The following is a 57,671-nucleotide window of genomic DNA, read 5'->3' on the forward strand; positions in this document are numbered from 1 at the left end:
AGCGGCTTCTTCTTGTACCAGATCAGTCAAGATATCAGCCATGACCACATGCGCACCTGCTTCCGCAATCGCCTGAGCAAAGTCTCGTCCCAAGCCTCTTGCCGCACCTGTGACAAGGACTTTTTTGTCCTGCAACAGTGCGACATTAACCATGGACTTGTTCCTGCATCTCAATACGGTTTGAGCTATTGAGTGCTGCAATTTTCTTTAACTGTTTTTCCGCTTCTTTTTTCATTAAACGGCGCAAACGAGAGAGACCGACATCATGTTGATAGAGAAATTCATGGCGACGTGCATTTGGTGCAAGATTTTCTAAAATAATCCGATCCTGTTCCAATACATCCCAATGCAATTTTTCTAAATGGTTACGATACAGGAAACGCCACACATTACGTTGCCAGCCACTGACTTTACGACAGCGCCAGAAGAACACACGGGTATTTTTTTCATCAATCGGTGTGGCATAACCAACAATCCAGAATTCGCCACCTGGGCCAAAATCTTTACGATACGGAATTGAGAGACGTAGCCAGCTCGCACCTGTATTGGCATATTCAACCCAGTCAAAATTCACACCGACTTGGCCTTCTTTTTCAAAAATAAAACCATGCTCAGTAGAACGATGTTTCATTTCCGCAGTACGATCACCCTCTGCCATCGAATGCGAAGTACAATGCAAATAGCTACCATGCATTGGGTCCATCACATTATCAATCGCGTACTGATGATTCACTTTCCAGTCCGCCTGACATAAGAATGAACTCCATTCATCACTTGCCAGTTGTTCAGGAAAATCTAGCGGCTTAGGAGTCTCATTGGCATCAATCCCAAACCACATGAAAATTGCACCATGCTGCTCAATCACAGGATAGCTTTTGACACATGACGTACCTTTCATTGGACAGTCATGTACCGCAGGCACATCTTCCACCACGCCATCATGACGGACTTCAACCCCGTGATACCAGCAAGCCACACGATTGCCCAGATTCCAACCTAAAGAAAGACGTGCGCCACGATGCGGACAGCGATCTTCCAAGGCATGAACCTGACCTTCTGCATCACGCCAAACCACGATATTTTCGCCTAAACGGGTAATCCCGACAGGATTCGCTGCCACTTCCCAGCTTGCTAACACTGGATGCCATTGGTCACGTAAACCCAAATCCAAATATTCTTCTACACTCGGTGTTACTGATACTGCTGCGTTCATCACTATTCTTCCTTGAATTAATAACCTAAACGTTGCATTTCTTCTGAGAAGGTTTCAGAAGTCCAAAGCTCACCAGATTCACAACGGAAGCCTTGTTGATTTAAAGACTGCACTAAATCACCAAGTTCTGTTACACCTGCTGCAAAGGCTTTAATTAAGTACTGAACAAAATCTTGCTCATAGGCCGTTGGCGCTTTATACCGTGTCTGCCAAACCAGAAGCTCTGCCTGACCTGGTATCTGAATATTGTTAATCCCTGCTTCAGTCGCTGGCGTGGCATGAATCCAGTTCGCTAGCTTCCTATTAAATGTTTCCATGAGATTCCATCCTTATAAATAAGACTTATAGTTGAATTTGAACGTCCTGCCCTTCAACACGTACAGGATAGGTGCACAAATCACGGCATCCTGGTCCACTCTTCAACTCACCTGTCTGGATATCAAAGATCGCCTCATGCAATGGACATTCCACTGTCTGACCTTCGATAAAGCCTTCTGTTAACAAGGCAAAGGCATGTGGGCAAACATTCTCGATGGCAAAATAATGATCATCGATGAAAAATACGCCAATTTTCTTACCGTCGACTTCAATGGCTTTCGGCTCGTCTTCGGTCACGTCGTCTTGCTGACAAACTGAGATCCAACTCATCCTTGCATCCTCATTTGTTTTATATATAAAACAATATTTGATATAACAAACTTTAATAAAGAATACTCCGATGCTGTTTTTTATGTCAAACAATATAAATCTTTAAAAATCATTAATTTAATATTTATTACACATTCTTTTACGTTTTACTTAGGAAATTTTGTTTCATATATAAAACTATCTTTTCGTTATGCTTTGCAGTTAGAATAGAATTCTAAGAAAATTAAATTTTTATGATTTGCGTTTTTTTGTAGGAAAATTAAACTGATGAATTCAAGCGTTGAAACAGACTCTCAAGAATCTGAACTGACAAAAAATGATGATCGCTATTTAGTCCCTGGCTTAGTGCGTGGCTTGGCAATTTTGCAAGCCTTTAATCAACAAACCCAAGAAATGACCATTACTGAAATTGCCGAAGTTCTCGATGTCAACCGTTCCAGTGCCTTTCGACTGATCTACACACTGGAATCATGCGGCTTTCTACGCAAGGCGTCACAAAAGACCTATGCACTCGATTCAAAAGTCATGGAGCTCGGCTTTAATAGTTTGTCTAAACAATCTTTATTAGACTTAGCCACGCCGTTGATGAAAGAACTGCGTGATCAAACCCAACTGGCTGTGCATTTATCCATTTTGGAAGGCACGCATATTGTCTTTATCAATAACATTCAATCGAATGGCACCTTCACCAGCAATATTGGGCTCGGCACGCGCTGGCCCGCACATGCCACCGTGATTGGGCAAATGATGTTGGCAGATCTGAGCGAAACGGAAATTCGTGACCGTTATAAACACTTTAATCAATGGGATACATTCTCAGAACTCACCCCTAAAAACCTCAAGGAGCTGTTACAACGCCTCAGTTTTGTCAAAACCCAACGTTCTATGGTCAGTTGGGGACATTACAATCACGATATGGCAGCCTGTGCTGCACCGATTTTTAAACAATCCACCCACCAAATGGCGGCGGTACTCTCTGTCAGTTGCCCTTTAGGCAGTTATGATGAACATTATTTTAGAAATGAAATTGCGGATACAGTGATTCAGAGTGCAGATAAGATTTCTAAATTTATCTATTAAGGGATAACAAAAAAGCAGCTTTAGCTGCTTTTTTCAGATTTTCAGACTTCAATCATCAGGCTTGATCTGTCTTTAATTTATTTTTTAAACGTTTGTCCATTGCATCGAATAAAGGACGCGACAAATTCATCATCCATGTGGGTACGGTATTCAATACCGCATTGGCAACCAAACCTGTTTTACTGCTAACCCGATAGGATTTTTCTTGAATCGCTTTCACAATCCAACCCGCAGCAGCAGGTGTATCTAACATTTTCATGTGTTTGTAGATTGCGGTCTTGGATGACATTGGCGTTCTGACCATTGGAAAATATACAATACTGACGTCAATACCTTTGCCTTTCAGTTCCATGGATAATGAACGGGAAAAAGACTCGAGTGCAGATTTACTCGCGAGATAAGCTGAGAACAACGGAATTGGCACTTGAGTTGACATGGTCGAGATATTGACAATATGCCCTGCGCCATTGGCCAAAAAATGTGGCAATAATCCCAGCGTCAAATTCACTGCTGCAAAATAATTAATCTGCATGGTACGCGTATAATCATGTAGACGATCAAGCGATTCAAGAATCGGACGGCGAATGGAACGGGCTGCATTATTCACCAAAACATCAATGTTCTGATGTTCAGCTAGAATCTGTGCAATACAACTCTGTGCTTGTTCAACATCAGTCAAATCAGCCTGATAAATAGAGACTCGCCCACCTTGAGCCTGAATGCCGGTTTGAATTCTTTGCAATTCATCTAAACGACGTGCAATCAGACAAACTGTAGCCCCTGCTTGCGCCAGTTGTATAGCAGCCTGTTCACCAATCCCACTTGAAGCACCCGTAATAATAATGGTCTTGTCCATTACATCCATTGCTTTCTCCTTGATCAGAATACCATTTCAAATCTGTCGATTTACTTATCCTACAGTAGCTATAACGTATCTCGATCAAACTTATGTTGTTTTCTATTTTTATCAGCTACTCATTGGCTATAAGGTTTTTATTTGAAACTGGTTAATTTTAGCTGCAATTTTCTTTAGCCCATGGTTTGCCAATGCCTGCAACTGCATCAAGGTTATTTCTGTAAGGAATAGGACTTTGCTCTCTAACCAGATGGTATAGGTCAAATGGGTACGTCCATCTGATTCTTCAAACTCCAATCGCCCCAAATGATAACTGAATAAGCAATTCTTTAGCATTTGATATTCAATCATCTGATTGGGCAAACTCTGTGTGATCTCTTCTTGAATCGGTTTAAATACCCCGAGGCCCATCTTTCGTATTGAACCCACACCATCTGTATTGTGATCATCCGTAGAAGCTTTAATCACAACCGATTGTAGCGGCCATAAAACCGTATTAAAGGTTCGATGTTTTGAAAAAAGATGAAAAATAAGGTCTACTGGTGCATTAAAGCTTTGTTTCATTACAACAAATTTGGGCATTCGACATCATCCTTCTCATCGTCTCACCCGAAAATTATGTAATATAAAACCAGCTTCACTCAGAATTAAATCAAAACCTGAATAGTGCTATATAGCTGCTTATTGATATAAGTTTCGGGACTACTTTCCTGAGCATTATATAGACTACCGATGATTTATCTTGACGCTGCGTCTTTAATTTGACTTTCTGTGCCAATTTCTATCCCTATAAAACGCATAAAAACCATAATTTTAGCTAAAATAAAGCCAATAAAGTACTTAACATTCACACGTCCCAAACATGTTATAGACAAAATATACTGGTGCATCTTCTGGATAGACATCGCTGTCTTTAATCATGAATAAAACGCCTTCACTCAGTATGATCAAAACATCTTGATTACGGCTGACAACGCTCCCTTTGCTTATTATTTTGTTGTACTTACCGATATTATTAGCATCATGTATAAAAAAAACTTTTCGTCCTGACTTAATACTACTTGGAATAACTTTCTTATATAAACCACAATTCTTACACACCCATTTCTTCACTATCAATTCTCATGAACAAAAGGAAGATCATATTAAAAATTACCCGCCTTAAGTGGACATAAAAAACCTAATAAATTAACAATACAGTCTTTTCTTTATACGATAAAACACGCTAAATATCTAACCAACAAATTAAACATAAAATAAAAACAGATTAGGACAAAAATTATAAATTCATTTTAGAGTTAAATATAAAACTTAAATTTATCTCATGACATATAACATAGAACATCTAATCCTATTCAAACGGGAATTTACCATATAATGAGCTTGGATGGCTGATGAATCGTTTTTATTCTACACATCATGCATATATACACTCTCTATCGTTTCGTCTCTGTAGCCGAATATTCCCTCATACCCTGCATATTAGCGAGATAAAAATAGTTCTAGTTTCTTCATTTTCTATACATTTTAGGTCATTTATTCATAAGTTATTGTCCATTGCTTAGAAAACAAACTCTGTTTTTATGCTTCTTCGAACTCGCGTCAACTCATTCATATCTTTATTTATTTTATTTTTCCGCTCTCTTTAAATCGGCAATTTAACCAGCATTTAAACCTTGAGATTTCAAAAAAACTGATAGCTCCTTTATTTAACATTCAAAATATCTGAACTAATATCGGATCAATGAAATCTGATATGAAGTTTAAGCACATGAAAAATCATATGTATAAAATGCCCGCTGAATGGACGCCACAACAATGTGTTTGGATGATTTGGCCTTATCGTACCGATAACTGGAGACAAGGTGCATTGCCTGCACAGCAAGCCTTTGCCAAAGTCGCTGAAGCGATTTCTAAAACCACACCGGTATTTATGGCGGTTCCCCATGCTGAAATGAATAAAGCAAAAGCCACGATTCCCGCCCATGTCACCTTAGTTGAAATTGAAAGTGATGATGCATGGATGAGAGATACCGGACCAACCATCGCGAAAGATCCAGCAGACAATAATGTCGCTGTTGATTGGGTCTTTAATGCATGGGGTGGTGAAAATGGTGGCTTGTATGATAATTGGGATAAAGATCTTGAAGTCGCCAACCAAGTTGCCCAATTTCATTCCATCCCATTACATCAGTCTGGTATGGTCTTAGAAGGTGGTGCCATTCATGTCGATGGTGAAGGAACATTATTAACAACCAAAGAGTGTCTACTGCATCCCAATCGTAATCCAGAAATGACGCAAGCGCAGATTGAGCATGAACTTTCCACCTTACTCGGGATTGAGAAGTTCATTTGGTTGCCATTGGGTGTGTATAACGATGAGACCGATGGGCATATTGATAATATGTGCTGTTTTGTCCGTCCAGGCGAAGTGGCACTACATTGGACAGATGATCAGAATGATCCACAGTATGCAAGTTCAAGACAGGCATTAGACATTCTCGAATCAGTAACTGATGCAAAAGGCAGAAAACTGAAGGTATGGAAATTACCCGCACCAGGACCTTTGTATGCCAGTGAAAATGAAACCATTGATGTTGAAAAAGGCAATGCGATTGAACGTTTTGAAGGTAATCGTCTAGCGGGATCATATGTGAATTATCTGATCAGTAATCAGCAGATTATCTTTCCCTTATTGGATGAAAGAACTGATGATCAAGCCTATATTTTGTTCCACAAAATGTATCCTGATTATCAAATCACTGGCGTTCCCGCGAGAGAAATCTTATTAGGTGGCGGCAATATTCACTGTATTACCCAACAAATTCCCAAATAGCATCTGCATAGATTGCTTATTTGTTTACTAATCTACTTACGGTGAGTTCTTATGGCTTGGTTATATTTATTCATTGCGAGTTCATTCGAAATACTTTGGGCCATTGGCTTGAAGTATTCTCGAAACTTATTTGAATGGTCATTTACGGTTTTCTTTATTGTCGGAAGTTTCCTATTTTTATTCCTAGCAGCAAAAAAAATGAAGCCCTCTTATGCCTATGTATTTTTTGTTGTTCTTGGAACCTTAGGAACTTTTCTGTTTGACACTTATATTATTGAGAATCCAGTCAATTTTATTTCCGTGATTGCAATTGTGATGATCATTATTGGTGTGGTCAAATTAAAACAGATCGGAGACTAAAGCATGAGCTGGCTATTGTTAATTGCATCTGGAATATTAGAAATATTTGTCGTAAAAAGTATTCGTGACCTGATTCATAAAAAATACCGAACCGCGATTCCACTCTACATTGTGTCACTTTCAGCTTCGCTGTTTTTATTACATATGGCGATGAAAAACATTGATGTTTCAATTTCTTATGCTGTTTATACGGGTATCGGTGTAATCGGTACTATTTTAATGGGCATTTTCTTTTGGGGTGAACGAAAAAGTATGGAGAAGTTTTTTTATGTCGGTGTCATTGTCACGGGTGTCATTACCTTAAAACTTGCCAGTTAAATTTAGTTGTAGTCTGTAGCTTAAATGAAGCTACAGACATCTTTGGCTATCCACGCTGAGATGAAATATTGCCTCCATCAACCACAATTTCTGCTGCTGTGATATAACTCGCTTCGTCTGATAGAAGGAATCTGACCACACGACCAATTTCCTCAGGTTGGCCTAAACGCCCCAAGAGAATACGTTTTTCGAAAAAGTTTTCTGGAAGCGAATCCAATGAAGCTTGTACCATTGGGGTATGAATTTGACCAGGTGATACTGAATTAATGCGAATATTATCCCGTGCTAAGCGATCTGCTAAAGAGCGTACCAATGACAACATTCCGCCTTTTGCTGCACTGTAAATTGGATTAATCGCATTACCAATGCGTTGCGTTGATAGAAGCAATCGTCACAATTGCTGAACCTTTATTCAATGTAAAATCACGATACAATTTTTGGCTTAAAAATGCTAAAGGTCTTAAATGCGTATCAATTCCCGCAGCCCATGTTTCTAAGGTAATGCCTTCTAAGGAGCCAGTATCTACAATACCTGCGCAATGTACCAAGCCACCAAGACTTCCAAGTGCCTTACGACTCTTCTCGATTGCATCATCGTACGCCTCCACCTCCATAATATTAATCCCAATCCCGATCGCTTTAACGTTAAATTGTTTTGATATTGTGGCAGCACTATTTTTAGCTTTTTCTAAATTAATGTCCCAAATCGCAATGGGTCTCCCTACTGCTGCTAGGGTCTTTGCAACAGCAAGACCAATACCTGAAGCACCGCCAGTAATGACAACACCTGTATTTGGTATTGCTAATGTTGGTATTAAATTTTCCGTATCTAAAACATCTGTATCCATTTTAAAAATCCATCTAAACACATTAAGTTTTAGATATTATTCCTTTCACCTAGCGGATATCTAAAAAAAACAAAATATAATATTTTTTACCAATTTAGGATTATCAAACAGACATATTAGGAAAAAATTTAATAGAGACTATTAAAAACATAACAACTTAAAATCAATTATGCCACATTAAAAAAATAGAGATAATATAAAGACAGCTATATTATAATTCTATATAGCTGTCTTTCTTACAATTTATGCTGGAATTTGCTGGGTAATACAGTGAATATTGCCACCGCCTAATAAAATCTCACGTGCAGGAACACCGGTAATTAAATAATCAGGATACATCTGCTGGAATAAGGCTTTAGCTTCCTCATCGGTGCGTTCATCCAGTAAGGGAAAAATGATCTGCTGATTACTGATCAGATAATTCACATATGAGCCCGCTAAACGATTACCTTCAAAACGTTCAATGGCATTGCCTTTTTCAACATCAATGGTTTCATTTTCACTGGCATACAAAGGTCCTGGTGATGGTAACTTCCATACTTTTAAACTTCGTCCTTGTGCGTCTTTACTATTTTCCAGCACCGTTAATGCCGCGACAGATCGTGCATATTGTGGGTCTTGAGGATCATCCGTCCAATGTAACGCAACTTCACCAGGGCGCACGAAACAGCACATATTATCGACATGCCCATCGGTTTCATCATTGAATACCCCTTCAGGTAACCAGATAAATTGGCTTACGCCGAGACATTCTTTGAGGGTATTTTCAATTTCAGTCTGAGTCATATCTGGATTTCGGTTTGGATTAAGCAAGCACTCTGAAGTCGTCAATAATGTCCCTTCACCATCCACATGAATCGCACCACCTTCCAAAATGAGAGAGGTCGAATAGGTTTCAAGATCATGTCGTGCTGAAATCTGCTGAGCGATCAATTGATCTTGGTCCCATGGAAAGTATAAGCCACCATTTTCGCCGCCCCACGCATTGAACACCCAACTAATCCCTTTTCGTTCTCCCTTAGCATTCTTGACAATACTTGGCCCCGTATCACGCGTCCACGCATCATCACTTTCCATTTCAACCAGTGTCACTTGCGCTGGCATCGTTTGGCGGGCTTTATCCATTTCAGCAGAGGGTACGGCCATAAACACCGGTGTGGTTTGAGTAATTGCCGCAGCAACATGAGCGAAAGCCTGCTGAGCGGGTTGTCCATTGGCGCGCCAGTTATCGGTACGATAAGGCCAAATCATCCACACCGCTTCTTGAGGCGACCATTCGCCTGGCATCTGAAAACCTTCTTGCTTTGGTGTATTCATTGTTTGTTGCATATCCTGTTTTTCCACAACTTTTAAATCCTTAGAAACATTTTTTAACTGAGTAAACCTTCAGGTGGTTGCGCCAAAGGAAATCGGCTGCTTTCTCAATTTTTTATAAAGCAAAAGCAAAACACCTGTGGCTAGCCATATCCCGCCAAACTCCAAAGCTGATTTTTCGAGATGTAACCACAACCCTAATAAACACAGCACCGAAGCCAATGGCAGCAATAAATTGAAGAAAATATTTTTAAATCCAGCCCGTTCTTTGCGGATCACGAAAAATTTCATGAATACCGAAAAGTTCACCATGGTAAAGGCAATCAAGGCACCAAAACTCACCAGACTGACGACTGTTGCTAAGTCCACGACAATCGCGAGCAACGAAATCAGTCCAACAAAAAAGATTGAATATAAAGGTGTGCCTAATCGAGCATTCACGGAACCAAATACTTTTTGGTTAAATACCCCGTCTCGGCCCATGATATACAGTAACCGTGAAGCACTGGCATGCGAGGCCAAACCTGATGCAAAAGCATTCATAATTTGTACAGTCAATAAGGCAGACTGGAAGAATACCCCACCGACATAGAGTGCAATTTCAGGTAAAGCTTCATCTGGATTTTTAAACTGTTCCAGTGAAGGGAAAGACAATTGCACAAACCAAGACACCGTAATAAAGATAATCCCGCCCAATAAGGTGGTGAGTATGATCGCACGTGGAATGGTCTTGGTGGGATTTTTGCTTTCATGCGCCAAGGTAGAAACAGCATCGAAACCTAAATATGAGAAACAAACCAGTGAGACACCAGTCAGTAAGGTTAGATATTCAGGATTGCCATTCAATAGTGGTGTGAGCGTCATCACACTGCCATAGCCGTGAGAATTACCAATGCCTGTGACCACCAAAAAGATAAACACCAGCATCATGGCAACCGTGGCCAGAATAAAGATGAAACTAAAATTGGCGAGAATATTGATGCGGAAACTATTAATCAAGGTTAACAGTCCCACCATGATGAGCACCCATCCGGTATAGGAGATATCAGGCATCAATGCATTCAGATAGAAAGATGCCAATAGTACATTGACCAGCGGGATCAGCAGATAATCAATCAACGAACACCAGCCCACAAAAAAGCCCGCAGTCTTGCCACAGGTATCTGTTGTATAGGTATAAGCAGATCCTGACTTGGGTGACAATTTACTGAATCGCGCATAACTGAAAGCGGTTAACAGCATTGCAATCAACGCCAAAACATAGGCCAGTGGGACACGTCCTTCTGTCACTCTGGAAATAATACCAAAGGTATCAAATACCGTTGCGGGCGCCATATAGGCCACACCAATGACAACGACTTGCCAAAGTGAAAGCCCTTTCCGATTATTATCGCTTTCCATGCATATTTCTCCTACAGCAATGCAAACTCTTATTTAGTGCATTGTTTTTTTTCACCGAGTCGGCGTTGTATTGAAAAGAGAAGTCCCTTTCTCGATCCAATAACCTGTTTTAAATGGTTAAATCGTAATGACGTTTTCCTCTAAATAGCTTTGAATGCCAGACTCACCGAGTTCACGCCCAATGCCACTCTTTTTAAAACCACCCCACAATGAGCCAGGCTGAATCATCTGGAATGAATTGATCCAGATGTGACCTGAACGCAAGCATTTAGCAATTTTTTTACCGTGCTCCACAGAGCCTGTCATGATGGTTGCAGCTAAACCAAACTCAGAATCATTGGCTAAGCGCACAGCCTCATCCTCGGTTGCAAAACTACGGCAACACATCACAGGACCAAAAATTTCTTCTTTCCACAGTCGGCTGTCAGTAGATACATCAATAAAAACGTGTGGCTGAATAAAGAAACCTTTACTCGGTAAAGCAATTTGATTCAGATCAACCAATGCCTGAAGTTTTTCTTGCTGCGCAATGTCTAAATATTCATGCACTTTATTGAATTGCTTTTGTGTGGTCATCGGCCCCATCGCGAAGGGTCCGGTAAGATCCGTGCCAAGCTGCATCGACTCTACGGCGACTTTCAATTTTTGGTAGAAAGGTTCGGCAATGGATTGATGTACCAATAAGCGTGATGTCGCAGAACACATTTGACCGCTGTTATAGAACATGCCACCCAATGCTTTATCGACTGCTTCATCTAAATCAGCATCTTCCAGAATTAAAATCGGTGATTTTCCACCGAGTTCCAAAGTCACACGTTTGACAGAGGGCGCGGCAGCCTGCATCACATGAATTCCAACTTCAGTGCTGCCCGTAAATGAGACTTTTTGCACATCCGCATGTACCACCAAATGTTGTGCTGCCACAGCATCCCCAAGAATCAGGTTAAACACCCCTGATGGAAACTGGATTTGATCTAAAATTTCAGTAAAAGCATATTCAGGTAAAGGCACCAGTTCAGAGGGTTTAAAAACAATGCTACAACCTGCGGCTAAAGCAGGTGCAATTTTCCATGCGCTGGTGATTAACGGAAAATTCCACGGCGTAATTAATGCAACCACTCCCACAGGGTTCTGTTGATGGGTCAGTTCAGTCCCATCCTCGCATTGCGTGGTTTGACTAAACGCCATGCTCTGCACTAAATCTGCATAATAGCGATAGCACTTGATACTATTTTCAACATCCACCTGCGCTTGCTCAGATGACTTGCCATTATTTCGATGCGAAAGTTCAATCAGGCGAGTTTTCTCAGTTTCAAGCTGGTCAGCGATTTTGTTTAACCATTCTGCTCGTTGTTGAGGTGTGGTCATACTCCATGCATCGAGCGCCTGATTCGCAGCAGCAACAGCCGCATCAACATCTTGTGTAGAAGCAGCGGTATAATCCAAAATCTGCGCTTCATTATTCGGGTTGATGACTGCAATCTGTGCTCTACCTGTGGTTGCCTGCCACTTTCCATTGATATAATTCTTCATCTGCTTACTCGCCTTCGGGTGATACATCTGCTTTAAGCTTTATGATTGCCATTATTTCAGTGCAACTTAAAACGGTATCGACCTTAATTACTCAGCCATTTCGGTCCATGTCATTTGTTTCACCTCAGCCTTTTGAGGTTGAGGATCTCAACTCACCCCTTAAGGCAAGTTGAAATTAGGGGAAATAAACACTGATTTTTCAGCTTATAGATGCCCTTCGGCTTTAAGCTCTTGAATGGTATTTTGAATTGCATGACGTAAAGTCTTCACTGCAAAATCAACTTGCTCACGGGTCAAGATCAGTGGTGGAGATAACACATTCATGTGACCGACTGGACGCACGATCAGACCTAATTTTTGACAATGATTGGCAATACGTTTTCCAACACCTACTGAACGATCGAAGAGTTCTTTGGTTTGTTTATTACGCAAGTTTTCAATACACATCATGAATTTTTTGCCACGTACTTCACCGACGATTTCAAGATCAGCCAAGGTTTTTAACTGTTCCTCAAAATAAGCGCCCATGTCTTGCACATGCTCACAAATATTTTCTTTTTCAATGATTTCAATATTTTTCAGTGCAGCAACACAGCTCACTGGATGACCTGAATAAGTAAAACCATGGGTTAACAGACCACCTTCATGGTGTGGTTTGCTGATCGCATCATAAATTTCATCAGAGATAATGGTTGCACCTAATGGCAAGTAACCTGAAGACAAGCCTTTGGCACAAGTAATGATGTCTGGAACGATGCCAAATACCGCCTCTGAAGCAAACATATGCCCCAAACGACCAAATGCAGTCACCACTTCATCAGACACATACAACACGTTGTACTTTTTACACACGGCTAAGGTCTTGGCATGGTAGCCTTCTGGTGGAACAATCACACCGCCTGCACCCATAATTGGCTCAGCAAAGAATGCGGCAACGTTATCTGGGCCTAGCTCCAAAATCGTATCTTCCAGTTCCTGCACTTTTTCATTACAGAAATCTTCCATCGATTGAGATTCAGGCTTACGGTATGGGTTCGGGCATGAAACGTGATGGACTAATTGATTGTGAATCTCAAAGCCAACATGATCAGCTTCAATCCCTGTCAACGTCATACTGATATAAGTACTGCCGTGATAAGCATCCTTACGTGCAATCAATTTTTTCTTAGATGGCTTGCCGATTTGATAAAAATAATGATGAATCAAACGCACAGCGGTATCATTGGCAACCGAACCACCACAACCATAGAACACATGGTTTAAGTTACCCGGTGCTAACTCTGCCAGTTTGGCAGCCAACTTCGCTGCTGGCACAGTGGTTTGATGTCCAAATGGAGAGTAATAAGGCAATTGCATAATTTGTTCAGCAACTGCATCTGCAATTTCTTTACGTCCATAGCCGACATTGACACACCATAAGCCACCGATACCATCTAGGTATTTATTGCCATGTGCATCATAGACATAGACATTTTCGCCTTTAGACATAATTAAAGAGCCTTCGTCTTTAAATGTCGAAAAATCAGTCCATGGGTGAATTACATGGTCTTTATCTTTTTGCCAGATATCTTGAATATCAATTTCTACTGGTAATTTAGAGTTCATCGTTGTCCATCCTCAATATTCGCAGTACTTCTTTTAGAAGCCTGCATTTCCTACATTTCGCTCTTGGCTATAATCGTTAAATGGTTGCTACATACGCTGATGAATCTTGCGCAGCATGTTGTTTGTCATAATTTAGAATGGCATTCAGCAAGACATCGGCACCTTGTGCAGCGTCATTCGCATAAATGTCTTCTGCTTCGTTATGGCTGAGTCCATTGATACATGGAATAAAAATCATGGTCGTTGGGCAGTGTTTAGCAATGTTAATTGCATCATGACCTGCGCCACTGACAATGGTCTGATTGCTATATCCCAAGCTGTCCACAGCATCTTGTACGGTTGCAACACAAGTACGATCAAAATAAGTCGCTGGGCTTAACCAATGTTGTGAAATGCTAATCTCTAAATCTCGTTGTGCTGCGAGTGAATGCAATAGTTGATGTGTTGCTTGTTCCATCGCTTTGAGCTGGGCATCATCTGGATTACGTAAGTCAATGGTCCACTGGATTTGACCAGGAATGGTATTACGTGACGAATTCGCGACCTGCATTTCACCAAAAGTCACCAAACCTTCTGGGAATTGCTCCAAAATGCATTGCTCTAAAGCCACAATCATTTCAGCAGTCCCGACCATGGTGTCTTTACGCAGATTCATTGGCGTAGTGCCTGCGTGCGCAGCACGACCTTTGGTTTCAACATCCAGCCAGAGAATCGCTTGTCCACCCGTCACCACACCAATCGAAATCTCGTTCTTTTCCAGTACTGGGCCTTGCTCGATATGCGCTTCGTAATAGGCTTGGAATGGACGAGCCAATGGGTAATTGCCAAGTTGTCCTGTACGCACCAGTTCCGCAAAAACGGAAACACCTTGCTTATCTGTGCTGTCATAAATTTGTTGCTTGGGAATAACACCCGCGAAAGCCGCAGAACCCATCATCGCTGGGGTAAAACGTGCACCCTCTTCATTCATCCAAACCACAAGCTCAAGCGGATGTTCCGTGCTTATTTTTTCTTCGGCTAAACGCTGTAAAACTTCCATGCCCGCCAGCACGCCATAAATTCCATCAAAGCGACCGCCTTTAGGTTGTGTATCGAGATGACTCCCCATCACAATCGGTAACGCACTTTCATTTCGACCTGCACGGCGTAAAATCAGATTTCCGACTTCATCATAATGAACGGAAAGATTGATTTTTTCTGCCCATTCCAGCAGTAAAGCTCGACCTGCAATATCTTCATCACTGAGTGCTAAACGGGTATTGCCACCCTGATCAGTTGCACCAATTTTTGCCATTTCCATGAGCATTTGCCATAATCGCTCTGCATTCACTCTCATTGTTTTGCACATCCCTTTTAAATATCTTTAGAGTCGCCTTAGCATCCACTTTGATAAATAATTCAAGAAAAGACGAGTACCAATTTCAGCACTGCTTTAGGAACCAATTTCACAGCGACTCAGAAAAACTTTAAAAAACATTATTTTTCAATTAAATAAACAACACAAAAAAGAATAAAATTATATTTTTTAAAGTGCTCAATTGCCTATTATTAAACCACTGTAAATCAGCTTTAAATTTGTATTGGCTCCCACCCTTATTTTTCTGTTTTATAGGTAAAACATGTTGATCTTATTCGGCAGAAAATATGATGATGACTTTATTATTTTCTCTTCTCATCATAATAAAAAAAGCCTCAGGTCTATGCTAAAAAAAGATGAGTTCATCTATATTTTCAAAACATTGGACCTAAGGCTGTTTATTTTACAGGAGTAGATTTTATAAATCTTAAAGTGATCAATTAGAATGTTCTAGTCAAGCTAAACACCACAGTTGAATCGGCATTTTTCAAGGCCTTATTCACATTGGCATCGGCATAATACAGATCAAAAATAAAATCTTGATAGTTAAAATCGACACCTATTTTATAATCATAGAAATGTTTCTTTTCATCAGTTGCCCAAAGTAATTCATAGGCCTCATTGCTTGAAAATTGGTTATAGGCGGCCTGTGCATAAGCATGCCATTTGTCAGCGACAGGATAGCGATAACCGAGCTCATAACGCAGCATATTCCCTGTTTCTAGAGTGTAGTCTGGTGAATAATAAAATGAGAGATTCAGTTGATCTTGTTGATTCAATAACCCTGATGCAAACAACCCAATTGAATACTCCTCAAAGTCGACCCGTGGTAAGGTTTTATCTTCACCGGGGTAATTGACATCCAAATATTGTAGATTCAACTTTAAGTGATCATTGAATTGGTAATCATAGCCAAGGTAATAGTCGAACTCGACACTGCTACCGATATCGAGTTGTATATTCGAGGCAAAAAGCTGTGCGTATAAACCTGAATCATGATCTGCTCTTAAGGTCCCCTGAACGGCAGGCTTACCCTGCGTCTGGGTTGTGCCGCGCCAGTAGTATTCCGTTAGAAATGCCAGCGAACCACTCACAGCAAACTGATCTTTAAATGCTTTCGTTTCTGCGGCTTGCACATTGATTGTTGAAAATATTGCCGATGTGAAAATCCCTAGCAGCACTGTATTTTTTATCATTCACTTATTCCATTAGTACATGATTATTCTTGAATTTTCATTGTCTTTAATTTTGAAATAAAACCGAGAACCAATTTAAATAAAAATATAGGAACCATTTATTTTTTAAGCAAAATGCGTTTAGTCATGATTTAAAATCAAGTGGCTAAAAATAAAAAAAAGCCCGTAGGCTTTTTTTTATTTCATTCAATTTATTATTTACTGTTCAGCTTGCCGTCATAAACTTTTTCACCTGCAAACCAAGTTTGGGCCACTTTCCAATCCTTAATGTCTTTATTTAATGGCGTTTGTAAAGCCCCTTGTAAAACCACAAAATCCGCCCATTTTCCTACACTAATACTTCCAATTTCATTGCCCCAGCCTGCAACATTGGCGGGTGCTTGGGTATAGGCATACAAGGCTTCATCTAAACTCAAGGCATTATCGCTATAACGGGTCTTGCCGTTATATTCGCGGAACACGACATCACTTAACTGTAGCATTGGATTTTCAGGGGCCGTTGGCCAGTCGCTGCCCAACACCATCGACGCACCACTACTCAATAACGACTGCCAAGCATAGCTATACGGCATTCGTGCTTCACCGAGACGCGACTCCTGATAATTACCAGCAATCGCATGGTCTGGCTGCATGGAAGCGACAACGCCTAATTCAGCAAAGCGAGGAATTGCCGTTTTAGTGGTAACTTCAATATGTTCAATCCGATTCAGCAGTTGGCGATGTTTCGGGCTGTTTTCAATCGCATTCAATGCCATATCCACACTTTTATCACCGATGGCATGGATCGCCACAGGAAAGCCTACGTCATTGGCATTTTTCACGATGTCATTCAATTTTGGCTGTGAGGTAATGGGTTCAATGTTGAAATGGTGTCGATCTGCATAAGGTTCATTCAGTGCAGCGGTATAGCTCATCAGCGTACCATCAACAAAATATTTCATATAACCAAAACGGAACTGCGGCCCTTTCTGCCACTGCTGCTCTTTTTGGATAAAACGTTGATTCAGTTGATCCCGTTGTTTGGCATAGCTTTGCAGTTGTGCCAGCGTTGCCTGATCTTCCCCAGCCATTAATCCAAAACGAATACGCATCGGTAACTGTTTCTGTGACTCAAGTAAAGCAGGATATACCGTAGCGAGTTCAGCCCACATATCATGTACGGAGGTTATTCCCAAGCTGTTAAAATGAGCAACGATTTTTTCAACCACTGGGATTGCTGCTTTGCCTGAGAGTAATGCTTTTGTATATTTAGGGCTTGCCAATACCAGTTGATTGGCTGCCGTTTCTTTAAAAATTCCTGTCGGCTCACCTGTTTGTGGATCTTTAACAATCTCGCCGCCTTCTGGTGCTTTGGTATTTTTATCGATTCCCAGCAATTGCATCGCCTTGCTGTTTACCCAAACGGTATGATAATCAATATCCTGTAACACCACAGGTCGATCAGGAACGATCGCATCCAGCTCCTGACGTGTTGGCATACGATTGTCCTTCATGGCACTGACATCCCAACGCCCACCGACCAACCACGCATCTTTCGCGAGTTCTTTATCTCGTTTGGCAATCAATTTAAACCATTCTTGCCGATCGGTGATCCCAAACAGATCCACACCTTCCCAAAGTTCCAAACCACCTAATAAATGAGTATGTGCATCGGTCAAACCAGGTAGGACTGTTTTACCTTGGGCATCAATCACCTGTGTTTTTGGACTTGCCATATTTTGAATAAAGGTATTATTACCAACAGCCAGAAACTTGCCATCTTTAATTGCAAATGCTTGTGCTTTCGGTTTGGCTGGATTTGAAGTTCGGATATCTGCATTCATCACAATGATATCCGCTTGTGGTGTTTGTGCCTGAGTCCCGAAGGTCATCATACAAACGCTGAGTCCTAACCATAATTTCTTTTTCATAAGTCCGTTATTCCATTATCCATATTTATTTTTGCACTTTTCATTTTCTGTGATTTTTGAATAAAACCGAGAACCAATTTGGTTGAAAACATAGGTACCATTTAAATAAGTATGAAAATCGAGATGCAATAGATCTCAAAAATTACCCCGCATTTTCAATACAAAAAGCACCTCATCGCTGAAGTGCTTGAATGGATAAAAAGGTCTGAAGAAAGGAGTACGCTCGTTCAGACCATCAACCATTTTCAATTAAGAAATATCGACACACATATATTTCAGTTCCAGATATTCCTCAATCCCAAATTGTGAACCTTCACGACCTAAGCCGGACTGTTTAATTCCACCAAAAGGTGCAACCTCATTGGAAATCAGTCCTGTATTCACACCGACCATACCATATTGCAGTGCTTCACCTACCCGCCATTGGCGTGCCATGTCTTGGGTAAAAATATAACTCGCCAAGCCAAACTCCGTATCATTGGCCATTGCAACCGCCTCAGCTTCATCATTAAAGCGGAATAACGGCGCTAATGGACCAAAGGTTTCTTCTTTGGCAACTTTCATTTGCTGAGTGACATCTCTTAAGATGGTCGGTTCAAAGAAGGTTTTCCCTAAGGCATGCGCTTGACCACCGACGACAATTGAAGCGCCGTGACTCACCGCATCAGCAATATGCGATTGCACTTTTTCAACTGCGTCTTGATCAATCAGTGGACCTTGTGTCACTCCTTCTTCACGTCCATCCCCGACACGAAGTTGCTGTTCAACGGCGATTTTTAAGCGCTCACAAATCGCATCATAAATCCCGTCCTGAACATAGATACGGTTGGCACAGACACAGGTTTGTCCGCTGTTACGGAACTTGCTGACCATAATGCCCTGCACTGCACGCTCAACATCTGCATCATCAAAAATAATCACAGGGGCATTGCCACCCAGCTCTAAAGAAAGCTTTTTGATGGTTGGCGCACATTGTTTCATCAAAATACGACCAACATCAGTTGAGCCTGTAAAGCTGAGTTTACGTACCGTATCACTTGCACATAAAGTTTGCCCGACAGCCACCGCATCACCACTGATCAAAATAAATAGATCAGCAGGTAAACCTGCCTGCTCTGCCAGTACCGCCAAAGCATAGGCAGTTAACGGAGTCTGTTCCGCTGGTTTGACCAACATCGAACATCCCGCAGCCAAAGCAGGTGCAATTTTGCGAGTGATCATTGCGGCTGGGAAATTCCACGGCGTAATCGCTGCGGTCACTCCAATCGCTTGCTTAAGCACAATCAAACGCTGCTGTGATTGAACAGGTGTTAACACGGAACCATCGACACGACGCGCCTGCTCTGCAAACCAACGAATGAACGAAGCAGCATAAGTAATTTCGCCACGTGCTTCTGCCAGTGATTTTCCTTGTTCTGCGGTTAAGATTTGTGCCAAAGCTTCACGCTGTTGCAAAATCAGCTGATACCACGCCAGTAGAATATCGGCACGTACCAAAGCTGTTTGCTGCTGCCATTGAGCCTGTGCTACGGCTGAACGCGCAATCGCTGCTTCAACCTCGGCTTGGTCAGATGCTTTGACCCAAGCCAAAGCTTGTCCTGTCGCCGCATCATCCACTACAAAATAATGTTCAGTTGGCGCCGCATCAAAACGAATATCTGGATGCTTTAATAGAGCCTGCAAGTTGAGATCAATCATGCTTCAGCTCCTGCGAGCTTTTGTAATGCAGGTTGTTGCGCTGCAATTGCATCTTGAATAATCACCAGCGCTTGATTGAACTGAACCACAGGAATCGTCAATGGATATAAGAAACGAATCACGTTGCCATGCTTGCCACAGGTTAAAAGCAACAAGCCCTGCTCCATGGCATATTGCTGAATAGCTTTCGCCACTTCTGGTTTCGGTTGCCCCGTGACATGATCACCAAATTCAACTGCCACCATCGAACCCAATGCACGAATATCAATAATATCGTTTGAATATTTTTGTGCCGCTTTGAGCATTTCTACTAATTCATCACCGAGTACATTGGCACGTTCACATAACTGTTCATCTTCAATCACATCGATCACGGCATTGGCTGCGGCAATGGCAAGTGGGTTACCCGCATAAGTACCGCCTAAACCGCCTGGGTTCGGTGCATCCATCACCTCAGCACGACCGACCACACCCGACAGAGGAAAACCACCACCCAAGCTTTTTGCCATGGTAATCAAATCTGCTTTGACTGAATAATGCTGCATCGCAAACAGTTGTCCAGTACGGGCAAAACCAGTTTGCACTTCATCAGCAATTAAAAGAATACCGTGTTCATCACAAATCTTGCGCAGTTGCTGCATAAACTCAACTGGTGCAACATTAAATCCGCCTTCACCTTGTACAGGCTCTAGCACAATTGCAGCCACATCATGTGCCGCAATATCTTCACTAAAAATTTCTTCCAGGCTAATCAAGGCATCATTCACAGAGATTCCTTTAGACGCCACTGGATAACGGGCATGGAATACGCCTGCGGTCATGACACCAAAGTCACGTTTATAAGGGGCTGTTTTGCCTGTCATCGCCATAGTCATAAAAGTACGACCGTGGAAACCACCACCAAAGGTGATAATGCCATGACGACCCGTTGCAGCACGCGCAATCTTCACTGCATTCTCAACAGCTTCAGCGCCTGTGGTAAAAAATGCTGTTTTGGCAGGGCCATCAATCGGCGCACGGGCATTAATCCGTTCAGCCAGAGACACATAACTTTCATACGGTACAATTTGATACGCCGTATGGGTAAATTTATTCAGTTGTTCAGCCACTGCTGCGATGACTTTTGGATGGCGATGCCCCGTATTTAAAACTGCAATTCCACCGGCAAAATCAATATATTCGTTTCCTTCCGTATCCCACAAAGTCGCATTGCTCGCACGTTCAGCATACCATTGGCACATCACGCCAACACCACGTGGCGTTGCTTGCTGTTTACGAGCATTTATTGCAATATGCTTTGCATCCATTTTGTTACCTCTATACGACAAAACAATAATCTTTGGGCATTTAAATTGCTTCATGGCAATGTATTGCTGAAACAAGGCTAAAATGCGCTATGGGTACTTAATGTGTACCTTTTATAAGGAATAGACGAGAGCCACTTTTGGACTAAAGGAGAGAGCCAATTGCGTACCCTGTTAGGAGACTACCTGTTACAGCATTTACAACAGGCCAGTGAAGGGACTTTACCCGCTCGGGTTTTTCATTGTTTAAGAGATGCCATTTTGGAAGGCATTCTTGCACCCAATACTCGTCTTCCAGCATCACGTGATTTGGCCAATGAGCTGCACGTTTCACGTAATACCGTGCTCAATGCCTATGAGCAATTACGTGCTGAAGGTTATATTCAAGCGCATACCGGTCGAGGCACTTGGGTCTCAGAGAGACTACCTGAAAGCTATATTCAGGTCAGCACTACACCAAGCTATGCTGCTGCAAGTACAGAAGATACAACACGAACGCTTTCTCAGCGTGGGGCGAGTTTGCTGCAACATGCCGCTGCCTCCCCGTATCAGTGGGGTGCCTTTGTCCCCGGTGCGCCTGATGTCACCGAATTTCCACATGCCGAATTTAATCGGATCAAATCGCGTCTCAGTCGCCAGCCTGAAATTGCCAATTTGATCTACAGCAATGCTGGAGGATGTATGGAATTACGCCATGCATTGGCGGATTATTTGCGCATTGCCCGTTCAGTCAATTGTGAAACAGACCAGATTATTATTACTGAAGGCATCCATCAGGCGGTTGATCTGGTGTCACGCGCTTTATGTGATTTAAATGATCATGTCTGGATTGAAAATCCGGGCTATTGGGGTGCCAAGAATATTCTGCGTATCAATGGCCTCAATATTGTTCCGATGCCTGTCGATGCCGAAGGCATTATTCCAGAAGAACATCCAGCTATCCCACCGCGCCTGATTTTCGTCACCCCGTCTCATCAATATCCTTTGGGTTCACATCTCAGTTTACCTAGACGTAGAAAATTGCTGGATTTGGCTAAACAGCATGGTAGCTGGATTATTGAAGATGACTACGACAGTGAGTTCCGTTTTTCAGGTCAGCCTTATCCATCGTTACAGGGTTTGGAAGACAATCCGCCTGTGATTTATATTGGAACCTTTAGTAAAACTATTTACCCTGCCTTGCGTATTGGCTATATGGTCGTTCCGAAACAACTGGTACAGCCCTTACGCACAATTTCGGCTGAACTGTATCGAGGCGGTCACTTACTCACTCAACGTGCCTTAGCCGAATTTATTCGTGAAGGACATTATGCAGCACATATCCGCCGGATGCGTCTGCTGTATAGTAAAAGACGGAAGTTTCTGATTGAACTGATTCACCGCTATCTGGGCGATGTATTTGTACATGCGTTTAATCATGATGCTGGACTACATCTGGTACTCAAATTACCTGATCACGCCAATGATGTTGAAATATCTGCACTGGCACTGTCGCGCGGGGTCAATGTCCGCCCATTGTCACAATATTATTCAGGTGTCGATACCCCAATTCAATCGGGCCTATTGCTTGGATTTGCCTGTGTGCAAGAACAGGACATGACTTTTGCTTTTAGTATTTTACGTCAATGCTTGATTGAAAATGCTATTGAGCTTTTTCCGCAGAACCGTTGATCACAGTAGAATAACACTTGGTTTGGAAGGTCTAGGCAACACTCTTGTATGGATTCACACCTCAACCAAGTGAAACTGAATCAGCATTTTAATCTGAACTAAAAACAAAGATCTAAACTGACTTTGACCCGATCTAAAACGATTAAAGTCCGATAGGTTTTTACATCCTGATTATCAGCAAAATGCTTTCTCACGGAAGCTTCAAAGTGAGATAAGTTATTGGAAAGCATAATCATGATAAAAGACACCCCGCCATTGACGAAATAACATTGCTGAATCTCGTCTACGCCAGCAAAGTATTGCTTGGCCCGATCCATCACCACGGAACGATCTTCGCTTAAACGAACTTCAATGATCGATGTCACTTTCTCTCCAAATCGCTTTGGATTCAGCACCGCACAATTCTTTTCAATAATGGCTTCCTGTTCCATTCGAACAATACGCCGTTGTACCGATGCTTGGGAAAGCCCAATCTGTTCCGAAATCTGCCGATGTGAAGTTTTATTATCCTGCTGCAATATTCTTAAAATTGCATAATCAAAATGATCGAGTGAAAGTTCTGCCATGAATTAATTCCTCATTTTTATTCTATAATAGAGTGAATAACCCACAGACTTCAATCAATAAGCGCAATTTAATCATCCTTCAAGAACTAAAATCTCATGATCAAGCTCTAGGTCATCGACATGCATGCGTCTGTTCAGAATAAACAAGAATTTGCTTTGGCTGCAGCCTGCCTATCACTTGCCTCGGTACAAATTGGGGCTGCGATTGCGAAAACTCTATTTCCGATCTTTGGTGCTGAAGGGGTTGCGCTGATTCGTTTAAGTTTCTCGGCCCTGCTGTTGTGGATAATTTTCAAACCTTGGCGCAGCTTGCATTCCCAGATGGATTGGAAAAACCTGATCATTTATGGGTTGATTCTGAGTCTCATGAATCTTTTGATCTATAAGGCATTTTCCCATTTGTCGATTGGTATTGCCATTTCAATTGAAGTCTTGGGTCCACTCACCGTTGCCATTGTCATGTCAAAACAGAAACAGGATTTACTCTGGGGTGCTTTGTCGTTTATTGGGTTGATGCTGTTACCTTTGGGCAGTGCCAATCAGAATTTCAGTTATATCGGCATGTTTTATGCGCTTGCCGCAGCAGTATGTTGGGGCATGTATATCATTTACGGCAGCAAAGTCGCCAAAGGCGGCAGCAATACGGTGGCGATAGGCATGTTGGTAGCCACTCTATTTGCGCTACCATTTGGTATCTCTGATCTGACTCAGCTATTTCAGTCTTATTGGATTTTGCTGCTCTGTGTTTTGGTATCGCTACTTTCCAGTACCCTTCCGTTCTTGCTGGATATCTTTGCAATGAAAAAGCTCGAACCGAAAGTGTTTGGAATTTTACTGAGCGCCTCTCCTGCGGTCAGTGCCCTTGCTGGTTGGCTGATCTTAAAAGAACATCTCAACCCGTATCAAATTACAGGGATTGCCATCATCATGCTCTCGTGCGCGGGTTGCTCCTATTTCTCCTATAAAAACAATAAGGCCTAAACTTCAACGCTTAGGCCTTATCATGCTGTTCGATCAGTCTAGGTGCAACGCTACTGTTCGACTACTTTTCTTCTTTCGGGTCACGATCAGTCCACAAATCACGACAATGAAGGTTACGCTCAAAGATAAAGTCGTTTCATAGCTATATTGAGGTGACAGGAACATATAGCCTAGTACGCTCATAATCACGACAATCACAAACCAAGTCAGCCATGGAAATAACCACATTTTAAAAGGCACAGCAGCCCCAACTTTGTCTAATTGGGTGCGCAAACGGAGTTGTGATACTGCAATCACCAAGTAAACCACCAGTGCAATCGAACCTGTGGTTGACAGCAGAAATCCAAATACTTGTCCGGGAAATAAATAATTCACTGCACAACAAAGTAATCCAATCAATGTCGAAGCAAATACTGCGATGGTCGGGACACCTGCTGCATTAATTTTCGTGACCATTTTTGGCGCTTCTTGACGAGCCCCTAAAGCAAATAACATGCGTGAAGAGGTATAGACAGCCGCATTCATACAGCTCGCCACGGCAATAAATACCACAGTGTCCATAATTAACTTAGTTTGAGGAATATTCAGACTGACCAAGACATACTGAAAAGTACCCAATTTTTGTAAATCGGGTGAACGCCAATCGACCAAGGCAACTGCCAGAAAAATTGAAACCACGAAGAATAATATAATCCGATACAGCACTAAATTGGTTGCCCGTTTGATTTTCTCTTCAGGATTTTTAGACTCCGCCGCAGCAATCGAAAGAATTTCAATGCCAAAGAAGGAAAATGCCGAGATCAAAATTGCTGATAGCACACCGCCCAAGCCATGCGGCATAAAACCGCCATTTGAAAAAAGATTGCCCACACCACTGACATCTTTGGCTAAAGGCCACAGTCCAAATACAGCAGATGCACCAATCACAATAAATACAAGGATCGCAATCACTTTAATCAGCGCAAACCAAAACTCAAACTCTCCAAAACTTTTGGTGCTAAAGAAGTTTGCCAAACTCAGCAGAATAATAAATGCAAAGGCATAAATGGCACTGGATACTTGTGGAAACCAAGCATGCAAAATTTCGGCACCTGCAATGGCTTCAATCGGGATCACCAAAACCCAGAACCACCAATACAGCCAGCCCACACTAAAGCCCGCCCAAGGGCCAATTGCTTTACGGGCATACGTTGAAAATGAACCTGTGTCAGGCTGTGCAACGGCCATTTCACCGAGCATCCGCATGACTAAAAAAACCAGAATACTGGTAATAATATAAGCCAGTACAGCAGCGGGGCCTGCTTTGGCAATTGCAGCGGATGAACCGACAAATAAACCTGCACCAATGACACCACCAATACTGATCATAGTGACATGGCGGTTCGAAAGTCCTTCACCTAATTTTGTTGTTTTTGCGCTATTCATATTTTATTCCTTAAAAATACGTCTTAAAAAACCGTTAATTACATGTTTAAATTCCTATAAAAATAAAAAGGGAAAACCAATGGTCTTCCCTTGAGCAAAAATTAATTTAAAGTTGGCATGGCAAATTGTTTCGCCTCACGAATCTGTGCGGATGGCCAACGTTGGGTGATGGTTTTACGGCGGGTATAGAAACGCACGCCATCTGGCCCATAGGCATATAAATCACCAAACAGTGAACGCTTCCAGCCGCCAAAACTGTGATAGGCAACAGGTACAGGTAATGGCACATTGATCCCGACCATACCGACTTGGATATTATTGCTAAAATAACGCGCCGCTTCGCCATCACGGGTGTAAATACAGGTGCCATTGCCATATTCATGGTCATTGATCAGCTGCATGGCTTCTTGCATGCTCTCGACACGAATCACCTGTAATACCGGCCCAAAAATTTCTTGCTGATAGCTGGTCATCTCTGCTGAAATTTGATCAATCAAGGTCGGCCCGACAAAGAATCCATGTTCATAACCGACGGGTCTGGCGTCACGTCCATCCACCACAATTTTAGCACCTTGTTGCTCGGCACTTTGGATATAAGCCTGTACCTTCTGTTTATGTGCTTGCGAAATGAGCGGTCCAAAGTCATTACTGGCATCGGCATAATGACCAAACTTCAATTGCTGCATTTCTTGCTTGAGCTTGGCAATCACCACATCGGCCACTTCATCGCCAATGGCCACCGCAACGGATAAGGCCATACAACGCTCACCCGATGAACCAAAGGCCGCCCCCAGTAAAGAGGTCACCACATTATCAATATCGGCATCGGGCATAATGATGGCATGGTTTTTTGCACCACCTAAGGCCTGACAGCGTTTTCCTGTAGAGGTCGCTGTTCGATAAATATATTCTGCAATTGGCGTTGACCCCACAAAACTGATGGCTTGGATTTTAGGATGGTGCAATAAAGCATCGACGGCTTCTTTGTCACCATTGACCACATTAAACACGCCATCTGGCAAGCCCGCCTGTTTAAGTAATTCAGCCAAATAGAGTGCGGCTGAAGGAGCCTTTTCAGAAGGTTTTAAAATAAAGCAATTGCCACACACAATCGCCATCGGGAACATCCACAACGGCACCATTGCAGGGAAATTAAAAGGGGTGACCCCTGCAACCACACCTAAAGGTTGAAACTCACTCCAAGAATCGATATCTGGACCAACATTTTTAGAATACTCGCCTTTTAAAAACTCAGGTGCACCACAGGCATATTCCACATTTTCAATGCCACGCTGCAATTCACCTTTGGCATCATGGCAAATCTTGCCATGCTCTTGCCCGATCAATTCGCACAGGGTTTCAGCATTTTCTTCAAGTAATTGTTTGAACTTAAACATCACCCGCGCCCGTTTAATCACGGGTGTATCACGCCATGCAGGGAATGCCTGTTCTGCAATCTGCACCACCTGATTCACTAGCGCTGTATCTGCCAATGCCACTTCTTTGCTGATCTCACCGGTTGCAGGATTATAGACCGCTTGTTTTCGACTGGATCTGGTAACTAAACCACCTTGAATAAAATGCCCAATCAATTGAGGGGTTGAGGCTTGAGCTGAATCCGTATTGCTGAACGCACTGGTATTAAAATGTTCTAAATTATTCATCTGTATTCCTTGTCTCTGTGTCTTATTTTCCGTTTGCTTTTGGCGGGTACTCAGCCAAGATTTATTTCACTTGATAAAGGGTTTCACCCACAGCATTGATCAAGCGTGATAATTGCGCTTCGGTGCTGTTAAACATTGGGCCAAACTGAATGGTGTCTCCGCCAAAACGCACATAGAAACCGGCTTTCCACAACTTCATACCGATTTCAAATCCACGAATGGTGGCATCGCCATCTCGTGGCGCAAGCTGTAACGCCCCAATCAAACCGCAATTGCGAATATCAATCACATTCGGTGCACCTTTTAATTCATGAATCAGTTTTTCAAAACTTGGGGCCAAAGCCGCAGATTGAGTAATCAGATTTTGATTTTCCAATACATCTAAAGTGGCTAAAGCAGCAGCGCAGGCAACGGGGTGTCCTGAATAGGTATAACCATGGGTAAATTCAACCGCATGTTCAGGCAAGTCTTGTTGCATAAAGGCATCATAGACTTCACGGCTTGCGACAACGCCACCTAATGGAATGGCACCATTGGTAATTTGTTTGGCAAAGGTCAGCAGATCAGGCGTTACATCGAAATATTCAGCCGCTGTCCATGTGCCCATACGGCCAAAGCCCGTAATCACCTCATCAAAGATCAGCAGGATATTGTGTTGATCACAGATTTCTCGCAGGCGTTTTAAATAACCTGTTGGCGGCACAATACAACCTGCCGAGCCCGAAACCGGTTCAACAATCACTGCAGCAATATTCGATGCATCATGTAGCTCAATCAGCTTGAGCATTTCATCGGCCAGTTCAATTCCACCTGTTTCGGCACAACCTTTGCTAAAGCTCAGATGTGCTTGCAAGGTATGCGGTAAATGATCAACATCCATCAATTGACCGAACATTTTACGGTTGCCACCAATACCGCCCAGACTGGTGCCTGCCACGTTGACTCCATGGTAGCCACGAGCACGTCCAATCAATTTGGTTTTGCTCGGTTGACCTTTAATACGCCAATAAGCTCTTGCCATCTTGATTGCGGTATCTGCTGACTCAGAACCCGAATCGGTAAAAAATACATGCTGTAGCTGTTCAGGCATGTGCTGCACAATTTTCTCAGCCAATTGAAAAGACAATGGATGTCCAAATTGGAAGGCAGGTGAATAATCCAGTTTTGCCAATTGGCGACTCACCGCTTGCTGGATTTCAGGCACGCTATGCCCTGCACCGCAGGTCCACAAACCTGACAATGAGTCATAAATCTCACGTCCTGTGCTGTCAATCAAAGACGAACCTTTGGCAGCCACGATAATGCGTGGATCTTGATGAAAGTTACGATTGGCGGTAAACGGCATCCAATGCGCTTGATAATTTAACTTCATAGCAACGTCTGACGGACTGGCTTCCAATGCATCATCGCGGTCATTTGTGGTGTCGATATCAAACATAATCACTCTTCTTGTTTTGGGTTTATGTTTGGAGTGTACAGCGCGTTATAGTTTTGATAAATTCAAATTGTCTTGAGTTTAGATATAAAAAAGCAAAACTAAATGAAGCCTAAAAAATTAAATCAAGTGACTGATTTTGATATAAAACTGCTCAAAATTTTTAAAACGGTGTGTGACTGCCACAGCTTTAGCGCTGCGGAAAGTCTACTTGGCATCAGTCGTTCTGCGATTAGTCTGCATATGAGTGATCTGGAAAATCGGCTGGGGATTCGACTGTGTCAGCGTGGTCGAGCGGGCTTTGCCCTGACCGATGAAGGTCGTGAAATTCTGGAATATATTGAAGTGTTGAATGCTTCGATTGAAGACTTTCGAGCCAAAATCAATCAAATGCATAATCAGCTCAAAGGTGAATTTAATATTGGGATTATTAATAATTTAGTCACCATGCCCAGCGCCTATATCACCAATACCCTTGCGCTATTGGCTGATGAAAATCCAGAAGTGGTGATTAATATCAGTATGAGTACCTTGTCCGATATTGAATGTCGCGTCTTGGACAACCGCTTACATGCAGGTGCCATCCCCCTCGTCACCCCATTATCTGGCTTAGATTATTTTGATTTATATAGCGAAAAGTCTTTACTCTACTGCGGTAAAAATCACCCGCTGTTTCAACATTTAGGTGACATACAAACAGCGGACTTAAAACAGTGGCATGCGGTATTGCCCAATTATGCAACGACAGCAGAAGCGACGAAATTACATCAACTGCTTAATTGTTCGGCCACCGCCAGTGACCGTGAAGGCATTGCCTTTTTGATCTTAACCGGTAAGTTTCTCGGTTTTTTACCCGATCATTATGCGAAGAAATGGGTGGAGGATGGCTTTATGCAACCGATTTTACAGGACGTGATGCATTACAGTACCCCGATCTGTCTGATCACGCATAAAGGCAAAAACTACCATATGATTTTAAAAACCTTTATGGATATCCTGAAAACCAGAATCATGCCTCTGGCTTAACTCAGACTAGAATACAAAAGTCGATGAGTTGAACCCATCGACTTTGTTTTATCAATCATGATGCATGGCTATGCTTCACCTGTTTCAGCGATGTTTGTCGCTGGATTGACTGTGCTTTTACTTCCACTGTCTGACTCATGCCGTTTCAGCACCAGCACCGCAAAAATCGCAATAATGGCAGGGATGGCAATCATCACAAAGTTCATCTTATGCGGTAGACCTAAGGTCAGCAGCATCCCTGTTAAAATTGGCCCGACAATAGCACCAATTCGCCCAACTGCGGATGCACAGCCAATCCCTGTGGAGCGCACACTCAATGGATAGTATTGCGCCACATAACTATACAAAAGGATTGAAGTACCAATAGTTGCAGCACCCGCAATCGTCACCAAACCATATAGTATATAAGCTGGCGAGTTATAACCGAGTCCGACCAAGGCAAATACCCCTGCCACAAACATGGTTAAAATCACAGGCTTTAGGTGGAATTTATCTGACAGTATGCCACCAAAAATTGCCCCAAGCATGGCACCAACATTCAACGCCAGCAGGAATAAGATACTTTTACCCAATGAATAACCTGCTGCCAGCATCAGTTTTGGTAACCAGCTACTCAATGCATAAACCATCAACAAGCACATAAAGAATAACAGCCAGAACATTAAGGTACTTAGAGCACGACCATGTTGAAATAAAGCTTTTGCCGAACTGCCTGTATCCAGATGATCGTCATTCAAGCATAAGCGTGTCTCAGTGCTTAATGCCTGTTCTGGTGCAATTTTTTGAATGATGGCATGGGCTTGTTCAGTCTTACCGCTTTTCACTAAAAAGGTCAGTGACTCAGGTAAAAACTTCCATAGAATGGGTAACAGCAATAATGGAATACCGGCAATCAAGAACATAATTTGCCAGCCTTGGCTTTCGACTAAATAACTGCCCAACAATGCCGAAATAATTCCACCAATGGCATAGCCACTGAACATACTGCCAACCAAAGTACTGCGTATCCGTTTCGGTGCATATTCAGAGGTTAACGCCACCAAATTCGGCATCACCCCGCCAATGCCTAAACCGGCTAAAAATCTTAAAATCCCAAATTCAAAAGGCGTCGATGCAAATGCACCCCAAAAGGTAAAACCACTAAAAAACGTCACACAAATCAAGATCACATTTTTGCGACCGATTTTATCTGCCAAAGCCCCGAATAGCATGGCACCAAACATCATGCCGCATAAGGCAGTACTGGCCAACATACCCGCCTGTACCGCGGTGAGTGACCATTCCTGCATCAATACAGGCAAAACCACACCATAAATAACCAGGTCATAACCGTCAAAAATAATAATCAGTAAGCACCAAAGCAAAATGCTCCAGTGAAAAGGCGTAAATTTTGCTTGGTCAATAATTGCATTGACATTCAACGTCGATGTTGCCATTTAATCATCTCCTCTATGAGATAAATTCTTGTTCATTTTTAAAAAGACATACTGCACCCTAAAGAAAAAACAGATTATTCAAGGTCTTGATTAAAAATCGTAACTCGCCATCATATTGAAGCGGTTATCGATCCCGTTACGGCCGTCAAAGGTTTCACGCTCGCCATAGACATACTCCACCCCCAAGGTGATGGGTTTATACGGGTTGTACATGGCATTGATCCAGCCCTGCCAAAGTTCCTTGTTTTGAGTTGCATTATTTTTTTGAATTTCAGCGAAAGTATTGTCATCCTTGGCTTTCATATAGCCGTAGCCCAAGGTTGAGCGAAGCTTCGAATTAAACTGATGGGTCAGACCGGCAGAAATGGTATCGAATTCATTGCTCTGAATATGATTTTTATCATCAATTACATAGCTGTTATTGGTCCAAAGCAGGAAGCGGCCATCACCTTTAACATGGTAATAATCGGCTTTTAAGAAAGTTTGTGGTGTCAGCTGATATTTACCGCCAAGCCCTACACCCCATGCCCATTCCTCATCATTACTGGTCTTTTTCTCGGCCATAAAAGTACGACCTGACAACAGTGAACCATTGGCAAATTTATGGTTCAACCGCCCAACTAAAGCAGGCAATCGCATTTCATTATCAGGGTCGGAAGTTGCGGTATATTTAGGGTCTTCAATCGCGACAGCAAAACTGGTATTGGCTGATAAGTTATCGCTATAACGTACCAAAGGTGAACGTTGTAATGCCCCACCGACATAGGTTCCCGCATCAATGGTTTCTGGATAATACTCAGGTGCAATAAAGGTTGACCAAGTCTGACCAATCAACCATTTATCAAAAGTTAAATAGGCATGACGAATACGGAATTGATCGCGTGTGCTACCTCCAAAGAAATCCATTTCCAGCTTACCACCAACATCGCCAACGGCTGTCGGTGTTTTAAAGTTTAAGCCCAAACGAGTGACATTGACGGTTGAATGCAAGCGGTCTTTTTGTTGGGCTTCCTCGGCAGTATGTTCCAGTGGTACGCCACTGATATTGTTATACATGGTCGATGCACCTTTGGCCTGATAAGAAGCATCGGCACGGAGATAACCATATAAATTGACTTCAGCCCCGCCTTTGCTGATATTCAGTTTTGGAGCTTGTGCTTCCGTCACCTGTGGCGCAGCAGCTACGGCAACTGGAGCTGTCGATTGTGTCTGAGCAGGTTGTTTTACATACTGTTGCAGCATGGCGCGCAACTCTTGAACTTCTTGTCTGAGTTGTGCAATTTCAGCACTCTCAGTTCCCGAATAAGCAGAGGACATGGCCGTTAAAACCGCCGTTGCCAATATGCTTTTTTGTACCGTTAAAATAAACTTTTTCATTAAAATCAATTTCCTTTTCGGCTGATCTTAAAACCCGGTTTAAGATCATTCTTTGTTTGTGTTTTTCCTTTGTCGCACAGATGTACCACATCACATTTTTTATTCTAAAAATTCAAACCATTGATTTATTTAAACTTCACCTCCTATCTAAGTGAATAGCCACTTTTCTTAAAGACAACAGAACCTTGCAGCGGCAAGTTCAGCCACTGTTAAAAAACATCGGTTAGAAGCTAAAAATTAAGTTGCTGTTTTAATGTTGAATTCCTTGTTGAGTGAAAACAGCCTTGCCAGAAAGTTCCGAGGTCAAAATCTCCTCCTGCTTTTTCTGGGCAATCAGTCCCTGATAAGTTAAAACTTGGCTAAAGCAATGCACTTGTTGAAAACCAGTACTGCAAAGAAGTTGCTGATAGGCGTCAAAAGTGAGCGTGAAAAAGTCTTGTGCTAAACGCTCCATCATGGTGTGGCTCTGCTCGGCACTCAGACCATTGCTCTGACACAGCAGTGGCAATGCTTTCAATTTTTGAGGATCTTCACAGGCCATCAGGTCGTAAGTCATGAGCAATCCATCCGCTTTTAACCGCTGTGATATTTCAGCAAAGAAACTCGGTTTAAGCGCATGCGGCACAAAATGCGCAACTAGAATAGACAAGGCTGCATCAAATTTTGGCTGTGTAGGCAATGCAGCAGTTTCGCCATGAATAAATTGCACACGCTCTGACTGACCCAGTGCCTGAATCAGTGCTTGGGCTTTCTGCAACATACTCAAAGAAGGATCAACTGCCGTAAAAGTCCAAGTCGGATGTCTGTTCAGTAGATATTCAAGCTCATAGCCTGTGCCACAACCAACAATTAAAATCTCTGCGTCTGCACTTAAAGCGGATTGTAAAATCGCATCGACTTGTTGATGCATCAGCTCATAACCTGGAATCAGACGACGGATATGATCGTCATAGCGTTCCACTACTTTTTGACTATTAAAATCTTTCGCCATTTGATCCTCTATTTTTAAAAGCCTTAAACGGTCAGCATCGCATCAACAGATAACGGCTTTATAGAAGGTTTGCTCGCTTCGATACTTAAGCCCAATTTTTGAAATAAAGCGTGATCACGATTTTCACCCGCATTGGCAGTGGTTAACAGCTTTTCACCTGAGAAGATCGAATTGGCACCTGCCATAAATGCCAGAGCTTGATCTGAATCGGTTAATGCTTCACGGCCTGCGGAGAGTCGAATGTAACTTTGCGGCATGATTAATCGTGCCACGGCAATGGTCCGAATCCATTCAATCACATCCAGTTTTTCTACTTGAGCCAGTGGAGTCCCTTCTATCGGCACCAGCATATTAATCGGTACAGACTCGGGATGTAGCGGCAAAGTTGCTAACTCGTGTAAAAGACCAATCCGATCCTCTCGGCTTTCACCTAAACCGACAATCCCACCGCTACAGACTTTCAAGCCTGCCTGACGAACATGGTCTAGTGTATCCAGTCGATCATCAAAAGTTCGGGTGCTGATAATGTGGGAATAATATTCCCGCGAGGTATCCAGATTATGGTTGTAATAATCCAGACCAGCCTCTTTTAAACGCTCCGCCTGAGAGGCATTCAACATACCCAAGGTCATACAGGTTTCCAGTCCCAAAGCTTTGACTTCGCGTACCATGTCCAGTACATAAGGCATATCGCGCTCATGCGGATTGCGCCATGCAGCACCCATACAAAAACGAGATGCACCTGAGGCTTTGGACTTTTGTGCCTCTTGAATGACTTTCTCGACGGCAATGCGTTTTTCTGCTTCCAGTTTTGAATCATAACGCGCCGATTGCGAACAATACTTGCAATCTTCAGGGCATTTCCCTGTCTTAATAGACAGCAAAGTACTGACCTGAATCGTATTCGCAGCAAAATATTGTCGGTGTAACTGTTGTGCCTGAAACAGCAAATCTAATAAAGGCTGCTCATACACAGCCTGTATTTCTGCACGTGACCAATCATTTCTAATCTTCATTTATTGATCCTGATACCCTATGTTTAGAGAACAACCACGACATCAAAGCTCCTCCTCAGTTGCAAGACACAGAGGAGGAATACGGTTTTAATCAAATATTTCAGCAGTCAAATTCAGCTCTACCCGCATGATTTCCTGCAATTTAAATTTCTGAGCTTTGCCTGATGCTGTCATTGGGAACTCATCAAAAAACTTAACGTAACGTGGCACTTTATTATGTGAAATATGCTCTTTGCAAAAACTACGAATACTGTCTTCATTGCTTTGGTGATGTTCATGCAAAATAATGCAGGCGCAGAGTTCCTCACCATAACGCATGTCGGGCAAACCAATCACTTGCACATCGCAGACATCGGGATGGGTATATAAAAAGTCTTCAATTTCTTTAGGAAACAGGTTTTCACCACCGCGAATGACCACATCTTTAATTCGACCTTTGATTTTGACAAAGCCCTCACTGTCCATTTCAGCAATATCACCCGTATGCATCCAGCCTGCTGCGTCGATGACTTCTTTGGTTTTTTCAGGCTCATCCCAATATCCCGCCATGACCGAATAACCACGGACACAAAGTTCACCCAGTGTTCCTTGCGGCACAATTTCGCCTTCTAAATCGACAATTTTGACTTCCAAATGTGGATGAACATGCCCAACCGTACTAACGCGTTTATCAATTGAATCATCAATATAACTCTGCACACTGACTGGAGAGGTTTCAGTCATGCCATAACAGATGGTGATTTCAGACATATGCATACGGTCAATCACACGCTGCATGATTTCTCTCGGACATGGGCTGCCTGCCATAATGCCCGTTCTTAAACTGCTCAGATCAAATTCGGCAAATTGCTCATGTTCCAAAATGGCAATAAACATGGTCGGCACACCATAGGCTGCCGTACATTTTTCCTGCTCAATGGTTTTTAAGCTTTCCAATGGATTAAAGACTGAAGCAGGATAAACCATAGTTGCACCATGAGTAATACAAGCTAGATTGCCCATCACCATGCCAAAACAATGGAATAAAGGTACTGAGATACAAACTCGATCTTGGGGCGTCAAGCCAATCCCTTCACCAACAAAATAACCATTATTCAGGATGTTATGATGCGTCAACATGGTTCCTTTCGGATTGCCTGTGGTGCCTGAGGTAAATTGGATATTAATGGTTTCATCAAACTGCAATTGCTTGGCTAAGCGTTGTAATTCATCGAGCTGAGATTGATTTGGGGTTTCGAGTAAATCGCTAAAACGATGGATACCAGTATGTTGCTGCTCATCAATTTTGATCACATATTTTAAATGCGGTAACCGATCTGCATTCAATACTTTATCAGGACTGGATGCCAATTCTGGAGCAATCTTACTCAGCAATTCTTGATAATCTGTGGTCTTGAATTGTGAAGCGATAACCAAGCCTTTGCAGGAGACTTTATTGAGTACATATTCCAGTTCATGACTTTTATAGGCAGTATTCAGATTCACCAAAATAATGCCTGCTTTAAATGCGGCAAATTGGGTCACGGTCCATTCCACACAATTCGGCGACCAGATCGCCAAGCGATCCCCTTTTTTCAAACCCAGCTTGAGCAGACTACAGGCAAATGCATTCACTTCATGCTGTAGTTCTTTGTAGCTTAAGCGTCGGTTCTGATGTGAACTGACAATCGCCTCTTGCTCAGCATATTGCTGGCAGGCTTGATCAAATTTATCTCCAATCGTCATCCCCAACAGGGGCTGCGAGCTGGTTCCAGAGGCATAGCTTAACCGTACATGTTGCATTGAATCATTCTCCTTGATTCTTTTTTAATTCTGTTCTTACCTGATCTAATTGTTGTAACTGCAACTACTCTTCAAACTGCCTATTGTTGTGATGTTAAACCGTTCTGTCTGCCCTACTTTTTCTGTACTGCATCCACACAAAAATCAGCAATCTGTTTGGAAAAATAGTCTTTGTGCGCATGATCAAACTTGGTATTTTGTGCTGGATCCAACGGTTCAACCACCACATAGGTCATTGCCCCGACCACACACATAGCTGTTGTGTTTAAGTCATCCAAAACAAATTCACCACTTGCATTTCCATCTGCAAGGATTTTTTTAATACTTTGTTTAATCAACTGTTTTACCCGAAAACGCTCATGTTCAACGCTTGAATCCACGGGTTCAAACATGAGTGAATATGCCAGCTGCGGACTGTTCAAGGCCCGTTTTACAAAGGTCGCGACTGCCTTGTGCAATTTTTGTTGTGCGGTCAGATCACTTTCTGTGATGGCATCAATCACCAACAGTTCGGTATTGATGGCTTCTGACAAGACCTCAATTAACACCTGACTTTTATTGTCAAAGTAGCGATACACCAGACCACTTGAGACCCCTGCTTGCTCAGCAATGGTTTGTATCTGTGCGTCTTTGAACCCTCCCTCTGAAATTAATTTTCTGGCTGAACTCAAAATCGATTTACGATTTTGCTCCATCCGCTCCTGCATTAAAGTTGATCGTTTATAGCTCATAAATTTTATTCTCTAACAAATAAAGTGAATTGTAAATCATTTTATGAATCACTATTCACTTTTTTAAAAATTCATTGTAAGGTAGTTCCTAAGCACACACAACAACGCTTAATGGAACAACAAATATAATCACTGGGATGACAACATAATGAACCTACGTAGCTTAAACTTTGGTCTGGATGAAACGTTAATTGCTCTACAAAATTCGGTTGCTGCATTTTGTGCAAAGGAAATTGCACCTATTGCACAACAAGTCGATCAGGACAATGTATTCCCTGCTCATCTCTGGAAAAAGTTTGGAGATATGGGATTAATGGGCTTAACCGTTTCTGAAGAATATGGCGGCACCAATCTAGGCTATCTAGCACATATCATCGTGTTGCAAGAAATTTCACGTGCATCCGCCTCTATTGGTCTTTCTTACGGTGCGCATTCTAACTTGTGTATTAACCAGATCAACCGTAACGGCAGTGAGCAACAAAAGCAGAAATATTTACCCAAGCTGATTTCAGGTGACTTTGTCGGTGCTTTGGCGATGTCTGAACCCAACGCAGGTTCGGATGTGGTCAGTATGAAACTACGTGCCGAACAAAAAGGCGATCACTTTGTTCTCAATGGTTCAAAAATGTGGATCACCAATGGCGGTGATGCTGATGTATTGGTGGTGTATGCCAAAACTGATCCACATGCAGGTGCCAAAGGCATGACTGCCTTTCTGATCGAAAAAGATATGCCTGGCTTTAGCCATGGTAAGCACCTAGATAAGTTGGGTATGCGTGGCTCTAATACCTATCCGCTATTTTTTGACAATGTTGAAGTGCCTGCCGAAAACGTACTTGGTGGAGTTGGCAACGGTGCCAAAGTACTAATGAGTGGTCTGGACTATGAGCGTGCGGTCTTAAGTGCTGGTCCTTTAGGCATTATGGATGCCTGTCTGGATGTGGTGATTCCCTACCTGCATGAACGTGAACAATTCGGTCAGGCCTTGGGTGAATTTCAATTGATGCAAGGCAAACTGGCGGATATGTATTCCACTTGGCTGGCTTGTAAAGCCTTGGTCTATGCAGTTGGTGCGGCCTGTGACAAAGCCGATCATGACCGTAGTTTACGTAAAGATGCGGCCAGCGCGATTCTATACGCAGCTGAAAAAGCCACATGGATGGCGGGTGAAACCATTCAAACGCTCGGTGGTAATGGTTATATCAATGAATTTTCGGCTGGCCGTTTATGGCGTGATGCCAAACTTTATGAAATTGGTGCAGGGACTTCGGAAATTCGCCGCATGCTGATCGGCCGCGAACTGTTTAATGAAACCAAATAATAACCATAATTCAGGATGCAGCTTATGAACCAATTACACAGCAAAATTAATGTTCGAAGTGAAGACTTCAAAACCAATCAACATGCCATGCAAACATTGGTCAGCGATCTGAAACAAGTGGCTCAAAAAGTCGCACTTGGTGGTGGCGAAAATGCCCGTCAAAAACATTTGGCCAGAGGCAAACTTTTACCACGCGATCGTATTGATCAACTGATTGATGTCGGTACTGCTTTTTTAGAAATTGGTCAATTGGCTGCTTACAAGGTTTATAAAGATGACATTCCTGCTGCGGGTGTAATTGCAGGTATAGGCCAAGTCAATGGTGTGACCTGCATGATCGTCGCCAATGATGCAACCGTCAAAGGTGGCACCTATTATCCATTGACGGTGAAAAAGCATTTACGTGCGCAGGAAATTGCCGAACAAAATCACTTGCCGTGTATTTATCTGGTGGATTCAGGCGGTGCGTTCTTACCGATGCAAGATGAGGTCTTCCCTGATCGAGATCATTTCGGGCGTATCTTCTATAATCAAGCGCGTATGTCGAGCCAAGGTATCGCCCAAATTGCGGTAGTGATGGGCAGCTGTACCGCTGGCGGTGCTTATGTGCCGGCCATGTCGGATGAAACCATTATTGTCCGTAATCAAGGTACGATTTTCCTCGGTGGCCCGCCATTGGTCAAAGCCGCAACGGGTGAAGTGGTCAGCAGTGAAGATTTGGGTGGTGGTGATGTACATACCCGCCTGTCAGGGGTTGCCGATCATTTGGCTGAAAATGATGAACATGCGCTTGCGATTGCCCGTAACATCGTTGCCAATCTGAATAAGAAGCCCAACGAATTAAACAAGCAGATTGATGAACCGCTATTTGATGCCAACGAACTTTATGGCGTTGTACCCAGTGATGCACGTAAACCTTTTGATGTGCGTGAAGTCATTGCCCGCATCGTAGACGGCTCGCGCTTTGATGAATTTAAAGCACGTTTTGGTTCAACTCTGATCACAGGTTTTGCCTCTTTGTATGGGATGCCTGTTGGCATCATTGCCAATAACGGGATTCTATTTTCTGAATCTGCACAGAAAGGCGCACACTTTATCGAGCTATGTACTCAACGTAATATCCCATTGCTATTTATCCAAAACATCACTGGCTTTATGGTCGGTCGCCAATATGAAAATGAAGGCATTGCCAAAAATGGCGCCAAACTGGTGATGGCGGTAGCGACAGCCAATGTACCAAAACTCACCCTGATTATTGGCGGTTCTTTCGGTGCGGGTAACTATGGCATGTGCGGACGTGCTTACTCACCACGCTTTTTATGGACATGGCCAAACTCACGTATTTCGGTGATGGGTGGTGAACAGGCTGCCAGCGTACTGTCGACCTTGAAACGTGATCAGATTGAGCAAAAAGGCGCGCAATGGTCAGCACAGGAAGAAGATCAATTTAAACAACCGATTCGTGAACAATATGAGCACCAAGGTCACCCTTACTATGCTTCTGCCCGCCTTTGGGATGATGGCGTGATTGACCCTGCTCAAACCCGTCATGTGCTGGGGCTAAGCCTTGCTGCTGCGCAGAATGCGCCGATTCAACCGACCAAGTTCGGCGTGTTCCGCATGTAAGAGGTGTCTATGAGCTATCAATTTTTACAACTGGAACAACACGGTCAAGTGGCCTATGTGTGGCTAAACCGACCAGAACTGCACAATGCCTTTAATACTACGCTGATTGAAGAATTACATGCCTGCTTTACCAGCCTCAACACACGAGATGATGTGCGTGTGGTGGTCTTAGCAGGACGTGGCAAAAGCTTTTCAGCAGGTGCCGATCTGAATTGGATGAAACAGGCGGGTCAAGCCTCTTCAGCAGAAAATGAAGCCGATGCCTTAAAACTTGCACAAATGCTAAATGCACTTGCAACTTTGAAACAACCAACACTTGCGCGTGTGCATGGCATTGCCTTTGGCGGTGGTATGGGCTTGGCATCGGCCTGTGATATTTGTATTGCCAGTACTGACGCCAAATTTGCGACTTCAGAAGTTCGACTTGGTCTTGCACCATCGACCATCAGTCCCTATGTAATTCGTGCCATTGGTGCTCGGCAGGCTTCTCGCTATTTCTTAACTGCGGAACGCATTTCAGCACGCGACGCCAAGCAGATTGGCCTAGCTCATGAAGTTGCAGATGCCGAAGACTTAGACCAAAAAGTTCAAGAAATCATTGATGCTCTGTTACTCGGTGGACCACAGGCGCAGGCTGCATCGAAACAGTTGATTCAGATGGTCAGCCACCAAACGATGAGTGGTGATTTGCTCAAGCAAACTGCACAGCATATTGCTCAAGTTCGTCAAGGCAGTGAAGCCAAAGAAGGTTTGAATGCCTTTTTAAATAAACAACAACCTGCGTGGACTTCCACTCCCCAATAACAACAATTCAGGACGATCACAATGTTTGAAAAGATTTTAATTGCGAACCGTGGCGAGATTGCCTGCCGTGTGATTCGTACTGCAAAAAAACTCGGTATTGCAACGGTTGCAGTGTATTCAGATGCAGATGCCCATGCACAGCATGTTAAATTGGCCGATGAAGCGATTTATATTGGGCAATCCCCTGCCACACAAAGTTATTTACAGGTGGATCGTATTATTCAGGCAGCGATTGATACTGGTAGCCAAGCGATTCACCCAGGCTATGGTTTCCTGTCCGAAAATGATCAATTTGCCCTCGCTTGCCAACAACACAATATTTGCTTTATTGGCCCACCCGTAGATGCGATTTTAGCCATGGGTCTTAAAGCCACCTCTAAAGCATTAATGGAAAAAGCAGGTGTGCCTTTAACACCGGGTTATCACGGAACCAATCAAGAGGCTGAGTTTTTAAAACAGCAAGCCGATGCAATTGGTTATCCAGTACTGATCAAAGCCAGTGCTGGCGGTGGCGGTAAAGGCATGAGCTTGGTCGAACGTAGTGAGGATTTCTTACAATCCTTAGCTTCGTGTAAACGTGAAGCCAAGTCTAGCTTTGGTAATGATGATGTCCTAATTGAACGCTATGTGATTCAGCCACGTCATATTGAAGTACAAGTGTTTGGCGATACGCATGGCAATTATGTACACCTGTTTGAACGTGATTGTTCGGTACAACGTCGCCATCAAAAAGTACTGGAAGAAGCTCCTGCGCCGCAAATGCCCGCTGAAAAACTGGATGCCATGCGTCAGGCTGCGATTGATGCTGCCCGTGCAGTGGATTACGTCGGTGCGGGTACAGTCGAGTTTATTGTAGAACAGGATGGTACCGCCTATTTCATGGAAATGAACACTCGCCTGCAAGTCGAACATCCCGTTACCGAAATGATTACTGGTGAAGATCTAGTGGAATGGCAACTGCGTGTCGCCGATGGTGAACCGCTGCCGAAACTGCAACATCAATTACAGATTCATGGTCATGCGCTTGAAGCACGGATCTATGCCGAAGAACCCGAAAAAGGCTTCTTACCTGCCATTGGCAAAATTGACTATCTACACTATCCAACGCAGAACCAATCTGTCCGTGTTGACAGCGGTATCGTAGAAGGTGATGAAATCACCACCTATTACGACCCAATGATTGCCAAATTGATTGTATGGGGCAAAAACCGTGAAGCGGCTTTGATCCAAATGCAGCATGCACTCAGTCAATTCCATGTCGATGGTTTGGGGAATAATATTGCCTTTTTGGAAAAAATTGTACGCTGTGATTCATTTAAACAGGCCAAACTGGATACCAATCTGATTCAACGTGAACATGATTTCTTGTTCCGCCCTGAACAGATTAAACCTGAATTGGTCATTGCCACCGCCTTTATCGAATTTTTAAGCAAACTCAATCACAACCACTCTAGCCAAAAACAGTTATGGCAAGCACAACCGCTATGGCGTTTAAATATTGCCTTTAAGCAAACCATCAAACTGAACTATCTAGATCAGAATATTCAAATCAAGCTAAGTGCGGCAGAACACGGTTTTAATGCTGAATATAACGGTGAAAGTTACCAGATTTCTGGACAATTACTGGATGCACACACAGCGGTGATTCATCTCAATGGTACCCAACAGAAACTGTCCTTTAACCAGAGTTTGCAAGGCATTACCCTGTTCCATACGGGACAAAGCCATAAGTTTGGCTATATTCGTCAAGATTATCATCAGGACGATAGCCAAGCAGATCAAGGCCATCTCAAAGCACCCATGCCGGGTGTGGTGACTCAGGTTCTGGTCGGCGCTAATCATAATGTCAAAAAAGACGATATCCTGATGACGCTTGAAGCCATGAAAATGGAATACACCATTCGCGCACCACAAGATGGCTTGATTGTTGATGCCTATTTTCAGGTTGGTGATCAGGTTAAAGCTGGCGATGAATTGGTGGAATTTCAGCCTTTACAGGAGGAAGTTGCATGAGTGAGTTTGTCAAAATCGTGGAAGTTGGACCCCGAGATGGTCTGCAAAACGAAAAACAGGCGTTGACCGTCGAACAACGCCTAAACTTCATTCATGATCTGATAAATGCTGGACTAAAATCGATTGAAGTGGGTTCCTGTGTATCTGCTAAATGGGTGCCACAAATGGCACAAAGCGATGAACTGTTTAGGCAGCTCCCACAAGGTACTGACCTGAATTTAAGCCTGCTTACCCCAAATATCAAAGGCTTTGAGGCTGCTCAGGCGGTGGGATGCAAGGAGGTTGCGGTATTTACCGCAGCCTCTGAAAGCTTCACCCGTAAAAATATTAATTGTTCAATTGATGAAAGTTTTGAAAAGTTTAGCGATGTCATAAGCGCAGCCAAAGCACAGCATATCCGTGTGCGTGGTTATGTCTCTTGTATCGTGGATTGTCCTTATGAAGGTGCGATTGCACCTGAGCAAGTGGTCAACGTGGTTAAACGACTGTATGACATGGGTTGCTATGAAGTCTCTTTGGGTGAAACCATTGGGACTGCCACACCAGATCGGGTAAAGCAAGTTTGGGAAGCCTGTCTGGCTGAACTTGATAGCACCGTTTTAGCGGGTCATTTTCACAATACCTATGGCATGGCGATTGCCAATATTTACCAGTCCTTACAACAAGGCATTCGTGTGTTTGATTCATCCCTTGCGGGACTGGGTGGCTGCCCTTATGCCAAAGGCGCTTCTGGCAATGTTGCGACCGAAGATCTGTTTTATTTACTCTCCCATATGGGCTTTGAAACGGGGATTGATTTAGAAAAACTGATGCAAGCCAGCCAAAATATTAGCCATGTCTTAAAGCGAAAAAGCTTGTCGAATTATGCCAATGCATATTGGCAAACAAAGTGTGCTTAGTGATATCTAGATTCGAATTCACTCATCGTTTAGCAACAAGCTTAATCAATGAAGCTTGCTCAGCTGATTAGGTCTCACCTTTTTCTCGTTCCATGTCGATCGTGGGACGAGACTCGTCTATGCGATTTATTTAAATATAGTGTTTATCTCTGTACGAAATGCCTCTTTCTAAAGAAGCATTTTCTAGTTTTAATTATAATCCTTATTATTTTTGATCCTTTTCTAACACGCCTCAAAATTATTTATAAAAAATAATCCGTATCCATTTGGATTTTAGGAGAAATATGCTGCTCGACCCACTCCAGCCATGCCCGTGTTTTTGCATCCACAAAATGACGCGATGGCAATAAGGTGTACACCCCGATATCCGGTGATCGCCAAGCAGGTAAAATACGACGCAGTCGCCCTGCCCGAATCGCATCAATCGATGAGAAGGTCGGTAATAATGCAATGCCCATATCCTGTTGTACTACATCCAACAGCAACTCAGGGGTATCAGCAATCAACGGTCCATTGATATCAATCTGATAAGAGCAGCTGTTTTCACTGACCAAATGCCATTGTGGAGTAATTGAGGGATTGACCAAGCGCAAGCAGGCATGCTTTTGCAAATCATCCAAGGATTGAGGTTCGCCATACTTTTCCAAGTATGCAGGTGATGCACATAACACCGAAAAGATGGTACCAATTCGACGCGCTACAAACCGTGAATCTGCCAATGACTCAGTGAGATATAGGCTAACATCAATACCCTTACCTAACAGATCAGGCACATTTTGCGAAGTCCGATATTCAACCGTAAGATCGGGATAGGTTTGACAGAAATCCGCCATCATCGGCGCCAGATAATGATGACCAAAACTGGCCATACTCAACACGCGCAACCGTCCTTGTGGTCTGGCTGCCATGCCCATGGCTTGTGCTTCGGACTCCTCCACCATCGCCAGTACTTGGCGACACTGCTCGGCATAGTTTGCACCAATTTCGGTCAAGGCATGCTGGCGGGTTGATCGTTGTAGTAGTTTTGTACCTAAACGCCCTTCTAACTCGCTAATTAATCGCGAAACTTGCGCAGTTGTCAGTTCCATCTGTTCAGCGGCAGCCGTGAAACTCCCGCTATCAATCACTTTCAGGAAGGCATGCATTGCATGTAAAAGTCCACCATCAAGATTTTTGCGCATAACGTAAATATCTTTTTCTAAATTACGCATTGTTGCACCAGTCTGGATCAACCACAATGACAAATATGTACATTGATTGAGCAGTTTTTTTAGCGAACGCCGCTGATCAGTCTTTTTAAAATATGTACTTACTCCAAATATTCAACCGGATGTTGAAAAAAGAAAGTAGCCAAAACTACACACAATTCTAAGGAGACATAAATGAATATAGCGACAAAAGTTACTCCAAAAATGATCGCTACTAAAGATGTATCACTGGACGATAAATATATCAGTGATCACGGTTCGGCCTATATGACAGGCATACAGGCACTGGTTCGGTTACCTCTAGCACAGACTCGCCGAGATGAATTGAACGGGTTGCACACGGCTGGCTTCATTTCAGGTTATCGTGGTTCCCCTGTCGGGAATTATGATAATTTCCTTTGGCAAATTGGAGGCATACTTAAAGATCACCATGTCGTCTTTCAACCCGGTATCAATGAAGACCTTGCAGCGACTGCCATTTGGGGCACGCAACAAGCCAACCTTGCAGGTCAGGGTAAATATGATGGTGTGAGCGCATGGTGGTATGGTAAAGGCCCAGGTGTAGACCGCTCAGGCGATGTGCTCCGCCATGCCAACCTTGCAGGAACGGCCAAACACAGTGGCGTGGTTGCCCTGTTTGGTGATGACCATTCCTGTAAATCATCCACCGTTCCCCACCAATCCGAACATGTGATGATGGGTTGTGGCATTCCAATTTTCTATCCAACTTCGGTGCAACATATTCTCGATTTGGGCGTCCATGCGATTGCCATGTCACGTTTTGCTGGGGTTTGGACCTCAATGAAACTGGTCAGTGAAATCGTTGAAACCTCAGCTTCGATCATTGTCGACCTAGATCGTGTCACACCTGTTTTACCTGAAATCGAGTTGCCTGCCGACGGCATCCATATCCGCTGGCCAGATCATGGCATCCAACAAGAACAACGACTCTATCAATATCGCTTACCCGCGGTATTGGCCTATGCGCGTGCCAATCAACTGAATCAAATCACATGGCCATGTGAGCATGCCCGTATTGGTATTGCAGCCAGTGGTAAAGGTTATCTCGATACCATTGAAGCCTTGCGCATTCTCGGCATTGAAAATGAAACCGCGCAACAACTTGGGCTACGGGTTTATCAAGTCGGTTTAATCTGGCCTTTGGAACCACAAGGTCTGCGTGAATTTGCTGCGGGTTTACAAGAACTGATTGTGGTCGAAGAAAAACGTCCGATTCTGGAAGCACAAATTAAAGATGAATTGTATTCCCTGCCTGATGAGCAACGTCCACATGTAATCGGCAAAGCGATCCATGGTAAAGGTGAATGGAGTACCTCATTTGAAGAAGCACCGCTGATTGGGCATTACGAGTTCCAACCTGAACCGATTGCCAAAATGTTGGCAGCACGGTTTTTACAGTTAGATTTGCCGGAAAGTTTAAGACAGCAAATCCAGAGTCGTGTCGATTTACTGTATAAGGCAGAACAAGAATCACGCCGCGTACTGGATTTGGCCGAGCGTAAACCGTATTTCTGTAGCGGCTGCCCGCATAACACCTCAACCGTCGTGCCAGAAGGCAGTCGTGCACTGGGTGGTATCGGTTGCCACTATATTGCAGTGTCACTGGATCGCGGCACCGAAACCTTCTCGCAAATGGGCGGTGAAGGTGTGAGTTGGGCGGGTGCCTCGCATTTCACCAATGAAAAGCATATTTTTGCCAATCTCGGTGATGGCACCTACTTCCACTCAGGCTATCTGGCGATTAGACAAGCCATTGCAGCCAATATCAATATCACCTATAAAATCCTCTATAACGATGCGGTTGCCATGACCGGTGGTCAGCATGTCGATGGACATCTCAGTGTCGCGCAACTGACTCGCCAGCTCGATGCAGAAGGCATTAAAAAACAGGTCATCGTAACGGATGAACCTGAGCTCATCCATGCCGAAGAACACCTTGCACCGCATGTCGAAATCCGCCATCGCAATGATCTTGATGCAGTACAACGTGAGTTACGTGATATTTCAGGTGTCACCGCTTTAATCTATGTGCAAACCTGTGCCAGTGAAAAACGCCGTCGCCGTAAACGTGATGCTTATCCTGACCCTGCTGAACGCCTATACATCAATAGCGATATCTGTGAAGGTTGTGGGGATTGCTCTAAAAAATCAAATTGTCTTTCAATTGAACCTGTCGAAACCGCTTTGGGTACCAAACGTCAGATTAACCAAAGCAGCTGTAATAAGGATTTCACCTGTGTGGAAGGCTTCTGCCCAAGCTTTGTCACCGTGCATACCCGTGATATGAAACGCCCCGCCAAGTTGGAAGGTTTTGCGACAGGTTGGCCTGAACGTCCCTTGATTCCTCAACTGACTGATACACCAAATCGTATTATGGTTGGTGGTGTTGGCGGTACAGGTGTAGTTACCGTTGGGGCTTTACTGGGTATGGCCGCACATTTGGAAGGCAAAGCCACCCGTGTCATGGATATGGCGGGGCTGGCGCAAAAAGGCGGTACGGTGTATTCCTATATTCAAATTGCCGCAGATGATGCGCAAATTTCCTCAACTAAAATTCCAGAACATCAATGTGATCTATTGATTGGTGCCGATGCCATTGTGGCGGGCAGTAATGCCGCGCTATCACGTTTAAAACAAGATGCGATGGTGATCGTCAATGAAGATGGCTCACCTACCTCTGACTTTATTAACAAACGTGACTGGTATGCACCGATTCATGATTTGATTGATCGTCTGCGTGGCCGTGTCCACAAAGAAAATCTGCTCTCCTTACCTGCGGCACGAATCGCAACACAGGTTCTAGGTGATGCCATCTATGCTAATCAACTGCTCTTAGGAATGGCATGGCAATCAGGGCAAATTCCACTGTTACGTGAAAGTATTGAAAAAGCCATTCAACTGAATGGCACGGCGATTGATAAAAACCTTGAAGCTTTCCGTATTGGGTGCCACCTGGCCAGTGACCCGAGCCTAATTACCCGTTTACTCGACAGCTTGCCAAAAAGCAATGCACCGCAAACACTGGCTGAACTGATCAATGATCGCACGATACGTTTGCAAGACTATTGGAACGAAGCCTATGCCAATCAATATCGTATGTTATTGGAACAGGTTGTTAAATTACTGCCTGAAGCACTGGCAAAAACCATCGCAACTCAACTGTATCGTGTCATGGCCTATAAAGATGAATATGAAGTGGCACGTTTACTGACAGGTGCAAACTTTAAGAAATCCATTGAGTCGCAATTTGGTCGTGGAGTACGTTTATCCTATCATCTCGCTCCACCGACACTGGGGACCAATGTGCGTAAACGTATCTTTGGTTACTGGATGCGTTTCCCGATGATGCTACTTGCTCGCTTACAATGGCTGCGCGAAAGTTTCTTTGATCCATTTGCCCGTCAACAAGAACGTCAATATGAACATGCATGGCGTGATCGCTACATCGCCTTTGTTGAAACGCTGATCTCATCTCCAAACAGCTATAATCTAGTTGTTGCAGAACAGATTGCCGAACTACCTGCTGAAGTGCGTGGCTTTGGGCATATCAAGATGCAGGCTATGCAAGTCGCAAACCAACGCTGGGATGAGCTATCAAAAGAGCTCAGTAATAAAGACTAAAATCTTCAAATAAACCACTGACTGGGCATGTTAAATGATAAAAGATATGTTCAGTCAGCTGATTCACAATTAAAAGTCGGTATGACTGAATGATAGCTTAAACTGAGGATATTCATACACTAATACCCCTTCAAAGTGTCCACTTGATTTAACAATGCTTGCCCCTGAATAACACGCTGATCATTTTCTAAAATTTGGTTCACCACAACCGACCATGGTGCATGTGAAGCAACATGTGGCGTGATCACCACTTTTTCATGTTGCCAAAGTGGATGATTTTCAACTAAGGGTTCTTTTGCAAAGACATCCAAAATTGCACCACGTAAACGTCCAGAATCCAGATAATTTAATAAATCCTGCTCAACCAGATGCTGACCACGACCACAATTGATGATACAGGCCTGTTCAGGAAGCAAATCAAATAAAGATTTTGATAAAATACCCTGATTATTTTCCGTAAGTGGTAATAAATTAATCAGAATTTCAGCCTGTCCCAAGAACGTGTCAAAATTTTCATCACCTGCATAACAGCTCACATGTGCAATATTTTTCGGGCTACGAGACCAACCAGACACTTGATAACCGAGCGCAGCAAATTGCTTGGCCATATATCCGCCCATTTGCCCCAAGCCCATAATTCCAATTTTCAATTCAGCATGTTCTCGTTGTGGATACTGCCGCCATTGTTGTTGTTTCTTCTGTCTAAAAGCCTGATCAAAAAATCGTTGATAATATAAAATGCCCCACTGCAAATAATCGAACATACCTTTTTGATGTAACTGATCGACCACCCGACAGACTTTATACTGCGTGCCAATTCGCTGCAGATTCAGATGCTCAACACCAGCAGCCATTGAATGAATCAGTTTTAATTCAGGCAATTTTTCTAAATGATCCAGATCCGGAAACCACGAAACTGCTGTGGTCGCAGATTGAGCCTGCTCACTGTCCGCTAAACAATAGGAATCATGAGGTGCGTATTGCCGAAATGCATCTTCAAGCCATTTTTGAACTTTGGGTACAGTCGTGGCAATCACGATCATGAACAATACTCCTCACGTTGCTGCTCGATCAGAGATAATGCTGCATTCCAAGCATTTAGAATAATTTTTTCAACACCTGAGGATTCGAATTGCTGGGTGGTATGTTCACACACCGCTTCTAAGGGAAAATGGAGTTCTGTTCCCCCTGCCAGTGCCTTGATTTGTGCCTGACATGCACGCTCTAGAAAGTAAATTTCATGAAATGCACGCTGCACACTATCGCCAGTTGCCAACAATCCATGATTTCTTAAAATCATCACACGATTGTCTCCTAAATCGTCGACCAATCGCGCTCTTTCTTCCGTCAGTAAAGCAACTCCTTCATACTCGTGATAACTGACTTTTTTATAAAATTTCAGTGCGTGTTGCGAGATGGGTAACAAGCCATGCTTCTGTGCTGAAACTGCAATTCCATCTGCGGTATGGGTATGGATTACACAGTGAATATCTTCACGCGCTGTATGCAAGGCTGAATGAATAACAAAACCAGCAACATTCACCGTTTTACCTGCATCATAATGTTCTACGATATTGCCTTCACCATCAATTTTAACCAAATCAGAGGCTTTCATTTTTTCGAATGGAATGCCGTAGTGATTAATCAGAAAATGTCCATTTTCATCTGGTACACGTAGGCTGATATGGGTATCAATAAGATCTGTCATACGATAATAGGCAATCAATCGATATAGAGCAGCTAACTGACAACGTGCTTCCCATTCGGTTGTCGAAACCATTTCTTTTAGACTCATGTTATCTCCTTATTTAAGTGCTTACGATATCAAGTACTATTTTTCATTTTTGGATGTAAATGTCATGCACAGTCAAAGTATCTAGCTAAAGTCAGGTTTCCTCTTTTGCATAAATGCTGCCACACCCTCTTTATAGTTATCTGATTGTCCTGCAGTACGTTGAAATTCACGCTCCAGCTGCAATTGCTCAGCAAGGGTGTTGTCTGTGGCACGGTTTAAAGCTTGTTTAATCAATGCAATCGAACTACTGGGCTGCTCAGCTAACTGTTCAGCCAATGCGGTGATATTTGCGTCGAAAAGCTCATCTTCATAAACCTCCCAGATCAATCCCCAATTCAAGGCTTTCTGGGCAGAAAGCTTGTCTCCCAACATGGTCAGCCCTTTTGCTCGCGCCAAACCGATCAACTGCGGTAAATTCCATGTGCCGCCTGCATCAGGAATTAACCCGACTTTGCAAAAAGACTGTATGAATGAAGCAGACTGTTTGGCCACCACCAAATCACAGGCGAATGCCAGATTGGCACCTGCACCAGCAGCTACACCATTCACTGCAGCGATTACAGGTTTGGTCATGTCTGTAATTTTAAGCACCAGAGGATTATAGAATTTTTCTAAAGCAGCTCCTGCATCATAATCTGGGGCAGCAATGACAGTATGACTTCTTGATCTTAAATCCTGTCCAGCACAAAAACCTTTACCTGCGCCAGAGATCACAATCACTTTTATTTCCTTCGAAACTGCCCACAGGTCTAAAACTGCTGCAATTTCACGGTGCATTTGTTCATTGAAACTATTCAGCACTTCCGGGCGATTAAACTTCAAATAACCAACACGGTTGTGTTGACGAATCAAAATATGTTCAAAATCCATTTATCACTACTCTCTGAAAAAATTTACAACCCGTGGATCGGACTCAGAATGAAAAAGCGTCCTCATCAAGTTCCATCACGGACTCTGCTCCAGACGCAATAGAAGCTGCATGTGCTTGTGTACGATGTAATAGCTTCTGAAAGAAGAACTTCGCTGTACTGAGTTTAGCCTGATAGAATTTTTGCTCTTGCGTGCCTTCGTCCAGTTTTTCATGGGCAACTTGTGCCATACGTGCCCAGAGGTAAGCGAATACCACATAGCTGGAAAAATAGAGATAATCGACTGAAGCAGCACCAATTTCTTCAGAATTTTGCTTGGCTTTCTCTGCAATCGTTTTAGTCAGTGTCAACCACTGTTGTTTAAGCTCAGCTAATCTTTCTAAATAAGGTTTCAAGACTTCATTGGATTGCTGTTCACTAACAAACTGCTCAATTAAATCCGTCATGTTTTTTAACAGTTTTCCTTCAGACTTCAGTACTTTTCGCGCCAGTAAATCTAAAGACTGGATTTCAGTGGTACCTTCATACAAGGTGGATATTCTTGCATCGCGTACAATTTGCTCCATTCCATGCTCAACAATAAAGCCATGACCGCCAAATACTTGAACACCATGCTTGGCAGACTCATTGCCTGATTCTGTTAAAAATGCTTTGGCTATCGGAGTTAAAAAGGCCAGTAATTCATCCGACATTTTGCGTTGCTCGGGATCATCTGAAGTTTCAACAATATCGACATGCTGAGCCAGAAAATAGGCCAAGGCACGCCCACCCTCTGACAATGCTTTTTGCGTCATTAACATGGCGCGTACAGCAGGATGAACAATAATGGGGTCCGCATTTTTATCAGGACATTTTGCTCCAGATAAAGAACGCATTGCCAAGCGATCTTTTGCATAAGCTAAAGCACCTTGAAATGAAATCTCAGAGGCAGCCAGACCTTGTACAGCAGTGCCAATACGTGCGGTATTCATAAAGGTAAACATACAATTGAGCCCACGGTTTTCAGGACCAATTAGATAACCTTTTGCAGCATCAAAATTTAAAACACAGGTTGCGTTACCATGAATCCCCATCTTATGTTCAATCGCGCTACAGACGACTTTATTACGGTCTTCTAAATTACCTTCATCATCTACATTAAATTTCGGCACAATAAACAGAGAAATCCCTTTAGTGCCTGTCGGCGCATCTGGTAAACGAGCCAACACAATGTGGATAATATTTTCTGAAAGATCATGTTCCCCTGCGGAAATAAAAATCTTTTCTCCTGTGATGGCATAACTTCCATCTGAATTCGGCTCAGCCTTGGTACAAATCAAGCCTAAGTCTGAACCTGCATGCGATTCCGTTAAACACATGGTTCCTGTCCAAACACCACGGATCAGCTTGCTTAAAAATACCTGTTTTTGCTGTTCAGTGCCGTGATGCTCAATGGTTCGCATCGCACCGTGCGACAAACCAGGATACATTGCCCATGCCCAGTTTGAACCACAAAGCATCTCTGAAATCGCAATCCGGAGCAATGTGGGTAAGCCCTGCCCGCCATATTCCGGACCAGCAGTGAGTGAGGTAAAGCCGAGCTCCACATATTTATCATAAGCTTCTTTAAAGCCCTGCGGGGTGGTCACAAAACCTTGATCTAAATGACAACCTTCTTGATCACCATTTTGATTGATTGGAGCCAGTTCATTTTCACAAAAATCTGCTGCCGCCTCCAAATATTGATCCACCAGCTCACGACTGACGACATCCTGATATTTAGATAATTTTTGGTAGCTTTGTTCAGTTTGAAGCAATTCATGTAGTACAAATTGCATATCGCGTTGAGGAGCTTTGTATAAAGGCATGATTTTTTCCCTTAATTTCTTCCCATAAGAGACAGCACCGCTCTTGAAAGATTTTTTAATTTTCCTGACATCAAAAATATCAAATAAATTTCTTATTGCAAAATTTATTTTCATTTTAATAATGTTTATTTTGTAGAAAAACACCGATAGACTTCTATCACAAAATATAGTTTATTGTATTTTAACAAATATTTTAATTAATCATGATTAACAGCAGAAATTAAAGAAAATTTAAAAATTTTGTTTTACGAAATAACATTCCGTAAAAATTTAATTTATAGTATTGTGATGAGATTGCTTAAACATCCAAGGACGATTTATGGATAACCCGAAATATACTGGTCTTGAATTTTTAACGGCTTTAAAAAATGGTGAGGTGTCTTCTTCTCCTATGGCCCACACGCTACCTATGGAACTCATTGAGGTTTCAAAAGGAAAAGCAACCTATAAAGTTACTCCTGGACAGGAACATCGAAATATACAAGGCGGTGTACATGGCGGTTTTTGTGCAACGGCTCTGGATACCGTTACAGGGAGTGCAGCGCATACCTTACTGGAACATGGGGTTGGTTATGGCACCATCGACCTAAATGTAAAAATGATTCGCCCCATGCAGGTTGATACATCTTACTATGCGACAGCCGAGTTAATTAATGCGGGCCGAAATATTATTAGTACCGAAGGTAAAATCGTAGATGAAAACGGCAAAGTGTATGCCTTTGCCTCGGCAACCTTAATGATCATTCGCAAAACATAGCAAGAGCAATATCAAACTCCTCTTTATAGTGCTTTTTTCTGCGCCTCTGCGTTATTCATTACATGAAAATCTAGGCGATCAATCATAAAACTGATGATTGCCATCATTACTCCAAGTATCACACATGCCGTCCACCCCCAATGTTTCCAAGCATATACGGCAATAAAGGAACCTAGAGCCGCTCCGCCAAAATATAAGGTCATATAAATCGAATTAATACGAGAACGCGCTTCTGCCGAAATTCGATAGACTAGATTTTGATTTAAAACATGAAATGCCGACAAACCGAAATAAGCCATAACAACCCCAACAGCGTAAGCAACTAGAGACTGCTGTGCAAAAAATAGCGGTATCCATGCACTTATTAATAGCCCCATACAAATCATCGCAATTTTATTTTCAAGCCCTGCCGCAATTTTCTTACCTGCCCAAGGGGTCGCAAATACGCCAGCCAAACCAACAATTCCAAATAAACCAATCTGGAAATCATTAAAATGATAAGGGGCATTGGCTAAAATAAACGTCATAGTGGTAAAAATAAGCGCTAGAATGCCAAAACCAATTCCCCCTGCAAAACCACGACGCAGTAAATGAGGCTGGTGAGCAGCTAATGAAAATAGCGAACCATAAATCTGTAGGATATTGAGTTGGTGAGACTTACGCACAACTGGCAGTTTTACCCACATTACCCAAGCAAACCCCAAAATGACAATTCCGCTAATCAAATAAACCGCGTGCCAAGACCAAACTGTAGAAAGTAAGCCTGCAATAGAACGTGCCAATAATATTCCCAAAAACAAACCACTCATGAGAGTGCCTACAACTTGAGGACTTTTTTGTGGGCTGGCTAAACCTGCGGCGAAAGGAACTAAAACTTGAGTTGCAATAGAAAAGAATGTCGCTAAAAAGGTAAAGCCATATAAAACTGGCAAGGTTTGACTCAAGGATAGCCCTACTTGTGCAAGGCCTGTACAACACATAAGCAAGCAAATATAACTTCGCTTTTCAAAAAAGTCACCTAAGGGAACCAATATAAAAAGGCCAACTGCATATGACAGTTGGCTAATGACAATGGTTAAAGCAACTTGATCGGCATTGACTTTTAATGCATCTGCAATTGAATAGATTAAGGGCTGGTTATAATAGTTTGAACCCGCACAAATTCCACATGTCATTGCCATGATAAAAATAAAGCTTTTTGACAATATCGCATCTGTATCGAGCCGAGCTATTTTATCCATGTTCCCTTGCCTTATTGTTAAAACTTATACATCGACACAAAGTTAAGGCGCGACACATCCGCCGTTCTGCCATCAAAGACCTCACGTTTTCCTTGATGATATTCCATCCCAATATCAATTTGCTCGGCAGGTGAATAGAAGACATTGAGGGCGTAATCAGTTAAGCGTTTATTCGCATCCTGATTCAGTTTGGCATATTCAGTGTTGTCATCATATTCAAATAGCGAAGCCGATACATTGGTACGCCATTGATCATTAAATTTATACGAATAACCGAGATTAAAACTGTTTAGCTTATTCATCATTAAATCGGTTTTATCCTGATCTAAAGAGAAATCCCCTGCTGCATTCAATGGCGTAGCATTCACCAACCCACTTTGCGTGGTATAAGGCATGAACTTTTGATCACCTACAATATATTGATAATTGGCCTGAACAGATTGCTGTGGATCAAGTTGATATTTGAGTCCCGCACCCGCTCCCCAGCTGACTTTCTTGACCGTCTCTTTTGCCACATCCACAGATTTCTCATTCACAAAGCCTTGGGCCAATGCCATTAATGGTCCTTGCTTGAAGGTATATCGTCCCGTCAATGTTGGAAAAGCGGAAACACGTGAACCCGTATATTCAAATGCCACTTTCAAATCATGATTCTGATCAATTTTCCAGTCATAACGCACCTGAGGTGTGCGTGTATAAGATGTACCGATAAACTGGGTGTAATCGACCGATTCTGTTCGGGTTTCCATATTGGACATTAATGACCAGGTTTGGCCAAAGGTCCAGTCTTTATAGGTAAAATAAGCATGGCGAATACGGAATTTACCATCACCAGTTCCCATATTGGAACTATCAAAGAAATCAGCCTCCACATTTCCTTTGATCGCCTTGTCTGGACTGTTGAAATAGACACCGAGTCGGCTGGCATTTATGCTTGCATCCGAACGGGAATGGTTTGAGCGTTGCGCGCTTTCAAATGGAGTTCGATAGATACTGCTTGTGGTTCTGCCGCCTGAATCTGGAGAAGACTTAAAATCAACCGCGGCATCTAGTCGGGCAATTCCATAGACTTTAACATTATCTGTCCATGTCACCCAAGAAGGTGCAACGGGCTTTTCTGTTACCGTTGCTTTAGTTTTTTCTATGTTCTCTTCAATCTTTACTTGTTTGACCTGTAAATTATTTTGAGTTTGTTTTTGAGCAGCAAGTTCTGCTTTTAATTTTTGCAGCTCGGTTTCTAGCAAATTAATTCTTTGTTCTGTGGTGTCAGAAGAATTTGCAAAAATAGTCCCTGAAGCCGCAGCACAAGCTGCAGCTAAAATTAATTTTTTCATCTTTTAGTCCTTTAAGAAGCCTTTCCCGTGGGTGTAAGGCTAAACCACTGTCGCGTCAATCAATGGACAGGCTGTCAGCGCCTGTAATTCATCAAAACTTAAACCCGCTACCATTTCCGTGACATAGGCTTGTTGATCTTTGAGCTCAATAATGCATAAATCGGTATAAATACGATCTACGCACTGTTCCCCAGTTATTGGATATGTGAGTGCATCAACAATTTTTGCTTCACCTTTTTTAGTCACGTGTTCCATATAGACATAAATACTTTTTGCACCCACAGCCAGATCCATTGCACCACCGACAGCAGGTACATCATCGGGCTTACCTGTATGCCAGTTGGCTAAATCTCCATTGACAGCCACCTGAAAAGCGCCAATAACACAAATGTCCAAGTGCCCACCACGCATGATGTCAAAAGAATCACCATGATGCATAAAGCAGCCACCGTCCAGCAAAGTCACCAACTCCTTGCCTGCATTGACCAAATCTTCGTCTTCTTGGCCAGGTTTTGGAGGTGGTCCAAAAGCCAAAACACCATTTTCAGAATGCAGAAATATCTCTTTATCCTTAGGTAGATACTTGGCCACATTGGTCGGCAAGCCAATTCCTAAATTCACATAAGAACCTTCAGGAATATCTTGTGCAATCAACATGGCAATCTCTTCTCGAGAACGTTTTTGAACTGACATTAAATATCTCCTACTTTCACAACATGCTGCACAAAAATTCCAGG

Annotated in this window: 48 protein-coding genes and 2 pseudogenes (2 of these 50 cut by a window edge); 14 read left to right on the forward strand and 36 right to left on the reverse strand. The window is 42.9% G+C overall.

Going from position 1 to position 57,671, the window contains the following annotated elements:
• The 4 genes in view from F885_RS10075 to F885_RS10060 are tightly spaced (at most 25 nt apart) and all read right to left on the reverse strand, a layout consistent with a single transcriptional unit that may run on beyond the window.
• Positions 1–153 carry the 5' portion of an SDR family oxidoreductase gene (locus F885_RS10075; RefSeq protein ID WP_005316474.1) on the reverse strand. 612 nt of this gene lie to the left of the window's left edge, so 153 of the gene's 765 nt are visible here — the first part of the coding sequence; its start codon is at positions 151–153; the stop codon falls past the left edge of the window.
• Positions 146–1,213: an aromatic ring-hydroxylating oxygenase subunit alpha gene (locus F885_RS10070; RefSeq protein ID WP_005316477.1), complete on the reverse strand. Its 1,068-nt coding sequence runs from the start codon at positions 1,211–1,213 to the stop codon at positions 146–148. Before F885_RS10070 ends, F885_RS10075 begins: the two co-directional genes overlap by 8 nt.
• Positions 1,214–1,230: 17 nt before the next feature.
• Positions 1,231–1,530, reverse strand: a complete 300-nt coding sequence (locus tag F885_RS10065) for a recombinase-like helix-turn-helix domain-containing protein (RefSeq protein WP_005316479.1) — start codon at positions 1,528–1,530, stop codon at positions 1,231–1,233.
• 25 nt (positions 1,531–1,555) lie between these two features.
• Entirely contained in the window at positions 1,556–1,861 is a 306-nt protein-coding gene (locus F885_RS10060) for a non-heme iron oxygenase ferredoxin subunit (RefSeq protein WP_005316482.1), read from the reverse strand.
• A 267-nt stretch (positions 1,862–2,128) separates the two neighbouring features.
• On the opposite strand from F885_RS10060, the gene F885_RS10055 reads away from it, so the two are divergent.
• On the forward strand, positions 2,129–2,941 hold the full coding sequence (locus tag F885_RS10055) for an IclR family transcriptional regulator (protein ID WP_005316491.1): 813 nt from the start codon (positions 2,129–2,131) through the stop codon (positions 2,939–2,941).
• Between the two features lie 55 nt (positions 2,942–2,996).
• On the opposite strand, the gene F885_RS10050 is transcribed toward F885_RS10055, so the two are convergent.
• The 3 genes from F885_RS10050 to F885_RS21235 form a co-directional block, all read right to left on the reverse strand.
• Complete coding sequence (locus F885_RS10050) at positions 2,997–3,806, reverse strand: SDR family NAD(P)-dependent oxidoreductase (protein WP_004808060.1); 810 nt, start codon at positions 3,804–3,806, stop codon at positions 2,997–2,999.
• Positions 3,807–3,923: 117 nt separating this feature from the next.
• Complete coding sequence (locus F885_RS10045) at positions 3,924–4,379, reverse strand: SRPBCC family protein (protein ID WP_005316496.1); 456 nt, start codon at positions 4,377–4,379, stop codon at positions 3,924–3,926.
• Between the two features lie 258 nt (positions 4,380–4,637).
• Entirely contained in the window at positions 4,638–4,910 is a 273-nt protein-coding gene (locus F885_RS21235) for a hypothetical protein (protein ID WP_005316498.1), read from the reverse strand.
• A gap of 631 nt (positions 4,911–5,541) precedes the next feature.
• Between F885_RS21235 and aguA (F885_RS10035) the strand changes: the two genes are divergently transcribed.
• The 3 genes from aguA (F885_RS10035) to F885_RS10025 are packed head-to-tail and all read left to right on the forward strand — an operon-like array spanning position 5,542 to position 7,311.
• A complete protein-coding gene (aguA, locus tag F885_RS10035) occupies positions 5,542–6,633 on the forward strand; it encodes an agmatine deiminase (RefSeq protein WP_005316501.1) in 1,092 nt (363 codons plus the stop codon).
• Between the two features lie 51 nt (positions 6,634–6,684).
• The gene (locus F885_RS10030; RefSeq protein WP_004808070.1) at positions 6,685–6,993 is read left to right on the forward strand and encodes a DMT family transporter; all 309 of its coding nucleotides are present in this window, start codon (positions 6,685–6,687) and stop codon (positions 6,991–6,993) included.
• A 3-nt stretch (positions 6,994–6,996) separates the two neighbouring features.
• Entirely contained in the window at positions 6,997–7,311 is a 315-nt protein-coding gene (locus tag F885_RS10025; protein ID WP_005202770.1) for a DMT family transporter, read from the forward strand.
• Positions 7,312–7,357: 46 nt separating this feature from the next.
• On the opposite strand, the pseudogene F885_RS0120155 reads toward F885_RS10025, so the two are convergent.
• The 10 genes and pseudogenes from F885_RS0120155 to F885_RS09980 form a co-directional block, all read right to left on the reverse strand.
• Positions 7,358–8,159: pseudogene (locus F885_RS0120155) on the reverse strand (SDR family NAD(P)-dependent oxidoreductase).
• Between the two features lie 243 nt (positions 8,160–8,402).
• Positions 8,403–9,488 carry an agmatine deiminase gene (gene aguA, locus F885_RS10020; protein ID WP_005316515.1) on the reverse strand — a complete coding sequence of 362 codons (1,086 nt, stop codon included), beginning with the start codon at positions 9,486–9,488 and terminating at the stop codon, positions 8,403–8,405.
• Between the two features lie 57 nt (positions 9,489–9,545).
• On the reverse strand, positions 9,546–10,874 hold the full coding sequence (locus tag F885_RS10015) for an APC family permease (protein WP_005316517.1): 1,329 nt from the start codon (positions 10,872–10,874) through the stop codon (positions 9,546–9,548).
• 117 nt (positions 10,875–10,991) lie between these two features.
• The gene (locus F885_RS10010; protein WP_005316522.1) at positions 10,992–12,407 is read right to left on the reverse strand and encodes an aldehyde dehydrogenase family protein; all 1,416 of its coding nucleotides are present in this window, start codon (positions 12,405–12,407) and stop codon (positions 10,992–10,994) included.
• A gap of 204 nt (positions 12,408–12,611) precedes the next feature.
• Positions 12,612–14,012 carry an aminotransferase gene (locus F885_RS10005; RefSeq protein ID WP_005316525.1) on the reverse strand — a complete coding sequence of 467 codons (1,401 nt, stop codon included), beginning with the start codon at positions 14,010–14,012 and terminating at the stop codon, positions 12,612–12,614.
• Positions 14,013–14,088: 76 nt separating this feature from the next.
• On the reverse strand, positions 14,089–15,348 hold the full coding sequence (locus F885_RS10000; protein WP_005316527.1) for a Zn-dependent hydrolase: 1,260 nt from the start codon (positions 15,346–15,348) through the stop codon (positions 14,089–14,091).
• Between the two features lie 461 nt (positions 15,349–15,809).
• Positions 15,810–16,565: a TorF family putative porin gene (locus tag F885_RS09995; protein ID WP_005316530.1), complete on the reverse strand. Its 756-nt coding sequence runs from the start codon at positions 16,563–16,565 to the stop codon at positions 15,810–15,812.
• 194 nt (positions 16,566–16,759) lie between these two features.
• Positions 16,760–18,475 carry an amidohydrolase gene (locus tag F885_RS09990; protein ID WP_005316533.1) on the reverse strand — a complete coding sequence of 572 codons (1,716 nt, stop codon included), beginning with the start codon at positions 18,473–18,475 and terminating at the stop codon, positions 16,760–16,762.
• Between the two features lie 249 nt (positions 18,476–18,724).
• Positions 18,725–20,173 carry an NAD-dependent succinate-semialdehyde dehydrogenase gene (locus F885_RS09985; RefSeq protein ID WP_005316536.1) on the reverse strand — a complete coding sequence of 483 codons (1,449 nt, stop codon included), beginning with the start codon at positions 20,171–20,173 and terminating at the stop codon, positions 18,725–18,727.
• On the reverse strand, positions 20,170–21,480 hold the full coding sequence (locus F885_RS09980; protein ID WP_005316539.1) for a 4-aminobutyrate--2-oxoglutarate transaminase: 1,311 nt from the start codon (positions 21,478–21,480) through the stop codon (positions 20,170–20,172). Before F885_RS09980 ends, F885_RS09985 begins: the two co-directional genes overlap by 4 nt.
• A gap of 159 nt (positions 21,481–21,639) precedes the next feature.
• On the opposite strand from F885_RS09980, the gene pdxR reads away from it, so the two are divergent.
• Positions 21,640–23,148 (forward strand): MocR-like pyridoxine biosynthesis transcription factor PdxR, encoded by a 1,509-nt coding sequence (gene pdxR / locus F885_RS09975; RefSeq protein ID WP_005316540.1) that lies wholly within the window; start codon positions 21,640–21,642, stop codon positions 23,146–23,148.
• Between the two features lie 98 nt (positions 23,149–23,246).
• Here the strand turns inward: pdxR and F885_RS09970 are convergent, their stop codons facing one another.
• Positions 23,247–23,714: an Lrp/AsnC family transcriptional regulator gene (locus F885_RS09970; protein ID WP_005316543.1), complete on the reverse strand. Its 468-nt coding sequence runs from the start codon at positions 23,712–23,714 to the stop codon at positions 23,247–23,249.
• 120 nt (positions 23,715–23,834) lie between these two features.
• On the opposite strand from F885_RS09970, the gene F885_RS09965 reads away from it, so the two are divergent.
• Positions 23,835–24,695, forward strand: a complete 861-nt coding sequence (locus tag F885_RS09965) for an EamA family transporter (RefSeq protein ID WP_005316546.1) — start codon at positions 23,835–23,837, stop codon at positions 24,693–24,695.
• Positions 24,696–24,728: 33 nt separating this feature from the next.
• Here F885_RS09965 and F885_RS09960 read toward each other — a convergent pair whose 3' ends face one another.
• The 3 genes from F885_RS09960 to F885_RS09950 all read right to left on the reverse strand — a co-directional run bounded on the left by F885_RS09960 (position 24,729) and on the right by F885_RS09950 (position 29,228).
• Positions 24,729–26,120, reverse strand: coding sequence for an amino acid permease (locus F885_RS09960; RefSeq protein ID WP_005316552.1), 1,392 nt, complete (start codon positions 26,118–26,120; stop codon positions 24,729–24,731).
• A 101-nt stretch (positions 26,121–26,221) separates the two neighbouring features.
• Complete coding sequence (locus F885_RS09955) at positions 26,222–27,784, reverse strand: CoA-acylating methylmalonate-semialdehyde dehydrogenase (protein ID WP_005316556.1); 1,563 nt, start codon at positions 27,782–27,784, stop codon at positions 26,222–26,224.
• 61 nt (positions 27,785–27,845) lie between these two features.
• Positions 27,846–29,228, reverse strand: coding sequence for an omega-aminotransferase AptA (locus tag F885_RS09950; RefSeq protein ID WP_171068200.1), 1,383 nt, complete (start codon positions 29,226–29,228; stop codon positions 27,846–27,848).
• Positions 29,229–29,324: 96 nt separating this feature from the next.
• Between F885_RS09950 and F885_RS09945 the strand changes: the two genes are divergently transcribed.
• Entirely contained in the window at positions 29,325–30,245 is a 921-nt protein-coding gene (locus tag F885_RS09945) for a LysR family transcriptional regulator (RefSeq protein ID WP_005316563.1), read from the forward strand.
• 68 nt (positions 30,246–30,313) lie between these two features.
• Here the strand turns inward: F885_RS09945 and F885_RS09940 are convergent, their stop codons facing one another.
• The 6 genes from F885_RS09940 to F885_RS09915 form a co-directional block, all read right to left on the reverse strand.
• On the reverse strand, positions 30,314–31,681 hold the full coding sequence (locus F885_RS09940; protein ID WP_005316565.1) for an MFS transporter: 1,368 nt from the start codon (positions 31,679–31,681) through the stop codon (positions 30,314–30,316).
• Positions 31,682–31,771: 90 nt separating this feature from the next.
• Positions 31,772–33,058 carry a DcaP family trimeric outer membrane transporter gene (locus F885_RS09935; RefSeq protein WP_005316567.1) on the reverse strand — a complete coding sequence of 429 codons (1,287 nt, stop codon included), beginning with the start codon at positions 33,056–33,058 and terminating at the stop codon, positions 31,772–31,774.
• Positions 33,059–33,308: 250 nt separating this feature from the next.
• Entirely contained in the window at positions 33,309–34,049 is a 741-nt protein-coding gene (locus tag F885_RS09930; RefSeq protein ID WP_005316575.1) for an SAM-dependent methyltransferase, read from the reverse strand.
• A 23-nt stretch (positions 34,050–34,072) separates the two neighbouring features.
• On the reverse strand, positions 34,073–35,065 hold the full coding sequence (gene bioB, locus F885_RS09925) for a biotin synthase BioB (RefSeq protein WP_005316578.1): 993 nt from the start codon (positions 35,063–35,065) through the stop codon (positions 34,073–34,075).
• Positions 35,066–35,152: 87 nt separating this feature from the next.
• Complete coding sequence (locus F885_RS09920; protein ID WP_005316582.1) at positions 35,153–36,847, reverse strand: AMP-binding protein; 1,695 nt, start codon at positions 36,845–36,847, stop codon at positions 35,153–35,155.
• A 113-nt stretch (positions 36,848–36,960) separates the two neighbouring features.
• Entirely contained in the window at positions 36,961–37,578 is a 618-nt protein-coding gene (locus F885_RS09915; protein WP_005187203.1) for a TetR/AcrR family transcriptional regulator, read from the reverse strand.
• Positions 37,579–37,726: 148 nt separating this feature from the next.
• Between F885_RS09915 and F885_RS09910 the strand changes: the two genes are divergently transcribed.
• From F885_RS09910 to F885_RS09890, 5 genes and pseudogenes are all read left to right on the forward strand, one after another.
• Complete coding sequence (locus tag F885_RS09910) at positions 37,727–38,899, forward strand: isovaleryl-CoA dehydrogenase (RefSeq protein ID WP_005316592.1); 1,173 nt, start codon at positions 37,727–37,729, stop codon at positions 38,897–38,899.
• 24 nt (positions 38,900–38,923) lie between these two features.
• Entirely contained in the window at positions 38,924–40,525 is a 1,602-nt protein-coding gene (locus F885_RS09905) for a carboxyl transferase domain-containing protein (protein ID WP_005316595.1), read from the forward strand.
• A gap of 9 nt (positions 40,526–40,534) precedes the next feature.
• Positions 40,535–41,369 (forward strand): annotated as a pseudogene (locus tag F885_RS09900) (enoyl-CoA hydratase/isomerase family protein).
• Complete coding sequence (locus F885_RS09895; protein WP_005316601.1) at positions 41,351–43,342, forward strand: acetyl/propionyl/methylcrotonyl-CoA carboxylase subunit alpha; 1,992 nt, start codon at positions 41,351–41,353, stop codon at positions 43,340–43,342. The pseudogene F885_RS09900 and the gene F885_RS09895 overlap by 19 nt, the downstream one beginning before the upstream one ends.
• Positions 43,339–44,241, forward strand: coding sequence for a hydroxymethylglutaryl-CoA lyase (locus tag F885_RS09890; protein WP_005316604.1), 903 nt, complete (start codon positions 43,339–43,341; stop codon positions 44,239–44,241). Before F885_RS09895 ends, F885_RS09890 begins: the two co-directional genes overlap by 4 nt.
• A gap of 242 nt (positions 44,242–44,483) precedes the next feature.
• Here the strand turns inward: F885_RS09890 and F885_RS09885 are convergent, their stop codons facing one another.
• Complete coding sequence (locus tag F885_RS09885; RefSeq protein ID WP_032812072.1) at positions 44,484–45,422, reverse strand: LysR family transcriptional regulator; 939 nt, start codon at positions 45,420–45,422, stop codon at positions 44,484–44,486.
• Positions 45,423–45,623: 201 nt separating this feature from the next.
• Between F885_RS09885 and F885_RS09880 the strand changes: the two genes are divergently transcribed.
• Positions 45,624–49,091 carry an indolepyruvate ferredoxin oxidoreductase family protein gene (locus F885_RS09880; RefSeq protein ID WP_005316608.1) on the forward strand — a complete coding sequence of 1,156 codons (3,468 nt, stop codon included), beginning with the start codon at positions 45,624–45,626 and terminating at the stop codon, positions 49,089–49,091.
• A gap of 119 nt (positions 49,092–49,210) precedes the next feature.
• On the opposite strand, the gene F885_RS09875 is transcribed toward F885_RS09880, so the two are convergent.
• The 4 genes from F885_RS09875 to F885_RS09860 form a co-directional block, all read right to left on the reverse strand.
• On the reverse strand, positions 49,211–50,134 hold the full coding sequence (locus F885_RS09875) for a 2-hydroxyacid dehydrogenase (RefSeq protein WP_005316611.1): 924 nt from the start codon (positions 50,132–50,134) through the stop codon (positions 49,211–49,213).
• Positions 50,131–50,886: a class II aldolase/adducin family protein gene (locus F885_RS09870; RefSeq protein WP_005316614.1), complete on the reverse strand. Its 756-nt coding sequence runs from the start codon at positions 50,884–50,886 to the stop codon at positions 50,131–50,133. Before F885_RS09870 ends, F885_RS09875 begins: the two co-directional genes overlap by 4 nt.
• Positions 50,887–50,967: 81 nt before the next feature.
• A complete protein-coding gene (paaG, locus tag F885_RS09865) occupies positions 50,968–51,756 on the reverse strand; it encodes a 2-(1,2-epoxy-1,2-dihydrophenyl)acetyl-CoA isomerase PaaG (RefSeq protein WP_005316618.1) in 789 nt (262 codons plus the stop codon).
• Between the two features lie 43 nt (positions 51,757–51,799).
• Positions 51,800–53,602, reverse strand: coding sequence for an acyl-CoA dehydrogenase C-terminal domain-containing protein (locus tag F885_RS09860; RefSeq protein ID WP_005316622.1), 1,803 nt, complete (start codon positions 53,600–53,602; stop codon positions 51,800–51,802).
• 304 nt (positions 53,603–53,906) lie between these two features.
• On the opposite strand from F885_RS09860, the gene F885_RS09855 reads away from it, so the two are divergent.
• On the forward strand, positions 53,907–54,359 hold the full coding sequence (locus F885_RS09855; protein WP_085946068.1) for a PaaI family thioesterase: 453 nt from the start codon (positions 53,907–53,909) through the stop codon (positions 54,357–54,359).
• Positions 54,360–54,382: 23 nt separating this feature from the next.
• Here the strand turns inward: F885_RS09855 and F885_RS09850 are convergent, their stop codons facing one another.
• The 4 genes in view from F885_RS09850 to F885_RS09835 are tightly spaced (at most 39 nt apart) and all read right to left on the reverse strand, a layout consistent with a single transcriptional unit that may run on beyond the window.
• The gene (locus tag F885_RS09850; RefSeq protein ID WP_005316628.1) at positions 54,383–55,600 is read right to left on the reverse strand and encodes an MFS transporter; all 1,218 of its coding nucleotides are present in this window, start codon (positions 55,598–55,600) and stop codon (positions 54,383–54,385) included.
• Positions 55,601–55,617: 17 nt separating this feature from the next.
• Positions 55,618–56,934, reverse strand: coding sequence for an outer membrane trimeric porin-like protein DcaP (gene dcaP / locus F885_RS09845; protein WP_005316630.1), 1,317 nt, complete (start codon positions 56,932–56,934; stop codon positions 55,618–55,620).
• A 39-nt stretch (positions 56,935–56,973) separates the two neighbouring features.
• On the reverse strand, positions 56,974–57,627 hold the full coding sequence (locus F885_RS09840; protein ID WP_005316634.1) for a 3-oxoacid CoA-transferase subunit B: 654 nt from the start codon (positions 57,625–57,627) through the stop codon (positions 56,974–56,976).
• On the reverse strand, positions 57,627–57,671 hold the final stretch of the coding sequence (locus F885_RS09835) for a 3-oxoacid CoA-transferase subunit A (protein ID WP_005316637.1). It continues 624 nt past the right edge of the window; the window shows 45 of its 669 coding nt (coding positions 625–669); its start codon lies off the right edge, out of view — the gene reads right to left on this strand; its stop codon occupies positions 57,627–57,629. The genes F885_RS09840 and F885_RS09835 overlap by 1 nt, the downstream gene beginning before the upstream one ends.

The organism is Acinetobacter higginsii, assembly GCF_000369845.1.
In the GTDB taxonomy this organism is placed as follows: Bacteria; Pseudomonadota; Gammaproteobacteria; order Pseudomonadales; family Moraxellaceae; genus Acinetobacter; species Acinetobacter higginsii.

Coding starts and splice junctions, on each gene's coding strand:
- paaG (WP_005316618.1), bottom strand. CDS start 51,756: ATGGATTTTGAACATATTTTGATTCGTCAACACAACCGTGTTGGTTAT.
- F885_RS10015 (WP_005316517.1), bottom strand. CDS start 10,874: ATGGAAAGCGATAATAATCGGAAAGGGCTTTCACTTTGGCAAGTCGTT.
- F885_RS09940 (WP_005316565.1), bottom strand. CDS start 31,681: ATGGCAACATCGACGTTGAATGTCAATGCAATTATTGACCAAGCAAAA.
- F885_RS09960 (WP_005316552.1), bottom strand. CDS start 26,120: ATGAATAGCGCAAAAACAACAAAATTAGGTGAAGGACTTTCGAACCGC.
- F885_RS09875 (WP_005316611.1), bottom strand. CDS start 50,134: ATGATCGTGATTGCCACGACTGTACCCAAAGTTCAAAAATGGCTTGAA.
- F885_RS10050 (WP_004808060.1), bottom strand. CDS start 3,806: ATGGATGTAATGGACAAGACCATTATTATTACGGGTGCTTCAAGTGGG.
- F885_RS10025 (WP_005202770.1), top strand. CDS start 6,997: ATGAGCTGGCTATTGTTAATTGCATCTGGAATATTAGAAATATTTGTC.
- F885_RS09980 (WP_005316539.1), bottom strand. CDS start 21,480: ATGGATGCAAAGCATATTGCAATAAATGCTCGTAAACAGCAAGCAACG.
- F885_RS09840 (WP_005316634.1), bottom strand. CDS start 57,627: ATGTCAGTTCAAAAACGTTCTCGAGAAGAGATTGCCATGTTGATTGCA.
- F885_RS09860 (WP_005316622.1), bottom strand. CDS start 53,602: ATGCCTTTATACAAAGCTCCTCAACGCGATATGCAATTTGTACTACAT.
- aguA (WP_005316515.1), bottom strand. CDS start 9,488: ATGCAACAAACAATGAATACACCAAAGCAAGAAGGTTTTCAGATGCCA.
- aguA (WP_005316501.1), top strand. CDS start 5,542: ATGAAATCTGATATGAAGTTTAAGCACATGAAAAATCATATGTATAAA.
- F885_RS09955 (WP_005316556.1), bottom strand. CDS start 27,784: ATGAATAATTTAGAACATTTTAATACCAGTGCGTTCAGCAATACGGAT.
- F885_RS09985 (WP_005316536.1), bottom strand. CDS start 20,173: ATGATTGATCTCAACTTGCAGGCTCTATTAAAGCATCCAGATATTCGT.
- bioB (WP_005316578.1), bottom strand. CDS start 35,065: ATGAAGATTAGAAATGATTGGTCACGTGCAGAAATACAGGCTGTGTAT.
- F885_RS09885 (WP_032812072.1), bottom strand. CDS start 45,422: ATGCGCAAAAATCTTGATGGTGGACTTTTACATGCAATGCATGCCTTC.
- F885_RS10065 (WP_005316479.1), bottom strand. CDS start 1,530: ATGGAAACATTTAATAGGAAGCTAGCGAACTGGATTCATGCCACGCCA.
- F885_RS09870 (WP_005316614.1), bottom strand. CDS start 50,886: ATGAGTCTAAAAGAAATGGTTTCGACAACCGAATGGGAAGCACGTTGT.
- F885_RS10000 (WP_005316527.1), bottom strand. CDS start 15,348: ATGAGAGTGAATGCAGAGCGATTATGGCAAATGCTCATGGAAATGGCA.
- F885_RS09895 (WP_005316601.1), top strand. CDS start 41,351: ATGTTTGAAAAGATTTTAATTGCGAACCGTGGCGAGATTGCCTGCCGT.
- dcaP (WP_005316630.1), bottom strand. CDS start 56,934: ATGAAAAAATTAATTTTAGCTGCAGCTTGTGCTGCGGCTTCAGGGACT.
- F885_RS09945 (WP_005316563.1), top strand. CDS start 29,325: ATGAAGCCTAAAAAATTAAATCAAGTGACTGATTTTGATATAAAACTG.
- F885_RS09920 (WP_005316582.1), bottom strand. CDS start 36,847: ATGCAACATGTACGGTTAAGCTATGCCTCTGGAACCAGCTCGCAGCCC.
- F885_RS09930 (WP_005316575.1), bottom strand. CDS start 34,049: ATGGCGAAAGATTTTAATAGTCAAAAAGTAGTGGAACGCTATGACGAT.
- F885_RS10030 (WP_004808070.1), top strand. CDS start 6,685: ATGGCTTGGTTATATTTATTCATTGCGAGTTCATTCGAAATACTTTGG.
- F885_RS09905 (WP_005316595.1), top strand. CDS start 38,924: ATGAACCAATTACACAGCAAAATTAATGTTCGAAGTGAAGACTTCAAA.
- F885_RS09990 (WP_005316533.1), bottom strand. CDS start 18,475: ATGAAAAAGAAATTATGGTTAGGACTCAGCGTTTGTATGATGACCTTC.
- F885_RS10055 (WP_005316491.1), top strand. CDS start 2,129: ATGAATTCAAGCGTTGAAACAGACTCTCAAGAATCTGAACTGACAAAA.
- F885_RS09890 (WP_005316604.1), top strand. CDS start 43,339: ATGAGTGAGTTTGTCAAAATCGTGGAAGTTGGACCCCGAGATGGTCTG.
- F885_RS09910 (WP_005316592.1), top strand. CDS start 37,727: ATGAACCTACGTAGCTTAAACTTTGGTCTGGATGAAACGTTAATTGCT.
- F885_RS09880 (WP_005316608.1), top strand. CDS start 45,624: ATGAATATAGCGACAAAAGTTACTCCAAAAATGATCGCTACTAAAGAT.
- F885_RS10070 (WP_005316477.1), bottom strand. CDS start 1,213: ATGAACGCAGCAGTATCAGTAACACCGAGTGTAGAAGAATATTTGGAT.
- F885_RS09915 (WP_005187203.1), bottom strand. CDS start 37,578: ATGAGCTATAAACGATCAACTTTAATGCAGGAGCGGATGGAGCAAAAT.
- F885_RS10010 (WP_005316522.1), bottom strand. CDS start 12,407: ATGAAGAATTATATCAATGGAAAGTGGCAGGCAACCACAGGTAGAGCA.
- F885_RS10060 (WP_005316482.1), bottom strand. CDS start 1,861: ATGAGTTGGATCTCAGTTTGTCAGCAAGACGACGTGACCGAAGACGAG.
- F885_RS09850 (WP_005316628.1), bottom strand. CDS start 55,600: ATGGATAAAATAGCTCGGCTCGATACAGATGCGATATTGTCAAAAAGC.
- F885_RS10045 (WP_005316496.1), bottom strand. CDS start 4,379: ATGCCCAAATTTGTTGTAATGAAACAAAGCTTTAATGCACCAGTAGAC.
- F885_RS10005 (WP_005316525.1), bottom strand. CDS start 14,012: ATGAACTCTAAATTACCAGTAGAAATTGATATTCAAGATATCTGGCAA.
- F885_RS09965 (WP_005316546.1), top strand. CDS start 23,835: ATGCATGCGTCTGTTCAGAATAAACAAGAATTTGCTTTGGCTGCAGCC.
- F885_RS09935 (WP_005316567.1), bottom strand. CDS start 33,058: ATGAAAAAGTTTATTTTAACGGTACAAAAAAGCATATTGGCAACGGCG.
- F885_RS09995 (WP_005316530.1), bottom strand. CDS start 16,565: ATGATAAAAAATACAGTGCTGCTAGGGATTTTCACATCGGCAATATTT.
- F885_RS09970 (WP_005316543.1), bottom strand. CDS start 23,714: ATGGCAGAACTTTCACTCGATCATTTTGATTATGCAATTTTAAGAATA.